At 42.6% G+C, this 44,311-nt stretch carries 43 protein-coding genes (1 of these 43 cut by a window edge); 19 read left to right on the forward strand and 24 right to left on the reverse strand.

The genetic code is table 11. The annotated features are described in order from the left end of the window. A protein-coding gene (locus DB520_RS24445) for an endonuclease MutS2 (RefSeq protein WP_114752408.1) crosses the window boundary here: on the forward strand, positions 1-2,306 show its 3' portion. The gene continues 94 nt to the left of window position 1, outside the view; the window shows 2,306 of its 2,400 coding nt (coding positions 95-2,400); the start codon falls outside the window, past its left edge; it ends in the stop codon at positions 2,304-2,306. A gap of 23 nt (positions 2,307-2,329) precedes the next feature. On the opposite strand, the gene DB520_RS24450 is transcribed toward DB520_RS24445, so the two are convergent. The 7 genes from DB520_RS24450 to DB520_RS24480 form a co-directional block, all read right to left on the reverse strand. Further along, a complete protein-coding gene (locus tag DB520_RS24450) occupies positions 2,330-2,767 on the reverse strand; it encodes a nuclear transport factor 2 family protein (protein WP_114752409.1) in 438 nt (145 codons plus the stop codon). Between the two features lie 11 nt (positions 2,768-2,778). Then, on the reverse strand, positions 2,779-3,255 hold the full coding sequence (locus DB520_RS24455) for a DUF5004 domain-containing protein (protein WP_232835139.1): 477 nt from the start codon (positions 3,253-3,255) through the stop codon (positions 2,779-2,781). A gap of 61 nt (positions 3,256-3,316) precedes the next feature. Beyond that, entirely contained in the window at positions 3,317-3,940 is a 624-nt protein-coding gene (locus tag DB520_RS24460; protein WP_114752410.1) for an ABC transporter ATP-binding protein, read from the reverse strand. A gap of 4 nt (positions 3,941-3,944) precedes the next feature. Then, positions 3,945-4,724 (reverse strand): acyl-ACP--UDP-N-acetylglucosamine O-acyltransferase, encoded by a 780-nt coding sequence (gene lpxA, locus DB520_RS24465; protein ID WP_114752411.1) that lies wholly within the window; start codon positions 4,722-4,724, stop codon positions 3,945-3,947. Continuing rightward, a complete protein-coding gene (locus DB520_RS24470; protein WP_114752412.1) occupies positions 4,721-6,115 on the reverse strand; it encodes a bifunctional UDP-3-O-[3-hydroxymyristoyl] N-acetylglucosamine deacetylase/3-hydroxyacyl-ACP dehydratase in 1,395 nt (464 codons plus the stop codon). Before DB520_RS24470 ends, lpxA begins: the two co-directional genes overlap by 4 nt. Positions 6,116-6,162: 47 nt before the next feature. Then, positions 6,163-7,185: a UDP-3-O-(3-hydroxymyristoyl)glucosamine N-acyltransferase gene (lpxD, locus tag DB520_RS24475; RefSeq protein ID WP_114752413.1), complete on the reverse strand. Its 1,023-nt coding sequence runs from the start codon at positions 7,183-7,185 to the stop codon at positions 6,163-6,165. 15 nt (positions 7,186-7,200) lie between these two features. Next, positions 7,201-8,430 (reverse strand): HD domain-containing protein, encoded by a 1,230-nt coding sequence (locus DB520_RS24480; protein ID WP_114752414.1) that lies wholly within the window; start codon positions 8,428-8,430, stop codon positions 7,201-7,203. Between the two features lie 79 nt (positions 8,431-8,509). Between DB520_RS24480 and porX the strand changes: the two genes are divergently transcribed. Genes porX through DB520_RS24495 form a run of 3 tightly spaced genes read left to right on the forward strand, consistent with a single transcriptional unit; the run spans position 8,510 to position 11,713 of the window. Then, the gene (porX, locus tag DB520_RS24485) at positions 8,510-10,063 is read left to right on the forward strand and encodes a T9SS response regulator signal transducer PorX (RefSeq protein ID WP_114752415.1); all 1,554 of its coding nucleotides are present in this window, start codon (positions 8,510-8,512) and stop codon (positions 10,061-10,063) included. 8 nt (positions 10,064-10,071) lie between these two features. Further along, positions 10,072-10,506 (forward strand): tRNA (adenosine(37)-N6)-threonylcarbamoyltransferase complex ATPase subunit type 1 TsaE, encoded by a 435-nt coding sequence (gene tsaE, locus DB520_RS24490; RefSeq protein ID WP_114752416.1) that lies wholly within the window; start codon positions 10,072-10,074, stop codon positions 10,504-10,506. Further along, complete coding sequence (locus DB520_RS24495; RefSeq protein ID WP_114752417.1) at positions 10,496-11,713, forward strand: alanine dehydrogenase; 1,218 nt, start codon at positions 10,496-10,498, stop codon at positions 11,711-11,713. The genes tsaE and DB520_RS24495 overlap by 11 nt, the downstream gene beginning before the upstream one ends. A gap of 9 nt (positions 11,714-11,722) precedes the next feature. Here DB520_RS24495 and DB520_RS24500 read toward each other — a convergent pair whose 3' ends face one another. Continuing rightward, positions 11,723-12,187 carry a response regulator gene (locus tag DB520_RS24500; RefSeq protein ID WP_114752418.1) on the reverse strand — a complete coding sequence of 155 codons (465 nt, stop codon included), beginning with the start codon at positions 12,185-12,187 and terminating at the stop codon, positions 11,723-11,725. Positions 12,188-12,449: 262 nt separating this feature from the next. Here DB520_RS24500 and DB520_RS24505 point away from each other — a divergent pair, with 262 nt between their 5' ends. From DB520_RS24505 to DB520_RS24530, 6 genes are all read left to right on the forward strand, one after another. Further along, on the forward strand, positions 12,450-13,568 hold the full coding sequence (locus tag DB520_RS24505; protein WP_114752419.1) for a ThiF family adenylyltransferase: 1,119 nt from the start codon (positions 12,450-12,452) through the stop codon (positions 13,566-13,568). Further along, positions 13,552-14,253 (forward strand): hypothetical protein, encoded by a 702-nt coding sequence (locus DB520_RS24510; RefSeq protein ID WP_114752420.1) that lies wholly within the window; start codon positions 13,552-13,554, stop codon positions 14,251-14,253. The genes DB520_RS24505 and DB520_RS24510 overlap by 17 nt, the downstream gene beginning before the upstream one ends. After that, the gene (locus DB520_RS24515) at positions 14,250-16,382 is read left to right on the forward strand and encodes a 7TM diverse intracellular signaling domain-containing protein (RefSeq protein ID WP_114752421.1); all 2,133 of its coding nucleotides are present in this window, start codon (positions 14,250-14,252) and stop codon (positions 16,380-16,382) included. Before DB520_RS24510 ends, DB520_RS24515 begins: the two co-directional genes overlap by 4 nt. 4 nt (positions 16,383-16,386) lie before the next feature. Further along, a complete protein-coding gene (locus tag DB520_RS24520) occupies positions 16,387-17,487 on the forward strand; it encodes an ATP-binding response regulator (protein ID WP_114752422.1) in 1,101 nt (366 codons plus the stop codon). A 100-nt stretch (positions 17,488-17,587) separates the two neighbouring features. After that, positions 17,588-18,124 (forward strand): inorganic diphosphatase, encoded by a 537-nt coding sequence (locus tag DB520_RS24525; protein WP_114752423.1) that lies wholly within the window; start codon positions 17,588-17,590, stop codon positions 18,122-18,124. Positions 18,125-18,157: 33 nt separating this feature from the next. Next, complete coding sequence (locus DB520_RS24530; RefSeq protein WP_114752424.1) at positions 18,158-19,210, forward strand: outer membrane beta-barrel protein; 1,053 nt, start codon at positions 18,158-18,160, stop codon at positions 19,208-19,210. A 1-nt stretch (position 19,211) separates the two neighbouring features. On the opposite strand, the gene DB520_RS24535 is transcribed toward DB520_RS24530, so the two are convergent. The 6 genes from DB520_RS24535 to ytxJ form a co-directional block, all read right to left on the reverse strand. Then, positions 19,212-21,839 (reverse strand): valine--tRNA ligase, encoded by a 2,628-nt coding sequence (locus DB520_RS24535; protein ID WP_114752425.1) that lies wholly within the window; start codon positions 21,837-21,839, stop codon positions 19,212-19,214. Between the two features lie 151 nt (positions 21,840-21,990). Continuing rightward, positions 21,991-22,773 carry an endonuclease/exonuclease/phosphatase family protein gene (locus DB520_RS24540; RefSeq protein WP_232835140.1) on the reverse strand — a complete coding sequence of 261 codons (783 nt, stop codon included), beginning with the start codon at positions 22,771-22,773 and terminating at the stop codon, positions 21,991-21,993. A gap of 201 nt (positions 22,774-22,974) precedes the next feature. Continuing rightward, positions 22,975-23,670 carry a hypothetical protein gene (locus DB520_RS24545; protein ID WP_114752427.1) on the reverse strand — a complete coding sequence of 232 codons (696 nt, stop codon included), beginning with the start codon at positions 23,668-23,670 and terminating at the stop codon, positions 22,975-22,977. 114 nt (positions 23,671-23,784) lie between these two features. After that, entirely contained in the window at positions 23,785-25,086 is a 1,302-nt protein-coding gene (locus DB520_RS24550) for a serine hydrolase domain-containing protein (RefSeq protein ID WP_114752428.1), read from the reverse strand. 260 nt (positions 25,087-25,346) lie between these two features. Then, positions 25,347-28,241 (reverse strand): TonB-dependent receptor, encoded by a 2,895-nt coding sequence (locus tag DB520_RS24555; protein ID WP_114752429.1) that lies wholly within the window; start codon positions 28,239-28,241, stop codon positions 25,347-25,349. 246 nt (positions 28,242-28,487) lie between these two features. Next, on the reverse strand, positions 28,488-28,826 hold the full coding sequence (gene ytxJ, locus DB520_RS24560; protein ID WP_114752430.1) for a bacillithiol system redox-active protein YtxJ: 339 nt from the start codon (positions 28,824-28,826) through the stop codon (positions 28,488-28,490). 519 nt (positions 28,827-29,345) lie between these two features. Between ytxJ and DB520_RS24565 the strand changes: the two genes are divergently transcribed. From DB520_RS24565 to DB520_RS24575, 3 genes are all read left to right on the forward strand, one after another. Then, positions 29,346-31,118, forward strand: a complete 1,773-nt coding sequence (locus DB520_RS24565) for a PQQ-dependent sugar dehydrogenase (RefSeq protein ID WP_114752431.1) — start codon at positions 29,346-29,348, stop codon at positions 31,116-31,118. A 121-nt stretch (positions 31,119-31,239) separates the two neighbouring features. Beyond that, on the forward strand, positions 31,240-31,854 hold the full coding sequence (locus tag DB520_RS24570; protein ID WP_114752432.1) for an outer membrane beta-barrel protein: 615 nt from the start codon (positions 31,240-31,242) through the stop codon (positions 31,852-31,854). Next, positions 31,851-32,492, forward strand: coding sequence for a hypothetical protein (locus DB520_RS24575; RefSeq protein ID WP_114752433.1), 642 nt, complete (start codon positions 31,851-31,853; stop codon positions 32,490-32,492). Before DB520_RS24570 ends, DB520_RS24575 begins: the two co-directional genes overlap by 4 nt. Here the strand turns inward: DB520_RS24575 and DB520_RS24580 are convergent. Next, on the reverse strand, positions 32,489-33,202 hold the full coding sequence (locus DB520_RS24580) for an SAM-dependent methyltransferase (RefSeq protein ID WP_114752434.1): 714 nt from the start codon (positions 33,200-33,202) through the stop codon (positions 32,489-32,491). The genes DB520_RS24575 and DB520_RS24580 overlap by 4 nt on opposite strands. A gap of 24 nt (positions 33,203-33,226) precedes the next feature. Between DB520_RS24580 and DB520_RS24585 the strand changes: the two genes are divergently transcribed. Next, the gene (locus DB520_RS24585) at positions 33,227-33,448 is read left to right on the forward strand and encodes a DUF2905 domain-containing protein (RefSeq protein WP_114752459.1); all 222 of its coding nucleotides are present in this window, start codon (positions 33,227-33,229) and stop codon (positions 33,446-33,448) included. 7 nt (positions 33,449-33,455) lie between these two features. Here the strand turns inward: DB520_RS24585 and DB520_RS24590 are convergent, their stop codons facing one another. Next, on the reverse strand, positions 33,456-33,812 hold the full coding sequence (locus DB520_RS24590) for a nucleotidyltransferase family protein (RefSeq protein ID WP_157972234.1): 357 nt from the start codon (positions 33,810-33,812) through the stop codon (positions 33,456-33,458). Between the two features lie 623 nt (positions 33,813-34,435). Here DB520_RS24590 and DB520_RS24595 point away from each other — a divergent pair. The 4 genes from DB520_RS24595 (at position 34,436) to DB520_RS24610 (ending at position 38,482) form a co-directional block, all read left to right on the forward strand. Then, the gene (locus DB520_RS24595; RefSeq protein ID WP_114752436.1) at positions 34,436-35,527 is read left to right on the forward strand and encodes an acyloxyacyl hydrolase; all 1,092 of its coding nucleotides are present in this window, start codon (positions 34,436-34,438) and stop codon (positions 35,525-35,527) included. A gap of 241 nt (positions 35,528-35,768) precedes the next feature. Then, positions 35,769-36,302, forward strand: a complete 534-nt coding sequence (locus tag DB520_RS24600; RefSeq protein WP_114752437.1) for an RNA polymerase sigma-70 factor — start codon at positions 35,769-35,771, stop codon at positions 36,300-36,302. 13 nt (positions 36,303-36,315) lie between these two features. After that, positions 36,316-37,293: a FecR family protein gene (locus DB520_RS24605; RefSeq protein ID WP_114752438.1), complete on the forward strand. Its 978-nt coding sequence runs from the start codon at positions 36,316-36,318 to the stop codon at positions 37,291-37,293. Between the two features lie 82 nt (positions 37,294-37,375). Beyond that, positions 37,376-38,482, forward strand: a complete 1,107-nt coding sequence (locus DB520_RS24610; protein ID WP_198675445.1) for an STN domain-containing protein — start codon at positions 37,376-37,378, stop codon at positions 38,480-38,482. 524 nt (positions 38,483-39,006) lie between these two features. Here DB520_RS24610 and DB520_RS24615 read toward each other — a convergent pair. Both DB520_RS24615 and DB520_RS24620 read right to left on the reverse strand, forming a co-directional pair. Beyond that, positions 39,007-39,537 (reverse strand): acyl-CoA thioesterase, encoded by a 531-nt coding sequence (locus DB520_RS24615; RefSeq protein WP_114752440.1) that lies wholly within the window; start codon positions 39,535-39,537, stop codon positions 39,007-39,009. Positions 39,538-39,588: 51 nt separating this feature from the next. Continuing rightward, positions 39,589-40,248, reverse strand: a complete 660-nt coding sequence (locus DB520_RS24620; protein ID WP_114752460.1) for a protein-L-isoaspartate(D-aspartate) O-methyltransferase — start codon at positions 40,246-40,248, stop codon at positions 39,589-39,591. A 120-nt stretch (positions 40,249-40,368) separates the two neighbouring features. Between DB520_RS24620 and DB520_RS24625 the strand changes: the two genes are divergently transcribed. Then, complete coding sequence (locus DB520_RS24625; RefSeq protein WP_114752441.1) at positions 40,369-40,962, forward strand: riboflavin synthase; 594 nt, start codon at positions 40,369-40,371, stop codon at positions 40,960-40,962. Positions 40,963-41,055: 93 nt separating this feature from the next. Here DB520_RS24625 and DB520_RS24630 read toward each other — a convergent pair whose 3' ends face one another. The 6 genes from DB520_RS24630 to DB520_RS24650 form a co-directional block, all read right to left on the reverse strand. After that, positions 41,056-41,634, reverse strand: coding sequence for a phosphatase PAP2 family protein (locus tag DB520_RS24630; RefSeq protein ID WP_114752442.1), 579 nt, complete (start codon positions 41,632-41,634; stop codon positions 41,056-41,058). After that, the gene (gene hemF / locus DB520_RS24635) at positions 41,631-42,545 is read right to left on the reverse strand and encodes an oxygen-dependent coproporphyrinogen oxidase (RefSeq protein WP_114752443.1); all 915 of its coding nucleotides are present in this window, start codon (positions 42,543-42,545) and stop codon (positions 41,631-41,633) included. The genes DB520_RS24630 and hemF overlap by 4 nt, the downstream gene beginning before the upstream one ends. A gap of 133 nt (positions 42,546-42,678) precedes the next feature. Next, positions 42,679-43,002 (reverse strand): type II toxin-antitoxin system RelE/ParE family toxin, encoded by a 324-nt coding sequence (locus tag DB520_RS24640; RefSeq protein WP_114752444.1) that lies wholly within the window; start codon positions 43,000-43,002, stop codon positions 42,679-42,681. Further along, positions 42,999-43,244 (reverse strand): hypothetical protein, encoded by a 246-nt coding sequence (locus tag DB520_RS24645; RefSeq protein WP_114752445.1) that lies wholly within the window; start codon positions 43,242-43,244, stop codon positions 42,999-43,001. Before DB520_RS24645 ends, DB520_RS24640 begins: the two co-directional genes overlap by 4 nt. Before the next feature lie 192 nt (positions 43,245-43,436). Then, entirely contained in the window at positions 43,437-43,586 is a 150-nt protein-coding gene (locus DB520_RS27105) for a hypothetical protein (RefSeq protein WP_198675446.1), read from the reverse strand. A 382-nt stretch (positions 43,587-43,968) separates the two neighbouring features. After that, the coding region (locus DB520_RS24650; protein ID WP_157972236.1) for a T9SS type A sorting domain-containing protein at positions 43,969-44,311 on the reverse strand (343 nt) is incomplete at its 5' end.

The following is a 44,311-nucleotide window of genomic DNA, read 5'->3' on the forward strand; positions in this document are numbered from 1 at the left end:
ACTTCGTGGAAAAAATTGCCTTCTGCAATGATGGAAAGCTGGTGCAAAAGCTTATTGACCAGACCGATGAGTTCAAGAAGCTTTTGACATCTGGAGAGCAATTCCCTTCCTCCAATTTTGTGGATATATACCCCTATCTTGAAAAAGCCAAGGTGCCGGGGACCTTTCTCTATGAGGATGAGTTTCACCAAGTCAGGCTAGGTCTGATTACTCTTTGGGCCTGTGTGGAATTTTTTGACAAACATCAAGAAGATTACCCCCAGCTTTGCCAATTGCTGGGTATGGTGGCAGATGACCGCTCACTCTTAGGAGCCATCGACAAGGTAATGGATGATAAGGGGAAAATAAAAAACAATGCCACTCAGGAGCTCAGCTTAATCAGAGGTCAGTTGCTGTACGAAGAGAGCAGGTTAAGGAAAGTACTGGACAGTATATACAGAAGTGCAAAAGCGCAGGGGTTTACACCGGATGATGCCTCCATCACCATTCGGGGAGGAAGGATGGTAATCCCAGTACTAGCTGAATACAAGCGCAGGATAAAAGGTTTTATCCATGACGAGTCGGCTACAGGACAAACGGTGTTTTTAGAACCTGCGGAGGTTTTGGATATCAATAATGAGATCCGTGACCTTGAGTATATGGAACGGCGCGAAATTCAAAAAATACTCACCAAACTTACCGACTCTCTTAGGGAATGTATACCCGAACTTAGAAAATCCTTCCAGTTTTTGGGATTGGTGGACTTTATACGTGCCAAAGCAAAATTTGCACTTCAGACGGACAGCGAAAAACCCCTCCTTGTAAAGCAAAAAAACGTCCATTTTAAAGGGGCCAGACACCCCCTATTGGAACTTACATTTAAACAGCAGCAAAAAAAGGTGGTGCCCTTGTCCCTGAACCTAGACCATAACAGGAGGATACTGGTGATTTCCGGCCCAAATGCCGGAGGAAAGTCAGTGGCGCTAAAGACCACTGCCCTACTCCAATATATGCTGCAATGTGGGCTTTTGATCCCCGTTGATCCCGAATCCACCTGCTGTATTTTTGATCAGTTTTTCATTGACATTGGAGATGAACAAAACTTGGAAAACGACCTGAGCACCTACAGTTCCCACCTTTTGAACATGAAGTATTTCACCACATTTTCTAACAAGAAGACCATTTTTTTCATCGATGAATTTGGGACAGGCACAGAACCGCAATTTGGAGGAGCCATTGCAGAAGGTATTTTGATAGCCCTCAACAAGGCTGGGGCATTTGGGGTGGTGACGACCCACTATGGGAATCTCAAGCAGTTGGCCTCCAAGAGTCCGGGTTTGGTAAACGGGGCCATGAGGTACGATGTAGATAAGTTGGAGCCACTGTATCAGTTGGAGACTGGGAAGCCGGGGAGTTCCTTCGCATTTGAAATAGCTGGGAAGATAGGCATAGCAAATGAGATAATCCTTCATGCCCGTGCCCAGGTGGGGGAGACAAGAGTGAAGTATGACAGACTTTTGCTTAAACTGGAGAGTGAAAAAAACAATTATGAGGCCCTACTTTCCGACAATCAAAAAAAGGAGAAGTTGCTTGCCCAGCGCATGGAAGAATATAATACGCTAAAATCTTCTTTGGAGGAAAATAAAAAGGAAATCCTCCATGAGGCCAAAGTCCAAGCAAAGGCAATTATAGATGATGCCAATAGGAAAATAGAGCATACTATCAAGCAAATTAAGGAGCAAAAGGCAGAGAAAGAAGCTACCCTGCAGTTGAGGAAGTCTCTGGAAGCCCATAAATCCACCTTGCAAACCGACCCAAGGAGCAAGAAGGGGAAGGCTTCGCCTGCGCCTAAACCTGAAGTAATAGGAGGGGAGATCAAGATAGGAGACCAAGTCAGGTTAAAAGACAATGGTGCCTTGGCGGAGGTATTGAGCATTCAAGGTAAAAATGCCGAGATTAGTATAGGGGAATTAAAATCCAAAATCAAATTGGACAGGATGGAAAAGGTCTCCAACACGGTAGTCAAAAAAGCAAAGAAAGCCAGATCCATAGGGTTTGATGCCAACCAAAAGATGGTGGATTTTTCTCCAAATTTAGACATTAGGGGAAAAAGAGCTGAAGAGGTACTTAGTTTGCTTCAGCCCTTTATTGATGATGCCAATATGTTGGGCTTGTCGGACCTCAGGGTTATACATGGCAAGGGAAATGGGGTTTTAAGGGACCTCACCAGGAATTTACTGAAAAAAATGCCTGCAGTCATGAAAGCAGAAGACGAACACGCGGATCGTGGGGGTGCAGGGGTAACGTTAGTTACCCTGAACCCATGACCCAATGATGTGAAATTAAATTTTTATCTTTTGAAGGCCTGCCTGGCCAATAATTTCCAGCTTTTACCCTCTTTTTGCCAGACCAATAGTATGCCTAAGTTCACGTCTGCTGGATCCGCTCCTTTGTTATGCGTGGTTCCACTAAGATTGTGTCTCACTAAGGCTACATTGCCAGAAATATCGACACTTTGTTCGGAAAGGTTTATGCTGGTGAAATTGGAATCCCCACTTGCCAAGGCCTGCACAAAGTCTTCTTGGTTTTCTATTACCCCATTGGAGTGGCCATAGGTCAGTTTTTTGGAGGAAAGCGAAGTTAGTTTTGCTCTATCCCCATTTAACATTGCCTCGCGCAATTCTTCTACCGCCTTTTCCACTGCCGGGACTGCTTTGTCCTGCGCAATAAGGGAAAGGTTTACAAATAAAAATAAGGCTAATGCAAAATAAAGGTTTTTGGGTTTCATTGTTGTTTGTTTTAGTTTTTAATTCTTAGTTCAATTACGTAAAATCCTGCCAACGCGCTTACCCTTGCATTTGAGGGAGGGGCCACTGTGAATTCCAACCGTAGGCTTTCCTGGTTTCTGGTAAACGCAATTTCCCTGCCCGATGCAGGTTGGTTGCCAGTAAGCAATAGCCTATCGAGGTTTTCACCTGTCACCGACCAGGATCCATTTGCGTTGAACAGGTTGCCTCCATTTGCTGTGGTATAATTTTGTCCACCGGTATTGTTGAGGAAGGTTATTTCAAAATTTGCAAAGTCACCAGTTTGAGAAACTCCATCCTTGGAGACCGAACCTCCGCCGGCGATAGCCCAAGTAAGGCTGCCTTGCTCACCTGCAAGTTGCTGCCTTGCTTCTTGCTCTGGGCTTAATTGAGGGCCATCATCATCACTGCCACAGGAAATAATCAGCGGAAGGATGGACAGCACCAATAAAAGGACTTTTTTGTTCATGATAATAGTTATATAGCAACCTGTAAATTTACTCAATATGGTAGACATTCAAAGTCTTTTCTCAGGCTTTATATTTTTGCATTTGCAGGTCGGCATCACAGAACCCGTACTCCCTAGCCTCATTAGAGGCCACAATGAGGGTACATCCCTCCGTTCGGGTTTTTATGGTTTCCTGGTACCAGTCTATCCCCTGTTTATCCAGGTTGGTAGTGGGTTCGTCCAAAAGCAATAATTTTGCGTTGGAAAACAGGCAAATCCCTAATTTTAGCCGTTGTTTCATTCCAGAAGAAAAATTCAGGATTTGTTTGTTTAAGGCGTTATTCAAGTACATGGCTTCTACCACTTTATGGAGGTTGTATCCTTTTTTGTATCCTTTAAAACTGAAGTGGAAACGTAGAAACTCAAGCAGGGTGAATTCCTCAGGGAGCTCCAAATAAGGGGCGCTAATACTTATATATTGGTAGTGGTTAGCCGAGGAAATGGACGCAGTGCCCAATTTATAGTCGATGTCTCCTGAGGTCAAAGGGGTCTGACCCGCGATGCACCTTAGCAAAGTGGATTTTCCTGAGCCGTTGTTTCCTGTTAGTGCCGTCCGGCTTCCAGGGGGAAAAACATGGTCTATATTTCTAAACACCCATTCGTACTGAAAGCGTTTGGCGGCTTTATGGAGGTTGATTTCCACCATCCTGTTATTGGATGTATCCTTTCATTACTCCTCTCTCGGAGGATCGGATGAAATTAACGATTTCATCCCTTTCTTTGGTGGCAGGAAGGTTAACTTCTATTTCTTCCAATGCACGGCTATTGTTCATGCTGTTCAAAAAAAGCAGCCTGTACACTTCTTGTATTTGATTGATAGCTTCACTACTAAACCCTCTTCTCCTAAGGCCCAGGGAATTTACCCCTGCATAACTAAGTGGTTCTCTGGCGGCTTTGGTAAATGGCGGTACGTCTTTCCTTACCAAGGATCCTCCGGATACCATACTGTGCATCCCAATTTTCACAAATTGGTGGATGGCACTGCTTCCACCGATGAATGCCCAGTCGTCTACATTTACATGCCCTGCAATTTGTACAGTGTTTGCTATGATGACGTTGTTTCCTATGATGCAGTCATGGGCCACATGTACATAGGCCATAAGTAGGCAGTTGCTTCCAATTTTGGTGGTTTTTTTATCAATAGTCCCCCTATTGATAGTGACGCACTCTCTAATTGTAGTATTGTCTCCAATTTCCACCAGAGAATCTTCGCCTTTGAATTTGAGGTCTTGGGGAATGGCAGAAATTACTGCCCCAGGGAAAATCCTGCAGTTTTTGCCAACTCTGGCACCTGGGTAGATGGTTACGTTAGATCCTATCCAGGTTCCCTCACCCACTTCCACGTTTTCATGGATAGTGGTGAAAGCTTCCACGGTGACGTTATCTGCTATTTTTGAATTGGGGTGTATTTGAACGAAATTACTGATCATGCGTCTTTTCTTACTATACTGGCAGTCATTACCGCCTCACATACTAGTGTATTACCCACAAAAGCTTCTCCTTTCATCTTTGCTATTCCTCTGCGGATGGGGTTAAGTAATTCACACTTAAAGATTAAAGTGTCACCTGGCAGCACCATTTTCCTGAACTTGCAATTTTCTATGCTTAGAAAATAGGTCCAGTAGTTTTCGGGATCATTTACTGTACTCAACACCAAAATACCTCCGGTTTGTGCCATGGCCTCTACCTGTAGCACTCCCGGCATGACAGGGTTATTGGGGAAATGTCCCATAAAAAACGGTTCATTGATAGTGACGTTTTTCACTCCCGCCACGACCGATTCATCCAAATAAATTATCTTATCCAACAACTGGAAGGGATATCTATGTGGTAGTATGTTACTGATCTGGTTGATGTCTAATACAGGGGGTAATTTGGGGTCATAATAAGGTATATGCATGGGGCCTGCTTTCTCCATGGCTCTTTTTATTTTTTTAGCAAACGCCACATTAGCAGCATGCCCGGGCCTTGCAGCCAAAATCTGGGCCTTTAGAGGCCTGCCCACCAATGCCAAGTCTCCAATTACATCCAGTAACTTGTGCCTGGCGGGCTCATTTTTATACCTTAACTCCACATTGTTCAAAATTCCCTCTTTCCGGACTTCCACTTTTGGCTTATTGAACATTTTCGCCAAATTAACCAATTCCTCTTCTTTTACTGCCCTATCCACCACTACGATCGCGTTGTTAAGGTCACCACCTTTTATGAGGTTTTGGTTATAAAGCATTTCAAGCTCATGCAGGAAACAAAAGGTCCTACAGGAGGCAATTTCGGTTTTAAATTGGCTGATATCCGTAATTGATGCGTGCTGACTTCCCAATACGGGGGAATTATAATCGACCATTACAGTAACCCTAAAGTCGTCTAAAGGAAGAGCTGCCATTTCTACTTCCCTAGCACTATCTTTATAATGGATGCTTTCGGGGATTTCGAAAAAACGCCTCAGGGCATTTTGCTCCTCTAAACCGGCCTCTTCTAGAATATCAATAAAAGGAATACTGCTTCCATCCAAAATGGGTGGTTCTGGGCCATTCAGTTGGATCAATACATTATCTATTTCCAATCCCACAAGGGCTGCAAGCACATGTTCTACGGTAAACACCCTTGCCCCACTCTGTTCCAAAGTGGTTCCCCTAGATACGTCCACTACGTTGTCCACATCGGCATCTATGGTGGGTTGACCTTCCATATCCATTCGTTGGAATTTGTATCCGTGGTTAGCCTTTGCAGGAAGAAAAGTCATGGTAGCTTCTACTCCAGTGTGTAATCCTACTCCAGAGAGGGTTACCTGTTTACTTATTGTGTGTTGTTTTACTTTCATTAAAACTTTTTCACTGAGACAATACAAAAATTAGTTTTGCCACAAATTTATCGTTTTTTTTCCAGATCTTTAATTTTATCCTCTAACTGGGGGAGCTTTTTAAAAACGGCAAAGGATTTAAGGTAGTCTTTGAGGTCAATTCCTATGAAACCAAGTAGGGTTTGTCCCGGCTTTTTTACGTTTTTCATGACTCCCGTATTGCCGCCTATGGTGGTTCGATCTGCGATTTTGAGATGACCAATAATTCCTGATTTTCCGGCCAAAACACAGTTTTTACCAATTTCGGTTGACCCTGAAATACCGGATTGGGAGGCAATAACAGTATTTTCACCGATTACCACATTGTGAGCAATTTGGACCTGATTGTCAATTTTCACGCCTTTTTTGATGATAGTGGACCCCATAGTGGCACAATCAATGGTGGTGTTTGCACCTATACTGACATCATCCTCTATGACAACATTACCTAATTGGGGGATATTTTTGTAAGTGCCATCTGGCTGTGGAGCAAAACCAAACCCATCACTGCCTATCACGGCTCCTGGCTGAAATTCGCAGTTTTCTCCTATTTGTGTGCCGGAAATGATTTTCACACCGGTATAAAACACACAATTGTCTCCAATTTTCACATCCTCTCCAATATACACCTGTGGGTGGATTTTCACATTTCTTCCAATACTACAATTTTTTCCAATGTAGGAGAATGCTCCCCGGAATCCTTCCTCCCCCATATGGCTACTTTCATGCATGAAGCAAGGTTCTTCCACACCCAGTAAGTCCGGCTTTTGGAGCTTCTCCACCATTTGTAGCAACTCGGTAAATCCTGAATAGGCATCTTTAACCCTCACAAGTGTGGTTGCCACCGGTTTGCTGGGGGTGAAATTTTCCGAAACAATTACGGCACTACTCTCTGTGGAATATAGATGGGGTTCATACTTTAAGTTTGACAAAAAGCTGATGTCACCTGGTTTGCCCTCTTGGATTTTATTGATGTTGATTATTTTCTGCGAACCATCTCCTTCTATTTTGCCATTCAAAAGTTTGGCTATCTCATTGATGGTAAATTCCATGTAATTAAAGTTATTTTAAGGTAAAGTTAATTCTTTAGCCCGACATGCGTAATGTTTTTTTACAATTTTGCTCATTGCCTTGATGTTTGGTAGATCTGCAGCCTGGGCTACGTCCATTACTTTACCTGATTTTGCAAGTATATAAATGTTTTCTTTTGCCGTGTAAGCATGGTTGCTAATGGTACCATGCGTGAAGAAATACCTTAAATCCTCTGCAGGAATACCAAGTTTCATTAGGGTTTTTGATCTCCACTCCTCTATTTCAGTGGACGAAAAAGGATGCCCGGACAGGGTGACCTTAAAAAGGTTGCGGGACAAAAACATTTGGGAAATTTTTCGTATGACATAATCGCCAGAATGTTGCCAGAATTTCAAACCTCCCCAAATATCGTAATCATCCAATTGGGAATACATGGTGAGCGTATCTGGGTTGGTTTTAAAGTCGGACATGCCCCTTTCCTTTTCCAGGAAATAGTTTAAAGCATGGGATGAGGTCAGTTTTTTCCCATCTGTTTTCAGGTCTTTTGCCCTTTGGATCAGGTTTATCATCATCTTTTCCGCACTTACCGTGGTCTTATGAAGATACACCTGCCAATACATTAATCTCCTGGCGCTCAAGAAGTTTTCAATACTGTATATGCCCTTTTCTTCTACCACCAGTTGGTCATTTTTAATGTGCATCATTTTGATAATACGGTCTGCCCCTATGGTGCCCTCCGAAACCCCGGTAAAAAAGCAGTCTCTCTGTAGATAGTCCAGGCGGTCTATGTCCAACTGGCTGCTGACCAATTGATGGAAAAATTTTCTTTCATAAATATTCTTAAAAATCCGTATTGCCAAATCAAGTTGGCTGTTAAATTGCTTATTTAAAGTCTCAAGAAAGAGCAAGGAAAGGTCTTCGTGTGAAACATTTTGCAACATGCTGTGCTCTAATGCATGCGAAAAAGGGCCATGACCTATGTCATGTAGCAAAATGGTAATTAAAGCAGCTTCATATTCCTGGTCGCTGATTTCAATTCCCTTGTTTCTCAGATGGTCTAAAGTCACACTCATTAGGTGCATGGCGCCTATGGCATGATGAAATCGGGTATGGTGGGCACCCGGATAAACGTAGTCTGTCAAACCAAGTTGTTTGATTCTGCGTAACCTCTGGAAGTAGGGATGGTCGATAATCGCGAAAATCAATTCGCTTGGAATGGTTATAAATCCATATACCGGGTCGTTGATAATTTTGTGGCTTTTCAATGGCCCATTAGTTTTAGCGAGGTGTTAAATTATTACCAAAAGTAAATAAAATATTCAAATAGGTATTAAATTCAAAGAGATGCAAAAATTCAAGATACTTTGGGCGGATGATGAAATCGATTTACTGAAGCCCCATATATTGTTTTTAGAACAAAAGGGGTACGACATCGACACGGTAAATAGTGGTTTGGATGCTGTGGAAAAAGTCGAAGGTACCAATTATGATGTGATTTTCTTGGATGAAATGATGCCCGGGATGACAGGGCTGGAGGCATTGCAACAAATAAAGGTGCTAAAGCCCCAAATTCCAGTAGTAATGATCACTAAAAGCGAAGAGGAGCACATCATGGATGATGCAATAGGGGCCAAAATCGCCGACTATTTGATCAAACCCATCAATCCAAACCAGATCCTTTTATCTATGAAAAGGATTCTTCAGAATAAGCAGCTTGTCAGTGAAAAGACCAACTTGTCTTATCAGCAGGATTTCAGGAACATAAGCATGGCTTATAATGATGCCATAGACCATAACGAATGGACCGATATTTATAAAAAACTGACCTACTGGGAACTTGAAATTGATGAGACGGAAAATAAAAGCATGCAGGAAGTCTTGGAAACCCAAAAGGTGGAGGCAAATGCAAATTTCACCAAGTTTATAAAAGAGAACTACCTGGACTGGCTCAATGACCCCCATATGGAAAAGCCCGTTCTTTCCCACCAAGTGATGAAAGAAATGGTTTTTCCTCATGTCAAGCAAGGTAAGCCTTTGTTTTTCGTGGTGATAGATAACCTGCGTCTGGACCAATGGGAAATTTTGGAGCCAATATTGAGCGAGTATTTCGTGGTGCAGAGTGACGACACCTATTTCAGCATTTTACCCACCACAACTGCATATTCCCGTAATGCCCTTTTTAGTGGGATGATGCCGTTGGATATGGCCAAATTTCATCCGGACCTGTGGGAAGGAGAGGATACGGATGAGGGCAAAAACAATAATGAGGACGCATTCCTTAAAATTAACCTTAAGAAAAACAGGTTGAACATTAAGTCCAGTTATCACAAGATTTTGCAGGTAAACCAAGGAAAAGCAGTTTTGGAAAACTTCCCGAACCTTTTGAAAAACGACTTGAATGTGCTAGTATATAATTTTGTGGATATGATGTCCCATGCCAGAACAGACATGAAAATGATCCGGGAGCTCGCCCCCAATGAATCCGCATACAGGTCCTTGACTTACAGCTGGTTTTTGCACAGTTCATTGTTTGAGCTTTTTAAGAAGATCCAGGAAGCAGGTGCCGAAGTGATTGTCACCACAGACCATGGTACCAAGCGGGTAAATAAGCCTTATAAAATTATAGGAGACAGAAATGTTACGACGAATCTCCGTTACAAACAAGGTAAAAACCTTAACTTTGAATCTGGGAAAGTTTTTGAAATCAATAAACCGGATGAAGGAAAGCTGCCTAAGTTCAATATTTCTACTGGGTATGTGTTTGCCGTAGAGGATTATTTCTTTGCTTACCCCAATAATTACAACTATTACGTGAACTACTATAGGGACACCTTTCAGCATGGAGGGGTCTCCTTGGAAGAGATGATAGTACCCATTATCCATATGTTGCCAAAGTAAGAAAAGCCTTGAATACTTTTAACTGTAATGGACTTGCACAAATTTCGGAATGCGCCAAATTTGTAATAGATTTATGCAAAGATCAAAGGGTATGGGTATTCAAAGGAGAGCTAGGGGCAGGGAAGACCACCCTTATTCAGGAGGTTGCCAGGCAGATGAATATAATTGATCGTGTCAGCAGCCCTACCTTCTCCCTAGTAAACGAATATCAGAATCCGCGGGGAGATGTTTTTTATCATTTCGATTTTTATCGGATAGATAAAATAGAGGAGGCGATAGAGATTGGGGTGGACGAATATTTCAATAGTGGAGCATATTGCTGGGTGGAATGGGGGGAGCGGATAGCTGAATTGATTCCTGAAAACTTTGCCTTGATAGAATTGCTTCGAAAAGGAGAAGAAAATAGAGACATAACCGTAACCATGGTGCAAGATGGCGACTAAATCTGCATTTACAGAAATAACCGGTGCTACTCCAGTGACAAAGGAGGCACCAGCAAAAACCGGAAATGCAAGGAAAGCCTTGAAAATAGGTATTCCGAAAGAGGCCTGTTCCCAAGAAAAAAGAGTGGTACTTACGCCTGAAGCTGTGGGTTTATTGGTAAACAATGGGCAGGAGGTTCTAGTCGAAAGTGGTGCGGGCTTATTATCCAAGTTTTCGGATCAGGAATTTTCCGATGCAGGTGCAAAGGTGGTGTATTCCTCCGAAGAGGTTTTTGACGTGGAGATTGTATTGAAGGTGGAGCCCCCTTCCCTTAAAGAAATTGGCTACATGCCCCAGGGAAGTTGCCTTCTTTCTGCATTGCAGATTGGTAAACAAGATGCTGCATTTATCCATGCACTCAACAAGCGGAAAATCACTGCCGTTGCTTTTGAACATTTGGAGGATAAGGTAGGGGGTATGCCAGTGGTCAGGGCCATGAGCGAGATTGCTGGCAGTACAGTCATGCTGGTGGCTGCGGAGTACCTAAGCAGCGTCAGTAATGGGAAAGGACTGATTTTGGGAGGAATTACTGGGGTGCCTCCAACGCAGGTGGTAATCATCGGGGCTGGTACCGTAGCTGAATACGCCGCAAGGGCGGCCTTGGGTTTGGGTGCAAACATTAAGATTTTTGACAATCAACTCTATAAGCTCAGAAGAATAAAGCAATTGCTTGGACAACAGGTATATACCTCTACCATAGACAATTACACCTTAGGGCATGCCTTGCAAGAAGCCGATGTGGTAATAGGTGCTCTCCGAGCTGAAAAAGGAAAGGCTAAAATGGTGGTATCAGAAGAGATGGTCACGAAGATGATGGAGGGAAGCATCATCATAGATGTAAGCATTGATCAGGGTGGCTGTATAGAGACAGCCGAGATGACATCCCATGATGAACCTATTTTTGAAAAGCATGGGGTAATTCACTACTGTGTGCCCAATATTGCTTCCCGGGTAGCTCGAACGGCTTCCTATTCTATGAGTAATATTTTTACCCCAATTTTACTTCAAATGGCCGACCTTTGCGGAGCCGAGGAGATGATTTTTAACTACAAATGGTTTATGAAAGGGGTTTATACCTACAGGGGAAGCCTTACCAACGCCTATTTGGCTAGGAAGTTTATGATGACCCACAAGGAACTCCAATTGTTGCTTGCTGCTAGGTATTAATAATAGCAGTTAAGACAAAAGGTTCTGTCTTAGCAGGAATTCGAGTTGGTCATTTGCCTTGATGAGACTATCGGTGAGTTGTTTGTTTTCCTTTCTTAAAGAGTACACCTCATGGGCGTTTTTCACCACTGTTCTCAAATAATCCTCTTCCCAGGGTTTGGTGAGATAATGATACACTTTTCCTTTATTGATGGCGTCGATTACCGCTTGGATATCCGTGTACCCGGTAAGTAAAATCCTCATTGGATCCGGGTGCATTGGGATGATGGACTCTAAAAAATCCACCCCGTTTTCTTCCGGCATCCTCTGGTCGGTAATGACAACATTGATGTCTTCTTTCAACAAGATTTCCCTTCCTTCCTTTGCGGATTCGGCTAAAAAAATCTTGTAGTCTCTTCTAAAAGTAGCTTTAAAAGCCTGTAGATTGTTCACCTCATCATCTACATAAAGGACTTTGATCTTATCTCTTTCCATGGGCTAAATATATTGTTATGAAACAATTAATCAAAAAAGAACCATCTTTCTAATCCTAAAGATCATAAAAACAATTGATTTTTCATTAGGATCAGACGAACATCCTTCAAAAATATTGGAAATCAAAACATGATTTTTAAATTTGCAATAAATAAATTGACTTTTATAGAAAAAGTATCAATTTTTTCCTGCATTTTTAATTGATTATGCAATCAAAAATATAACTTTATATCCATTATCACCTACATGATGAATTTCTACTATGTTTGAAACCAAGGGGAGGGAGGATGAGTTCAAAGATCAATATAGACCCCTCATTTTATCCAAACGTTTTTCAAAGGATAGAAAACAGCTTGAAAGTTTAATCAATGACAAAAGGGTAATTGTCCAAGATCAGTTGGAAAGCCAACTAAGTGAATGGATAAGGCAGACCAATCCCAATGAGCAAATGACAAGTGCGGTTCTTGAAAAAAAGGCCGAGGAGTTTTTTAAGGAAAAAGGATTGAAAAGCGATGATTACGGGAATTGGGTCTTTTATCCATGGAGAAATACCCTGGTAAGTGTGCTGGAAGAGGAGGAGTTTGTTGCTGTCAGGACAGTCCGGAACAAATACAAAATCACAAAGGAAGAACAAGAAAGCCTAAGCCAAAAGAAAATAGGTATCATTGGGTTGTCTGTAGGTCAGAGTGTGGCACTGAGTCTCGCTATGGAAAGATGTTTTGGGGAATTGGTAATTGCCGACTTTGATTCTTTAGATCTTGGGAATATGAATAGAATAAGGACAGGGATTTTTAATTTAGCCCTTAAAAAGACGTATATTGTGGCGAGAGAAATAGCAGAAATTGATCCTTATCTAAAATTGACATTATATAATGAGGGCATCAATGATGAAAATATCGATGATTTTTTTACTTTAAACGGTAATTTGGATTTACTTGTAGAAGAATGCGACAGCTTACCAATTAAAATTGGTAGTAGGATTAAGGCCAAATCCTTGGGTATACCGGTTTTAATGGATACAAGTGATAGGGGTATGATAGATATTGAAAGATTTGACCAAGATCCGGAAAGACCCATTTTTCACGGACTTTTAGGGGAATTTGGCTCAGAGGGAGAGCTTGTCCCTTCCTTAGCCAACAGGGGCAAGGAGATGATGATGAGTCTTCTACAATACGAGAACCTGTCGGAAAGGGTGAAGTTTAGTTTTTCGGAATTGGGTAAAAGCATTACCTCCTGGCCTCAGCTTGCATCTTCGGTAATAATGGGTGGGGCTATTTGTTGCCACTACGCCCGAATGATTTTACTTGGACAAAAGGTTCCTTCGGGAAGATACTACATAGATTTAGAGCAAATTATCGGGTCGTATGAAGGTAAGAGTTAGAATCATACGTGCCATAGACGATGTGGACGCTACTGAAAAGTATATTTACGGGCACCATAAGGTTTTGGAATCATACGGGATTACAAAGGTTACCTCGGCAGATAGATCCTGGGCCCTAAACCCTCATGTGTATTTGATACTTTTTGAGTCCATGGAAGACTTCAGGGTACTTGGGGGTGGCAGAATCCAGCTGAGGACTATTAATTTCCCCCTTCCTTTTGAAACCGCCATAATGGATATTGACCCAAGGATAGTGCCATTTATGGATGAGTTTGGGGATCTGGAAGTGGCTGAATATTGCGGGCTTTGGAACAGCAGGGAAGTAGCTGGTTATGGGATTGGCAGCATTTATTTGGTAAGAGTGGGAATTGCAATATTACCCCAATTAAGGCTCAAAAAACTCTTTGGTTTAAGTTCTCCCGTCACACTGAGTATTTCAAAGAGCGTGGGTTATGAGGTAATTTCCAGCTTGGGGGATAATGGGTCTTTTTATTATCCGAAGGAAGGCCTTATCGCAACGGCACTGCAAATCAATGATATTGATAAACTACCATTGGCTAACCCCGCGGAGAGAGACTACATATTCGAATTGAGAGAAAAAATCAACTTTAAGACGACTGAGAGTGGTCCAAGAGGAAAAATGGAGTTGCAATTTGAATTAAAAATCCCTAAACCATTGAAATGAGAAATTATAGAGACCTCAAAAACGTTTTACTGACGTTGTTTTTGATTTTAATGGTTACGGTGCCAATCATTTATTATGTAGTGGTTTTTGGGAGTTATGATGGGTACACATTTCAGCAATACCGATATTATGTTGGCGAAATCGAAAGTACCGAAGACTTTCAGCATGGTGAGTATTTTAACTCGCTTGTTGAAAAAAAAGTAGATTTGGGGGTTATAGAAGAGCCATTATGGATAAAATTGGATTTAAAAGACCATGATGGTTTCGACCCAAGCAACAGTTACTATTTAGAAATCAACAGTCCTACCATCAGATCTGCGGATCTATTTCGTTTGGATGGAGAAGGAAACGTTTTTTTATTGGATCGAGCAGGAAACCTGATTAAAGATAGGGATGTACTGAAAAACCCGAATCCCTATTTTATCCTAGAAAACAATGAAAAATTCAGTGGGGAGTTAATTCTAAAGGTCAGTTCAATGGTCCCTTTTGAGTTTGATGTCACACTTTCAACTGAAAAAGCCTTTTTTGAAAATAGCAGTAAACGTACGGTAATAGTAAGTGCCTATTTTGGGGTAATGATCGCGCTTTTTCTGTATAATCTCATTCTGTTTTTCTCTGTAAAAGATAGGGTTTACCTGTTTTACTGTTTTTATATTTTGTTTATTGCCCTAGCACAATTATCCATTTCAGGCCATTCCTATTTCATTTTATGGGAGAATGCCTGGCTCTATGAAGTAAGTATCATTGGCTTTACTACCCTTTCCAGCCTTTTTGTGATTCCATTCGTTCAGTTGTTCCTGAAAACCAATGTTTACCTGCCCAAATATGATAAGTATCTCTACCTCATTGTAGTGTCCTACGTTTTAGCATTGGTATTAAGGTTGCTAGGATTTATACAAATTAGTTATCAGTTAATAGACCTAAATGGTCTTGTCTTGACCATTGCGTTCATTACTATTGGGGTGTATGTTGCAAAGAGGGGGGATAGGTCAGCCTACTTTTTCTTGCTTGCATGGAGTTTTTTATTATTTGGTCTGGTAACCTTTATTTTAAACAACCTGGGCTTGGTGGACCTGGGTGCATACGCAAACCTACCTCTACTGGCAGGGACAGCTATAGAGGCACTCTTGCTTTCCTTTGCGCTGGCAGATAAGATCAATATCCTAAAAAAAGAAAAAGAAAAAGAACAGCATGACAAACTGGAAGCCCTAAAGGAAAATGAGAGGTTGATCAAGGAGCAAAACATTTACTTAGAGGAAATGGTGAAATCCAGAACTATGGAGCTTGAGCATACTTTGCAGAACTTAAAGGATACCCAAACTCAATTGGTGAACCAAGAAAAAATGGCTTCCCTTGGTCAGCTGACAGCAGGTATTGCTCATGAGATAAACAATCCCATAAACTTTGTGAGCTCCAATATCTCCCCCCTCAAGCGAGATATCAAGGATATATTGGAATTGATGGACCTGTATAAGGAAAAAGGGGATGAGGATTTTTCGGAGCAGAGTAAATCTGAGGTCAACGAATTGGAAGAAGAGCTTGAAATCGATTACCTCATCACTGAAATCGATCAACTTCTTGCCGGGATGGAAGATGGAGCCAAAAGGACAGTCGAAATTGTGAGAGGGCTGAAGTTGTTTTCTAGGATCGATGAACAAGATGTGAAGGAGGTAGATATCCATGACGGTTTGGACAGTACACTCATTTTGCTGAACAACTCCATGGCAGGAAGGGTAAAAGTAATAAAAGAATACGGTCAATTGCCAATGGTGGAATGCCTAGCGGGAAAAATAAACCAGGTCTTCATGAATATCATTGGCAATGCTGTACATGCCATGCTTGACCATCCTATAGAAAACAGGGAGCCTGAGCTTACTATTAGTACAAAAGTAAAAGGAGATGATATCTTTATCGAAATTAAAGATAATGGCCCGGGAATGCCTGAACACATTAGGGAAAAGATTTTTGAGCCGTTCTTTACCACAAAACCAGTGGGTAAGGGTACTGGGTTGGGTCTTTCCATTGTCTATACCATTATAGAAAACCATCAGGGAACCATAACTGTGGAGTCAGAAACCAATGTAGGAACCAGTTTTATCATAAAACTACCGACGAATCAAAAAAAGTAGCACCATGACTAAAAGAAAAGTCAAAGTACTATATATAGACGACGAGGATAACAACCTTAGCTCGTTTAAAGCAAGCTTGAGAAAGGACTTTAAAGTTTCTACAGCTTTAGATGCAGAGGAAGGTCTTCGATTGGTTCAGCAGGAAGAGTTTGAGGTGGTGATTGCTGATCAGCGTATGCCGGGATTGACAGGGGTGGAATTTTTTGAGAAATTGGTTGAAGTAAACCCCAAACCAATAAGGATTTTACTTACTGGGTATTCTGATATTGCCAGTGTGATAGATGCCATCAATAAAGGAGAGGTGTATCGGTTTATTGACAAGCCATGGAACCTGGAGCAAATCAAAAATGCCATATTCAATGCTGCGGACATCTATGACGCCAGAAAGGAGCTTAAGATCAAAAATGACCGCTTAGAAAAGCTGCATTCGGAAATGAACAGGTTTGTCTATAGCCTTAGTCATGAGCTTAGAGGGCCCCTGATGAGTATTTCTGGGATATCAAAATTGGCCAAAATGGAAACGGACGACAATGGTATTTTGGAGTACTTTGAAATGATTGATGAGGCCACTTTGAAACTGGACGACTTTATCTATAAAATGTTGGATTTTTATAGATCCACCAAGATGGACAACCGCATAGAACCAGTTTATTTCAAAGAGGTTCTGGAGCAACAAATGATTGATTATCGAAAAAAATGGGAGTTGGACAAAATGGAAATTGCAATTGACATCCAACAAGAAGCCCCTTTTCACTCTGACGAGGCCAAAATAAGAGTTATTTTGAATAATTTATTCAGTAATGCCTATAAGTTCCGTAAGGATGAGGGACCTAATAAGATAGGCATTACGATTAAAGTAGATGAAATCCACGCCTCTATTGTGGTGAGCGACAATGGGATTGGAATTGAGGAAAAACACCACCAAGAAGTTTTCAACCTTTTTCACAGAGCCACTCAAAGGAATGTAGGTTCGGGGCTGGGGCTTTATATGGTGAAGGAATCTATTGAGCAGCTTCAAGGAAGTATCCAGCTGGAGTCCAAACCCAACGAGGGGAGTACCATGAGGGTTGTCTTGCCGAACCTATCCGAAAAAAGAAAAGAATAAATTAACTTAAGGGCTGTTTTTTGTATTGCATATTTTGATACTTGTCTAAAATGGGGGTAATTTTGCTTCTGTTATTTTGTAGAACCTAATTCTTTTTTTTATGAATAATCCATGGCATGATGTCAGTATTGGTGACGAGGCTCCTGAATTGGTCACAGGAATTATTGAAATACCAAAAGGTAGTAAAGGCAAATACGAGCTTGATAAAAAAACTGGGATGCTTTTGCTGGACAGGGTGCTATTTTCAGCCGTCCATTACCCTGCGAATTATGGGTTTATCCCACAGACATTTTGTGAGGATAACGACCCATTGGATATTCTGATAATTTCCCAGATTGATATACCCTCCTTAACCTTGGTGAAGGCCAAAGTGATAGGAGTGATGCGGATGATTGACGGTGGAGAAGCCGATGATAAGATCATTGCAGTAGCTGCCGATGACCAATCCGTAAATTACATAAAGGAGATCTCTGAATTGCCTCCTCACTTGATGAAAGAAACCCGTCGTTTCTTTGAAGATTACAAAAAGCTGGAAAATAAGGACGTTAAGGTGGAGGACTTTTTGGGAAAGGAAGAAGCAAAAAAAATAATAATAGATTCTATTGAACTCTATGATAAAACCTTTCGTGGCAAATAATAATGGTGCCCCAGAGAAGGGTGCCTATCTACTATGAAAACGATTTTCATGGGGCTGATGGGTCTTTTTCTATCCAGTTTGCTCCTTGCCCAAACCACCCCTTCACAACCATTTTCCATCGAAGGGTATGTAGAAGCCTATTTTGCCTATGACTTCAACATGCCCGAACATCATGAAAGGCCCCATTTTTTGTATAATTTCAAAAGGCACAACGAATTTTCCCTCAACCTAGGTTTAGTGAAGTTGCAATACCAGCAGGAGCAGGTAAGGGCCAACTTATCGGTGATGACAGGTAACTATGCCCAATATAACCTGGCGGATGAGCCTGCTTGGGCACAGATGGTGTATGAGGCTTCCGTAGGTATTAGGTTGTTAGAGAATCTATGGCTGGATATGGGGGTGATGCCTTCCCATATAGGTTTTGAAAGTGCGATTGGAATGGAATGCTGGCATTTGGGAAGGAGCCTGATGGCTGAAAATTCCCCCTACTTCCTCACAGGGGCAAGGTTCACCTATTCTTATAATGAGAATTTGGACATTATTTTATGGCTTACCAATGGTTGGCAAAATGTGCAAAGGACCAAAAGAAACCAATCCTTGGGAATGGGTGCCGGGGTAAACTACAGACCCATAGAGGGGATGGTGATAAACTATGCCAATTACTTCGGTAACGAGTACCCACAAACTATAAGACTTAACCGATTTTTCAATAATTTCTATTGGCAATATCAGTGGGCAACCTATGGCATCACAGTGGGCGCCGACTTAGGGATAGAGGAAAGGTTGTTTACACGTAATTTAAACAAGTGGTATGGAACTACCATTTCTCTTCAAAAGCGACTGTGGGAATCCTTCCGCGTTGCCCTAAGAGGCGAATACTATTCCGATCAGGCTGCTGTTATCCTTGAGGAGGGGATGAGGCTCTCCGGCGTCTCCCTTAATGTGGACTTTGAACCGGCAAAAAACGCCCTTTTACGAATTGAAGGACGGAGGTTTCTTAGCCCAGAACCTGTGTTTGAAAGGCCTGCTGGGCTTATGAGCAGGGGAAATTCCTCGATAGTAACTTCCCTTGCCATTAAGTTCTAGGCTAGTTTAGTTTCGTCAAACTATCCTCTAAGGCCTTCAACTTGGCCTCTGCGTCCGAAAGCTTCTTCTTTTCTTTTTCCACCACATTGGCTGGGGCATTGTTCACGAAACGCTCATTACCTAACTTTTTCTCCACCGTCTGGAGAAATCCCTTCACGTATTTGATTTCCTCTTGAATTGCTGCTTTTTCTTCCTCTGCGTTTACTTGAGTGCTCAAGGGGACAAAGCACTCATCTGCCTTTACTACAAAACTCGCGGCATCCTCAAGCTCATTCTTGAATTCCAAGGATTCAAGGTTACCTAATCTTTTCATCAATGGCTCAAACCCTATAAACCTGGTTTTATTATCTGTTTTTATCGCAAGGGTTAAGGGCTCTTTGGGAGATAGGCCTTTAGAAGCCCTGAGGTTTCTTACCTGGGACACTACCTCAAAGACATGCTGGGCATTTACTACCAGCTTTTCATCATATGGGGAGACCTTTGGCCAATTTGAAACTATCAATGCTTCTTCATTACTTCGCTCCCGAATTTGTTGCCACAATTCCTCGGAAAGGAAAGGCATAAAGGGGTGAAGTACTTTCAGGATATCCTCAAAGAAGGTAATGGTGGAAGTATAAGTGGCCTGGTCAATGGCCTGTTGGTAGGGAGGTTTTATCATTTCCAGGTACCAGGAGCAGAAATCATCCCAGACCAATTTATAGGTACTCATCAATGCATCGGAGATCCTGAATTTTTCAAAGTGATCTTCGATTTCTGCCAACGCCTGATGGAAACGGTTTTCAAACCATTGTATGGCAGTGTGGTTTTCGGAATTGTCCCCTTCTTGAATTTCCCATCCTTGCGTAAGCCTAAAGGCATTCCAGATTTTGTTGCTGAAGTTACGGCCTTGTTCTACCAGTTTTTCATCAAATGGCAAGTCATTTCCCGCTGGCGAGCTGAGCAGCATACCTACGCGAACCCCATCCGCACCAAAGTTTTTGATCAACTCCAGAGGATCTGGGGAATTTCCAAGAGACTTGGACATTTTTCTTCCCAGCTTGTCTCGTACTATTCCGGTAAGGTAAACATTCCTGAAAGGGGGTTTTCCTGTATATTCATAGCCGGCTATTATCATCCTTGCCACCCAGAAAAACAAAATTTCAGGTGCTGTGACCAGGTCATTGGTGGGGTAATAATAACTTAGGTCTTTGTTGGCTTTTCCGGTTTCAAAATAATTGGGGTCAAATACCGAAATGGGCCACAGCCAAGACGAAAACCAAGTGTCAAGTACATCTTCATCTTGCTTTATGTCCTCTGGAGTATATATCTCACCAAATTTTTCCTCAGCTAATTGAATCGCATGATCCATGCTTTTTGCTACTACATACTTTCCGTTAGGAAGATAGTAGGCAGGAATTCGATGTCCCCACCATAGCTGCCTTGAAATACACCAATCCCTCACATTCTCCATCCAGCTTCGGTACATGTTTTTGAATTTTGGTGGAAATAAGCGAATGCTGTCTTGCATAACAGCCTTTAGGGCCGGCTGGGTGATTTCCTCCATCTTCAGAAACCATTGAAGGGAAAGTCTGGGTTCTATGATGGCATCCGTTCGTTCGGAATGGCCAACATTTGAGGTGTAGGCTTCTACTTTGGCGAGTTGGCCTGCCTCATTGAGTAATTTTCCTATTTTCTTCCTTGCCAAAAACCTGTCCTCACCGACAAGAATTTGAGCTTTTTCATTTAAAGTACCGTCATCGTTTAAGATGTCAATTACCTCTAATTGGTGCCTTATACCTATTTCGTAATCATTGATATCATGTGCAGGAGTAATTTTAAGGCAACCAGTACCAAACTCCCTGTCCACATATTCATCTGCTATGATGGGGATGGGGCGGTTGATCAAGGGGATAAGGGCTTTTTTCCCAATCAGGTTTTTAAACCTTTCATCTTCGGGATGTACACATATGGCTACATCTGCCATTATGGTTTCAGGTCTTGTGGTCGCGATGGTAAGCTGTTCGGTACTGCCCTCAATCTTGTAGTGGATATAAAAAAGGTTGGAGTTTACTTCTTTAAAAATCACCTCATCATCCGAAAGGGCCGTTTTTCCCTTTGGGTCCCAGTTTACCATGCGGATTCCACGGTAGATTTTTCCCTTGCTATGCAAATCAATGAACACGTTTTCCACTGCTTGACTTAGATCGGTATCCATGGTAAACCTTGTTCGGTCCCAATCACAGGAAGCACCAAGCTTTTTCAGTTGCTCCAGGATTATCCCACCATACTTTTCTTTCCAATCCCATGCATGAGCGAGGAATTCTTCCCTGGTCAAGTCCTTTTTTTGGATTCCTTTTTCACTTAGCATGGCAACCACTTTAGCTTCGGTGGCAATGGAAGCATGGTCTGTTCCGGGTACCCAGCAGGCATTCTTTCCCTCCATTCTGGCCTTTCGGATGAGAATGTCCTGGATAGTGTTGTTGAGCATATGTCCCATGTGCAATACCCCGGTCACATTTGGCGGAGGAATTACGATGGAATAGGGTTCCTTTTCAGGGTCAACCTTACTGCTGAAATGTCCATTCTTTATCCAGTAATCATACCATTTGGATTCTGTTTCTGCTGGATTATATTTGGTGGAAAGCGTCATAGCAAACTGTATTTAGCGGCGCAAAATTAACACAAATATCTTTTTTTGGCACTATCCCTAGGTTCTTTCCAGGAGGGGCAACAAAAAACCCTGGATCTCATTCCATCATGAATGTTATTCCAGGGCAATAAATTTCTGTGTGATTGGTAGGTTAAAACTTTATTTCGGCCATTACTGGGAAATGATCCGAAGGATATTTCTTTCCATAGTTGTCGGAAAGGGTGCCATGCCGCACTACCTCGAAGTGCTTTGAAACAAAAACATAATCAATCCTTCTTTCTGGGAGATAGTCCCAATTAAAAGCGTTGAATGTGCCTTCTGGGCCATGGCTGAAAGGAGCCAGGTTAATGGTGTCCTTTAGTTTTCCATCCTCAATGATTTCCTTATAAGCTGGATTATCATCAGTGACGTTAAAATCCCCGGTTAAAATACAGGGTAGATGCTCGGTATTGATTTCTTCGATTTTCTCCATGAGAAGTTTACTACTATTCTCCCTGGCTTCTTGGCCTCTGTGATCATAATGGACGTTAAAGACGTAAAAAGTCTTTTCCCCTTCTTTCGTTTTAAATTTGCCATAAGAACAAATCCTTTCCATGCTTGCATCCCATCCCACTGAGGGCTCCTCGGGGGTCTCGGACAACCAAAAGGTGTCATGCTCCAAAAGTTCAAATTTCTCCGGGTTGTAAAACACTGCACTGTATTCTCCTTTTTTATCTCCATCGTCTCTTGCTACCCCTAAATAGGGGAAATCCAGCTCCCTACTCATGTCCTCAAGTTGATTGTAAAGCCCCTCCTGGGTGCCAATGATATCCATCTCGTGAAATTGGATCAAGTTGATAAGGTGGGGAGAACGATCCTTCCAGAGGTTCCCTTCATCCCCAGGATTATCGTACCTAATGTTGTAGGTGGCCACATTATAACTATTTTGGCCCATCAGTTTAAAATGGACAAAAAATGAAGCAAAAAAGAGGATTGGAAGGAGTAAAGTGTTGAATAAGAGTTTCATTTTAATAAATCAAATGTTTGTATTCGACCTCAAAATTACTCTTTTTTTAGGATATAAGTTTATAAATGCCTCATTATTTGAGGATATGCAAGGTAAAACCCATAAATCTGCGATATGCCAGCTGAAAATTTAAGGGAAGAAATACCTAAAAGAAACCGATGGTTGTACCATTTGAAAGGGAGAAGTAAGGGTGTTAAGAATTAAATCCCCGCCGGCATCATAAGTAGCGCCTCTTCGGGTCAGGTATTCCATTTCCCCCGTGTTGACATAATAAAGTTTAAATTCCACAAAAAAATCTTTAGAGGAATTCAGTGCCCTCATCAATCCGGCCCCTAATTGATAGGTTAGGGCCCAATCATAGACCTCTGTGCCCGATGCAATAGACTCTGAGACCCTGTCCTCTCTGATACTGGACCTGGTAAAGGTATGAATTCCTCCTACTTTAGCTTCTAGAAAGGGAGAGAAGGCGAGATCCTGCCTTGGCATGAATCTTACCACTCCCAAAAAGGTCATGAAGTTATTGTTTCTTCTGATCCTGAAATTTTGATTCACCCCCGGGAAGATAGCATTGCTGCGGTGAAGGTCTGTTCCATATCGTCCGTACGCAACATCAAGCCCAAGATGTATGGCTGTGCCCTCCAAATGATACAAACCTTCAGCCCCAATCTGCGGAAGTAATACTCCGCCAGCCTCAGATCTGAACCCTCCTATGGGAACGCCAACTTTTAAATTAACCGCACCACTGATTTCTTGGGCGATACTGATAGGGATTAGGGAAATAACCAACAGGAATACTACCACACATTTATTGAAAGCCGTGAGCATAAGTCTGAGAAAGAAATAAAAACTGTATTAGATTTTTTACACCGAATACAATTATCACACCATTTTGATGGTGCAAGCAACAAGGCCAACTAAAAAAAGTGAAAATGCTATTATTTAGTCATCCACAGCACTCATGACCATTTGCTTGAATTTCCAGGAAGTATTGTCATTGGACGGGCCTCGGGTTTGTTTAAAAATCAACCCGATAATTTTTTCTTTGGGGTCGGCAAAGTATTGGGTATTGAAGTACCCTCCCCAATAAAAAGTGCCCTCACTACCACTTCCACCCTTGGCTTCCTCCCCAATAGCGTTGACTCCGAATGCAAGTCCATGGTATTGGTCTTCCCCACCATACAAATCCCCGGTTTGGTCGGCCATGATAGTGGCTATTGTGGTTTTGCTCAGTAGTCGTTTGCCATTATACTCACCCCCATTGAGGTACAATTGCAGGAATGCAGCATAGTCCTTAACGGTACTGGAGAGCCCTGCACCCCCACTGAAAAACCGCTTTGCACCTTTAACGGGGTAATTCACATCATAAAAAGTATTTGGGTAATTCTTCCATTCCCCATCCACTTGCTGCTGAATGGCAACCAACCTGTCTGATTTCTCCTCGGGTAAATAAAAACCTGTATCCTTCATGCCTAGGGGTTCGAAGATCCGCTCTTTTAAGAACTGATCAAAAGGCTTTCCTGAAACCACCTCTATGAAATAACCCAGAACATCTAGCCCCAAACTGTACTTGTATTGGGTGCCAGGGTCAAATGCCAAAGGCATTTTGGCAATTTTTTTTACAGAGGAGGCTATACTTATATCTTCGGATGTAAAAAGGTCTGTGGTACCCTCTTTACGATAGAGGAGTTGCATTCTTTCGTCTCCATCAATGACCCCATAGCCAATTCCCGAGGTATGGGTTAACAGATGGCGAATGGTGATTTCCTTTTCTGCTGGACGGCTATTGAAGGTGGTATCGGAAAAGTTAAAACCGGTAATTACTTTTGGGGTTTTAAATTCGGGAATAAATTTCGATATGGGGTCGTCCAGCCTGAATTTGCCTTCTTCCCAAAGCATCATCACCGCAGTGGAAGTAATTGCCTTGGTTTGGGAGGCTATACGGAAAATATGGTTTTTGTCCATCAGGGTTTCTTTTTCCGAGTCTGCCAATCCATATGCCTCGTGAAAGATGATTTTACCATTTCGGACGATTAAAGCCACCGCACCCGGAACCTCCTGCTGATCCACGGCCTCCCTTAACATTGCGTCTATTTTTTGCACACGTTCCTCTGACATTCTTGTACTTCCGGGTGAAGCACTGGTTAAGGGGAGCGATCTTTTTGCAGAAGCTGTTTGGGTGTAAGCCTGAAAATTGATGAAGATGCTTATAGCAATTATGATTAATGAGCTTCGGGCATTCATTTAGGAGGAAGAGGTTTATCTGTGTAAAGAAGATGAGATAAAAACCAAAAAGGAAGGTTTTTATGCAATATAAAGGTTATTGGAACAATATTACAAAAATTTGGAACTTCCTTGCCATTTTTTAAGGAAGTCCATTTATTACTTTACACCCATAGATTAATGGATTTTTGTTAGAATAAATCCCGGCAATTTTTTGTCGGGTTTTATTTTAAAAAATAAGTAAAGACCTGGCCCCTTTGAAGCAATTATTACTGGTTAGACTACCAACTTCTGGCTCCTCCTCCAGGACGCATAGAGGGCCTAAAACCGCCATCTCGACCAGGCTCTTCGGCGGGCTTTTTAAAGTTGCCTATGATATAGGTAAAGGAAAGCATGGTATAGCGTGTAAGCACATTGGCAAATACATCCGTGACGGCCACATCCGAAATTGTTCGGCTTATGCTGTTGTTTTGTTTAAGCAAGTCAAAGACATATAACTTCAGTTCCCCTTTGTTGTTTTTTAGAAACCTGTATCCCGCTTCCACATTCCATAGCCATACAGACTGGTCTAAGCCTTCAGACAATCCCCTGTAAAGCATATTGTTCGCCGTGTTTGCAATAAAGGTTTTGCCGTCGTTGGGAGAATAATAAAACCTCAGGTTGCTGTTTTGAATGTAATAGTTGTTGTCCAGGTTGGTTTGAAGGCTACTTTTCACAATGGTATAGGTTCCCATTGTTGAAAGTGTAAAATCCACATCCTTACTGATGTTACTGGCAAAAGTAACCCCTTGTCGAAAATCGAAATTCTCGTTGATATTGTTTTGCCCATTGATAATACCTGGAGTCCTGCCATAGCTAATGCCTGGGTTGAAGTTTACTTTTGTCTTTAACTTGGGAATACTAGTGCCATAGTTAACAAAAAACCGGGAGTTCATCTGTCCGTTCAGATTGACAGGGCTGGATATATGCCCACCACTTCTCAGCAATACCTCGTTATTGATCATGGTGTCTTGTGCGGCTACAAAGGTATTGGTGCCGATAAAGTTGCGGTTAACCTGGGCAAACAGGAACATGAATAAGGTCTTGTTTTTTTCCATATCCACCTTGGACATGTTCAGAAAGAAGGTGTTGTTGAAGCTTTGTCCCAGATCCGGGTTACCCAAAGTCAAGTTGAGGGGGTTGCTATTGTCGATTACATTTTGAACCTGGTTTACGGATGGTTCATTGGTGCTGGTACGGTACCTTAGACGATAATTGATCCCATTTTCGGTTCTATAATTGACGATCACCGTAGGTAGCACATTCCTGAAGTCCCTTACGAAATTTCCCTCCACGGGAAACACGATATCGTTGACCTGTTTGGCATATTGATAGTCAAGGTTAATATTGGCATTGAACCCTTTGTGATTGTACCTGTAACCAATCCCCGCTCTTTGGGTGAGGAACCTATTGTCGAATTCATTGCTGAGTGCTGTATCCAGCACCATAATGCCCTGTTCATTGGCCAGTTGAAAGGTTTTTTGATCAGCTGAGCTTTTGTTGTTTCCGATTTGATAGGTGGCTGTAGCTACGGATCGCTCTCCTATCGGTTCGGTATAGGTAAGGTTGGTTCTGTAATTGAAACCATCAGAAAGTGCGGTGGTTTCTTGTACCAATGTATCCATACTGCTGCGTACGTAGTCCCTATTTCTGGCTATCAGGTCTGTCAATTGATCCCTCTGATTCCAGGCTGTAAATACATCCGCAGAAATGGTTCTTCCAGGTTTGTCAAACTTATACCTGTAGGTCAAGGTGTTGGCGATATTGTATCCGTTAGTTTCGTTGTCTGATATTGTTCTTGTGTCACTAAGTGGGTCCAGATTGTTGTTGAGGTTAATACCGTCCAAGTCCGAGAATAGTTCGTTGTTTTGGAAGCTGATGGAAGGCATTACAATCAATGCGTTTTTATCATTGATGTCGTATTCCATCCTTCCATTCATCCGGTGATTGAAATTGTTGATGGTAGACAAGCGGTCCTCAATATAAAACTGACTCTGTTGTTCGGTAAGTATGGTTTCCCTGTTGGTGTTTTCGAAAACGGTGTTTTCCGTGTTGTTAAAGAAGTAGCTTCCAGTGAAATTAACCTTCTCTCCCCATTTGTCGCTATAGTTCAGCCCTATGGAGCTGGTGGATACGATGCCGTTGTTTTGAGGCACACCAAAGTTGTTGCCACCACCTCCTCGGCCCCCACCTGGTCTTCCCCCACCAGGGCCCCCACCCCCGCGGCGCCTACCACCTCCTTCGGCTCCACTTGTCACGCCTAATAAATCATCGGAGGAGAAATTTTGTTGGTTCACGTTATTAAACATCCCTATCAAGGAAATTCTTTTGTCCCCTTTGAAGAAATTGATGTTTCCTCCCAGGGAATATCTGTTGTCAGTGCCATATCCGCCATATACCCGTCCAAAATGAGCGTTCCTCATATTTCCCTTGGTAATAATATTGATGGTTTTGGCATAATTACCATCATCAATACCCGTCAACCGAGCCTGATCGGATCGCTGGTCAAGCACTTCTACACTTTCTATCATGTCTGCCGGAAGGTTTCGCATAGCGATGGAAGGGTCACTGCCAAAAAACTCCCTTCCATCCACCAGGATTCTTTGCACCTGCTCACCTTGAGCTTGAAGTTGCCCGTTCTCCATGGTCACACCAGGAAGTTTGATGATTAAGTCTTCAGCCATTGCATTTTCCCTGGTTTTAAAAGCAGCGGCATTAAATACGGCAGTATCTCCTCTCATCTCTCCGATTGCGGCTTGTCCTTCAACTACCACTTCCCTAAGCAGCTCACTGTCCTCTTTAAGCCCTATTGCCCCAAGTTCAAGAGGGGTGCCCCCGCTAAATTCCCTTACAAACTTTTGATAGCCCATGTAGGAGATTTCCAGCTTAAAGGTTGGTAGCCCTGGATATGGGATCTCGAAAGTACCATCCAAGCCGGAAACGGTGTTGGAATAGAGGGAATCTCCCTGCGTTTTGATCATGATGTTTGCCCCTATCATGGGGTTGACTGTACCATCTTCCACCACTTTACCCTTTATCACGGGTATGGATGCTTGGCCATCCCTCCTTCTTTGTTGACCCTGCGCAGCAAGGGTAGCAAGAAGGGTGAAAATTAAAAAAGCAGTAAAGATTTTCATCTGTTTATATTTGTTTTTCAATGGTCAGATGGAATGCCCTGGATAAATCATCCCCCTGTGTGAGAATTCTTTCTAATGGGCATTTCATGTGCATGAAGTTAATGTTATCCTTAGACCTCCAGGGTTGGCAAAAAGTTTAACCCCTTATTACAGATTGTTTTGAAAGGGGAAATTTGGTTTCTAATGGCAAAAAATAAGGCCGGTATTTTCCGGCCTTATATGTCAGTAAAATGTAATCAGGACACTTTAATTAATATTGGAAAGTATGTCTTGGTAATTAATACCCATATGGCTATTGGCGTAAACGGCTTTTCCGTCTTTTATTAAAATTACCTGAGGACTGGCATGGGGAATTTTAAAGGCCTCCGAAACGGCATTTGAAACGTCCCTAAATGCAATCAAATCTAGAAAATAAGGCGAAATTTTTTCACTGTCCTCTTTTTTCCAATTTCTTTCTACTCTGTTCCATGCCATACTACTTATGGAACATCTACTGGAATGCTTGAATACTAGAACAGGTTTTTCTTTGCTTTCGTTAACAATTTCTTCAATCTGCGAAATATTGTTTAATTTTTTCCAGCTCATAATTTATTATGTTCTATTTCATTCTAGGTTTGAAAACCTCCTCAAAATTGAATTAGTTCCTTTTACAAAATAAAACAATACAAGGTTTTTATGTTTATTTTCTTGAACCAACACGCAGTACTATTTGGAAAAATTTAGGTGTAAAGATAGGTTGTTGAGTCCTAATACATTTTTTCACCAAGAGTATACCTAAGAGATATCCATTTATGTGGTTCAAATGGGCCTAATGAAACCTGGCTAATTTCATTTTATCCCAAGAGTGACTTATTTTTGAGAAATTTTACCCACAAAGTTAGATGAAATCGAGCATGACGCAAGCGACGCACGGAGGGATGATTATCATGGCGAGATTCCATGTGACCTTAAAAAGACAAATATAAACACATGAAATCGAGCCTGTCCTGACGGCAGTCAGGGCATGACGAGCACGTCACACACTGGGATGATTATATATTGCGAGATTCCCCCGAAACAAGTTCGGGGCAGGCTATGTGACCGTTGAAAAGAAAATATAAACACATGAAACATCATTTTACCGGCAGCTATTTACTTGTTTACTTTTGTCTATTGACCATTTGGGCATTTTTTTCCTGTGGAAACGGGGAGGAAGTGCAAATGGAGGACCTCATTGATATGGACGAGGAAACGCTCTCTAAGGGTGAAACCCTATTTGTCAACCACTGCAGTACCTGCCATAATTTCAACCAAGATGGTATCGGCCCCCAATTAGGAGGAGTAACCAGAGAGGTTTCCCTGGACTGGCTCAGGAGTTTTATTTCCAACCCTTCCGAAATGATTGATAGTGGAGATGAAAGGGCTCAGGCTGTATTCGCTAGGTATAACACGTATATGCCAGGGTTTGAGCATCTGGGAGAGGGGGGCATTGATGCCATTATCGCCTACATGCACCAGTATGAGGCACCTAAAGTGGATCACCAAACCCGCTCGGATTCCATAGATAATCCGATACCTGAAAAAATTCCCTTAAGTGATTTAGTAGCTGAACTGAGTTTATTTGCGCAGGTTCCAGCATCCAGCGATGAAAGGCCAAGGGCAAGGATTGCCAAAATGGATCATTATCCGGATGAGAATAAACTTTTTATCATGGACCTACGGGGGAAGATGTTTCACATCTCGGAAGGCAAAACGACGGAATTTATGGATATGGAAAAGCTAATGCCGAATTTCATCAATAAACCTGGGTTGGCAACGGGATTCGGGAGTTTTGCTTTCCATCCTGAGTATAGGGAAAATGGGTTGCTATACACTTCTCATACCGAGAGCCCTGGTTCAGGAAAGGCGGATTTTGGCTATGCAGATTCTATCAAAGTCACCTTGCAATGGGTGGTTACTGAATGGCATACGGATGATCCATTGGTGATTCCATTTCAGGGAAAGCCCAGGGAGTTGTTTAGAATAGATATGGTTACGGGTATACATGGCATGCAAGAACTAACCTTTAATCCCTTATCCCAACCCGGGGACCAGGACTATGGATTGCTATATATTGGAATAGGTGATGGAGGATGTGTAGGTTCAGGTTTCCCCTTTATCACCTATGGGCCTACCCAGGCTTGGGGAAGTATTCTGCGAATAGACCCGACTGGGAAAAATAGTAAAAATGGAGCATATGGAATTCCAGCGGATAATCCTTTTGTAGGAAAGGACCAGTTGCCTGAATCGCCTTCAGATGTTCTTTCTTGGCAAGAAGGGCCACCGTTGGAAGAAATATATGCTCATGGTTTTCGCAATGCTCATCGTATTACCTGGTTAAGAGATGGCCGTATGCTGGCTTCCAACATTGGGCAAGGTAAGATTGAATCACTATACATCGTAAAACCCGGAGATGATTACGGTTGGCCGATAAGGGAAGGGAAATGGGCGATAGAGCCTTATATGGACATCAATCAGGTGTTTCCTTTGCCTGCTGATGAGGAGGAGTACGGTTTCACCTACCCTGTAGCCATGTATGACCACGACGAAGGCAATGCAATCGTAGGGGGATATGAATATTGGGGGACGGAAGTCCCAGGCCTTAAAGGCAAGTACTTATTTGGTGATATTGTACACGGCCGCCTATTCTTTGTAAATTCCCATGAACTGGAAAGGGGTAAGGAAGCGGCGATCTTTGAATGGCAGGTTTCCCATGAAGGAGAGATAAAAACACTCCGGGAACTCGGTGGAATCAACCGGGTGGACCTAAGGCTGGCCAGGGATTTTAATGGAGAAATTTATTTGTTCACTAAAGCAGACGGGAAGGTGTATAAAGTAGTAGGTACTAGTAAGTTGTAATTATTTTAAGGTGTTTTAATTTATTTTAAAACTTTCGTTTCATCTTGCCGTTGAAACTCCTATTCCTTCTTTAATTTATTTAACCTTTGAGCAGGAGTTGAAAGCTTTAACTAAAAAATAGATGAAACCGAAATTTGTTTTATTGTTCCTGTTCCTGGTTGTTTTTTCCAGTTCAGTGATGGCTCAATTCCAACCTGGAAACCTTATGCTAGGAGGGAGTGTCAGTATTTCAAATGGTGCCACTTTCCAAGAAGGAAATATGACTAGCACTGGTTTTTCATCTTCTTTTAACCCCTCTGTAGCTTACTTTATTTCCGAATCCTCCGCCTTTGGGATTTCGCCAGGGATCGGATTTTCTACCCAACAAGCCTACCGGGACGGGGAATCATTTGGAGACAGGCAATACAATTCAAATGGGGCCATTTCTCTGTTCTATAGAAAGTATTACAGGTTGGCAGAACAGATCTACTTCTTTTTTGAACCTTCTACTTCCTATTCAGGTAGTAATTGGGGAGATATTGGCAGCAGAGGATTCACTGTAGAGATTAGCCCCGGGGTGGCATTTAGGATAAGTGAAAAATGGTTGGTTGAGACTTCCTTTGGAGGAGCACGTTTTTCCCGCCACTTCCATGATTCTGGGCAACCCAATGAGGTAAATACCCGAAACTGGAACCTAAATTTCACTAATTTCGGTAGTGTTCGTTTGCAATTTCTCCTCCAAAGTCAAAAGCAATGAAAAAAAAGTTGGGGATACTGATGGTAATAGGAATGATTTCCTTTGCTGCTAGTTCGCAAACGACTAAGGGAAGCCAGTCAGTGGGGCTAATGTTCAGCTTTCAAAATTTTGAACGGAACGGCCAATACCTTGAATCCACTAATAAACGAATGAACTTTTACCCAAATTATGAGTATTTTGTTAGGGATAATTTGGCGCTAGTGGGTGGTTTTACGTATGACCGGAATAGTTTTGACAGGTTGAATGAAGCTGGACATAATTACAGGAGTGTTAGTACTACTTGGAAAGGGTATATGGGACTTCGAAAATATTGGGAATTGAAGCCCAGCCTATTTTTTAGCCTTACCAATGGGCTAGCCTACCAATGGGAAGATCAAAATTATAATTATCGACCGAGTTTGCAGGCGGATTCTTACAGAAATAGAATAAATCAACTGAAACTTTTTAGTCAGTTGGGATTGGTGTATTTTCCTATTGAGAGATTTGCTTTTGAATTGATCCTTTTGGATGCTGGTTTGGAATATAACCGACGACGGACTTACCAGGAAGAGGTGAATACTTCCAAATCCCATTGGCTTACTGGGAAAACTGACCTTATTCTGAATAAGCCCACCCTTTCTTTTCGCTATTACTTTTAATACCTTCCCAACAGAAACACTGTTGGAATTTTATGAAGGTCGGGGGGGAGTTTTTTCCAGTCGGCTATGGACTTCGTTTGGACCATTTCATCTGCCGCAGTTAGGTTTTTGGCGATGCACAACAAAGTGGAGGGATGCAGGTGTAAAAGGATATCTTCCAGTAACCTCTGGTTGCGGAAGGGGGTCTCCATAAACATCTGGGTGCTTCCTTCTTTTGTGAGATTTTGTTCGAGTTGTTTCATGGCGTTTACCCTTTCCTTGCGCTCTATGGGCAAATACCCATGAAATACAAAGGATTGTCCATTAAAACCGGAAGCCATCAATGCCAAGAAAAGGGAAGAGGGACCACTCAGTGGTACCACTTGGATATTTTTTTTATGTGCAAATGCAACGGCCTTTGCCCCCGGATCCGCAATTCCCGGACATCCAGCCTCGGAGAGGACCCCCATATCATGCCCTGATAATAGGGGGGAGGCCAAGGTAGCTATTTCAGCGTCTGAGGTCCGCTTGTCAAGAATTTCGAAATGAAGGTTGCTTATATCTAAGCCTAGTTTTAGGCTGCTGATGTACCGTCTTGCTGTGCGTAGGTTTTCTACCAGATAATAGGAAGTGGCGGAGATAATTTCCTTTACTTGTGGGGCAATTACAAATCCGGCAGTTTCAGCGGCCAATATATTGGGGATGAGGTAGAGTTTTCCTGTAGATTGCATTACTTTTGTGAAATGGAAAATGGTATGCCTGCAATTGCAAAAATACTGATTTTTACCGGACTGCTCTTATTGCTGGGGGGAATACTACTCTGGGGGCTTTATAAGTTTCCTGGGATTAAATCCTTGCCAGGGGATATGGTGTTTAAGCGGGACAACTTCACCTTTTATTTCCCATTAGGCACCAGTATTTTACTGAGTCTATTCCTCACCTTGCTGGTGTATTTCTGGAGGAAGTTTGGTGGCTAGTCCCGGATTATAGGATATTGGGGTTATTTTTTTGGTAAATCGGAACGCCCACTCTTTGAATATATCTTTTTAATTCTTCATTGGTGATGTCTGACCATACCAGAAGGCCGATTTGGTATGGCAAGGGTCCCTCTTCGTCAAGTAAAAAACGTATTTCTTTCATTTCCTTAGAAAGTGCCAGGGTACCTTGCAAAGCGATATCCACATCTCTGCCAGCTTTATAATTCCCTAGGGTACTGCTTCCAAACAAAATAGCTTGGGAGATGGAGGGGTGCCTCTTGAATACCGACATCAAATGGTCTAGATCGGATGGATGTAGTCCATATTTTGAATTGGTAGCTATTGATGTTTGAGAAACTGACATGTAGAGATAGAAGAGTAAGAAATAAAAGATTATTGTTAGGTTTTATCTGGGCTTTAAAAGCAGAAGCTTTTTTTCTGCTTTTGTTTTATCCTCAAAATTAAGCCTTCTTTTTCATTTTATTTCATTAGGAGTAATTTTTGTTGCTTTATGATGGTTTGAAAAGTGGGGGTCCTGTAGGACAAAATGCCAAAGCCCTGTCTTAATTTGAACTCGAACATGACGAGAACCTCACCCGTTGGGATTGCTATCGGGGTGAGGGATTCTTGCGAATCGAGTTCCTATAATGATCCGGATAGGAGCTGGCAGAGCCAAGGTATGGCCACTATATTCCAATGATAAACCCATGAAATGCCCATGAGAAAGAATCCTCCCATAGGGGGATGATTATCCAGGGCATTCCCCCGAATCGAGTCCCCCAAATCGAGTTCGGGGCAGGCTACCTGCCTGACGGTTTACCGGCCGAAGGCATGGCAGTCAGGTCTTACCATGGAAAGACAACTATAAACATATAAAAAGTTAGCGATTCAATTTTCTTTATTGGGGAAAACTTACTTTGAAAATTTCCGTAACTTCCAAAAGAATAAACACCTTGTTTGGGGTAGCCATATTTCAGTTTTTAAATTATGAATAAGGATTACTGCTTGTTAGCGTTGTTTTTTGTTATATCATCAGTGGAATGTTCTTTTGGACAATCCTACCTTAACCTTCAAGTTTCCAGAGGATATACCTTAGCCCATCACCAAGAACTACGAGACATCCAGGGCATTCCAAATATTTTCAAGGTGGATTATGGTTTTATCCTTAAGGATAAAGCATACCAAAAAGCCTTGGGAAACCCCGAGGCGGGATTGAGCCTGACCTTCATGGATCATGACAACAGCTATACGGGGCGGTCATTGTCTTTAAGTAGTTATTTGCAGCCCCAAATTCTGGGCAATGAAAGGCACGGTTTATATGGCAGATTAGGATTAGGCATAAGTTATGTGGAAAATCCATACGACTATCACGATAATCCCCTTCAACTGGCCATTGGTTCCAAGATTAATTTTTTTGGCGAGGGTCAACTTATTTATAGCTACTGGGTGAGTGAGACATTCCGGCTGCAGGTTCAAGGGGGGATCACTCATATCAGCAATGCAGCCCGTAAGCTACCCAATTCAGGCCTTAACATTATACATGCAGGTGTAGGGGGGGCTATGAAGCTATCCAAAGAGAGCAAACCTGCTTGGAAATCCTTTAATCATCCCGAAAAGGAACATGAGCTTGGCAAATGGACTCCTCTTGTTTTTGGAAAGTTGGGACTTAAGAGTATCAGGGTGCTTAACTATAAGTCTTTTCCAGTCGCTGCGGCCACCCTTCAGGCTGGCTACCGATATAGCTTGTTGGGCTCCTATTTACTAGGGTTGGATGTGGATTTCAACGATGGGTATATTCAGGAGCGCAGGGAAGTGAATCGACACCTGGAAGAACCAATAAGTTTTCATCGGTTAAGGTGGGCACTGACTGCCGGGCATGAATTTCACATGAACAAATTGAGTCTTGTCACCCAGTTGGGAGTGTATGTGCATAGTCCCCATTCCGGGCATCCTCTAATGTATCAACGTTATGGGTTGCATTATAGGATCAGCAAAAATTGGCTGGTTGGGGCAACCTTAAGGGCCCATGGTGGCCGTGCGGATTATATGGAGTGGACCCTGGGTAGGAAGTTGTGGTAATTCACTTCCTTCCTCAAGGGAAAGGTTTGAATGTCTCTACTCCGGTAAAAAGAGGGGGTTCATCTCCATTGAACAAATACTCGACTCCGGTCAATTTATTAGGTGCCGTTGTTCATCAATTCATAAAGTAAGACGAGAAAATACGAAAAAATTCTCTTTAAAGTAGTGGTATTGCCGCTTTGGACTGTCTATATTGTAAGGAGACCGAAATATTTCTGGAACCTTTATTCTGTACAATTAAGTGAACGGTACTGAAGATGAATTAATAGAGCGATTGAGCAATGGGGATTCCAGTGCCTTGAGGTATTTGTTTGACTTACACTACCTAGGGCTCTGTCGGTATGCATTTACCTATCTGAAAGATATGGACGAGGCGGAGGATGTGGTACAAGGCCTATTTGTGGATATTTGGGAAAAACGTAGTTCCTTGAATATTAATCAATCTGTAAAGCAATACTTTTATAAAGCTGTTTACTTCAGGTGTATTAATGCCCAGGAGCACAAACAAGTGAGGAAAAAGTATGCCGAACAGGAGGCTTTCTTTCCTGCAGGGAATTCACCAACAGAGCAGGATGGTGAGGAGAAGCGATTGGCAATACAAAAGGCTTTGGAAAAACTTCCCGAAAAATGCAAGCAGGTTTTTGTGTTAAGTAGGTTTGAGGAAATGAAATACGTGGAAATTGCAGATAAAATGGGCATTTCCAAAAACACCGTTGAAAATCACATGGGTAAGGCCTTGAGGCTTTTAAGAGCAGAACTTAAGCATTTGATTTAAAAGAAGAAGAAAGGTGAAAAGGAAAAAGGCAACTATCAACGATGATGTGATCATCAAATACCTTGCTGGAGAAGCCAGTCCGGAGGAGGCCCTCTCTTTGGAGGAATGGCTGGATTTGGAGGAAAATAGGCAGGTTTTTGAAGAATTTCGACAGGTTTACCTCTTCACCTATCCAGATGAGGACTCCCCAGGAATTGATAAAGACAGCGCATGGGATACTATTAAAAAGAGAACCACCTTGGATGCCCCTAAACGGGTATGGTTTTTTCAGCGTACTGTTCCCAAAATCGCAGCATTTATGATGCTGTTTTTGTTGAGTGCCGTTTCCTTGTTTTACTTTTTCCTAGGAACTGGGCAAGAGGTAATGGTTATGGAAACGCAAGATAACCTCCAAACTTTTGAGTTGCCTGATGGTTCTATGCTAAGTCTGCATAAGTTTTCCATTGTGTCCTATGAGGAGAACTTTGGCGATGGACATAGAAAAGTGACCTTAGAAAAAGGAGAGGGTTTCTTTGAGGTAATGCCCCATGACAGTGAGGCATTTGTGGTTCAAACTGAGCAGGGTGAAATTGAGGTGCTTGGTACAGTCTTTAATGCAAAGCTGGACCCGGATGTCTTGGAAGTGGTAGTAGCTAAAGGGAAAGTCAAGTTATCCTCAGAGGAGGATGCAACAACCCTTGAAGGGGGCCAATCAGGTTGGAGCCGGGCCGGAAAAATAACCGTAGAGAACCAGTTAAATGTGAATTATTTTGCATATGCTACTGGAATTTTGGTGTTTGAGGAGACCCCATTAAGGGAAATAGTGGAGATTATAGAGAAAACCTATGGCAAATCAGTGAAGGTGAGCGAGGCAAGTATTTTAAATTGTCATTTGACGGGTACATTTGATGGGATTTCTATGGAAAATTTGGTTAATTTGATAGCGGAAACATTGAATCTTTCTGTAGCAGAAAATGAAGAGGGGTATATTTTGGAGGGTAATGGTTGCTAGCATTTTTTATGCTATACACATACTATTGCCCAATTTGTCCTTCGCCCAGCACACAAATAGCCCCGACTCTTATCACATTAGTGTGAAGAATTCCACCTTTTCAGAACTGGTAGATCGTTTAACCCAAAGCACAGGGTTAAATTTTATTTATAGTTCCAATAATGTGGATACGCAGACACCTGTATCCATATCCGCAAGGGGGAATACCGTGGAAGAGTTGTTTTCTGAAATTAGTGCTCTTTTAGGTATTACTTTCCAATTAAACGAAAGGCACGTCGTCATAAAAGGACAGCTCGTAACCCGGGAAAGTGCCTTTTTGGCCACCAAGGAGAAGACCGATAATTCTCTTGAGGAGGAGGAATATAAAAATTCCATCCAAAGAACGAAGGCAGAGGTACTCGCCAAAGAGTCCCCTAGGCTTCCACTGGAATATTACCTTAGATACCCTAAATTCGACGAGCCCCTGCAATCTGGCTTTTTCGGCCATTCCCGGATATACAAGGGAAGGCCCATGTGGATGCGAAAATTGAACCTTGGTTTGGGAATGTTGACCAGTGATATTGGGACAGGCCTGGAACTTACTCCAGGTTATGGCTCTGCTTATTTTGTCCTACAACCCATCTGGCAACATAATAATGGGTTTACCATGGGGTATGGTGCTGGAGTGGCTTTGCCAGAATTTTTAGGTTTCCGAATTAACATAAATTACATATATGCAGGAATAAATTTCCAGGAACCCATTTCTGCAGAGGAATACACTCCGGACCCCTCCTCTGTATTGCCTAAGCCTTCTCGGATGGAATTCGTGAACCAAAGGCTGAATCAAATGGGGAGCTTTGACGTGGGAAGATACAGTCCCAGGTCATCCGTCAATATTCATCAGCATCAGGTAAATATCTTGTTTAACTATCATCTAACGGAAAAAGTGAGGTTACAGCTTGGGCCAACTTTTAATTTTGCTTCTACTACCACTTGGGTGGATAATTGGCATAAAGTTTTTTCCCATGCTGGGGAGTACATTCAAAGTGATAGAAGAGGAGGTTACCCCGCACCAGCACCCGCATTGCCAAATTTTGAACAGCAAGGGATTAGGGACTTTGCTAGCAGCTTTGAGCCAGAAAAGATCAGTAATTTTTGGGTAGGTTGGAGAGCAGGGATTATCTATAAATTTCAACTCTTTGACAATTAAATTCTAGTACGATTGTACCCGAATTGTTTCCAGCACCCCCTTTTTTTCCCTCCTAAAACAGGAGGGGGAGAGGTGGAGACTCGTTGACTTTGCCCAGGAAGGCGGGTTGATTTTTAGAAGCCGCTTTGCCGCTGTTCGGGATTGGTAATCCCCCAGAACAAGATCTGAAGCAATGTTCTAGAAAAGTAAAGGCTCCGAAATCCAAAATATTTTCACGAAGATGTGCAGCCTGCGGATTACAAATCCGCTTTATCTGTTCTCGAAATTGCAAATTTCGAGAAACGGAGTGTTTTTGGTGAATTTGATGGATTTATCGAATGGGGTACCAGTCCGAATAATTGGTCACGGGGTTCAACCCTTTCCCGGGCATCCCAGTGTGTGACTAGCTCGTCATGCCCTGACTGCCGTCAGGACAGGCTCGATTTCCTTTTTGATTATGTAAATGTAAACACAAACAGAGCAGCAGGTACGATTAAGTCAAATTAGGGGGTGATTTCCCTTTATTTATAGATTGACCATTTAGGCTATTTGTTTGAATCCCCAAAGTCAAAAAGGGATTTCAGTTCGGTGGCGTCTTGGGGATCCATTCTTTTGCCCAAAATAAGCCTAAGCTGCCTCCTTCTCAGTGCGCCTTCAAAGAGTTCGGTTTCATTTTCCGTCTCCGGTACCAGCTCCGGCACTTTCACGGGTTTGCCACCTTCATCCACTGCCACAAAGGTAAAAAAGGCCCTGTGGGTGGTGATTTTGCTGTTTGCTGGAATGTCCTCCGCAAAGACCTCAATATACACTTCCATGGAGGTGTTGAAGGCACGGGTTACCTGTGCCTTCAGCGTGACCACATTGCCCAAAGCTATGGGGTTTTTGAAAGAAATGCTGTCTGCGGAGGCGGTTACCACGATGCTGTTGGAATGCCGCTGTGCTGAAATGGCGGCCACCACATCCATCCAATGCATCAGCTTACCCCCCATGAGGTTGTTGAGGGTATTGGTGTCGTTGGGGAGCACCATCTCTGTCATGGTGACCTCGGAATCTTTGACGTATTTTTTTTTGGACATTTATCTGTTGATTCGTTGACGTATTAGGATGTATTCTAGACTTAGATAGGTTTACTTTGTCCAACCTTTTTCTCCCAGAAGAGGAACGAAGGAGAAATGATCAAAACTTTCCTGTACAATATGCTTTTCCGTTTTTTTTGTAAGCTTAAGCATTTTTTGGGTGTTGCGGTCCCCCACTGGGATTACCAGCACACCACCCACACTTAGTTGTTTCAAAAGTGAATTGGGGACCACCGGAGCACCGGCCGTAACCAATATCCTTTCAAATGGTGCCTCACCGGGTAATCCCTGGCTACCATCACCGTGATAATGATGGATAGTGATGCCTATTCTTGGCAGAAACTTTTTGGTGTTTTTGTAAAGCCTTTCGTTGAACTCAATAGAGTGAACATCAGCCCCCATAAGAAACAAAACCCCTGCTTGATATCCTGAACCTGTGCCAATTTCCAGTACTTTGTGTCCATGCTGCACGTCCAATAAGGAGGATTGGAATGCCACCGTGTAAGGCTGGGAAATGGTTTGTCCTTCGCCAATTGGGAATGCCTTGTCCTGATAGGCATGGCTTAAAAGTGCAGAGTCGAAAAAAAAGTGCCTGGGGAGTGTGTTCATAGCTTCCAATACCCCCGGATGGGAAATCCCTTTTTGCTTCAATGTGGCAATCAAGGTTTTTCTTTGTCCCTTGTGCAGATAAGAATCTTCCAATTTCAACATCATACCCACAAAATAAGTGACTTTATGCCGAGGTTTTATAAATGATAGGGGTAAATTTGAAAATGTGCAGATAATTGTACTTTTTTGAAACCTTTTGCCCGCTTTCATAGATTATAAACTATGTTTACTGGAATCGTAGAAACTTTGGGAAAAGTGGTTGCACTTTCTCGGGAGGGTACCAATACCCACTTTGATATTCATACCCCCATCAATTCGTCTTTGAAGATAGACCAATCTGTAAGCCATAACGGAGTATGCCTTACCGTGGTGGATGTAAGCCCCGAAAAATACAGGGTAACTGCCATCGATGAAACCCTTCAAAAAACCTCCCTCGGACAATGGAAAGAAGGGGATTTGGTGAATTTGGAGCGCTGCATGCCTGCCGACGGCCGCTTTGATGGTCATATTGTACAGGGCCATGTGGACCAGGTGGGAACCGTGGAAAGCATAAAAGAAAAAGACGGAAGCTGGTTGTTTGACGTTTCCTTTGACCCCGGTACCGGAAATATCACGGTGGAAAAGGGGTCAATTACCATCAATGGCACCAGTCTTACCTGCTTCAATTCTCGGCCTGGCAAATTTACAGTGGCCATCATCCCTTACACCTATGAGAACACGAACTTTCATCAACTTCAGGTAGGGGATAAGGTCAACCTGGAATTTGATATCGTTGGGAAATATATTCAGCGGATCATTAAGGGTTATCAGGGATAATTACCATTTTATTTTTTGTTTAATCTATCGTTGTCCCAATTTTTCGGATTGTTGATGATGTATTCAGCTATGCGATGATAGGATTGTTCATCCTTAACTTTCCACTTTTTCCCTTCTAGCCTTAATCATCATAAAGCTGATTGCATAATAGGTGATAAGGCCGGCCAGCATTCCCACCATGGCTCCTACCAGTATATCTGCGGGATAGTGGACGCCAAGGTAAACCCTGGTGTAGGAGATAATGGCCGCCCACAAAAACATCCATGAAAAAAGGGGCAATTTCTCCCTACCTATCAGCCAAAGGTACATGGCCAGGGCGAAGGTGTTGGAGGCATGGGAGGAGGCAAAGCCGTACATTCCCCCGCAGCCGGAGTAATTATTGATCATCCCCTCCCACCTGGGGTCGTGGCAGGGCCTTAACCTTTCGAAATAGGGTTTCATCACAGAGGAGGTGGACTGGTCGGCCAAAAATATTAGCAACAGCAGCCCTCCTGTGTACCAAACACCTGTTTGACCATACGTCCTGATAAGCATAAAGATGATCAAGAGGTATAGGGGTATCCAAATGTACCTTCCCGTAAGGGTATTCATCACGGGATCCAGCACGTCCAGTCTTTGGGCATTTAGCCACAAAAAAAGCGATTCATCCCATTCTCTGAGCTTCTCTATCATTTGGTTTCAGCGATCCAGTCTATTCCTTTTTTCAGGTGCTCCAGGGTATAGGCCTCCTGAGATCCCGGTGGTGGCTGATGATCATATTCCCAGGTGGCCATAGGGGGCATGCTCATGAGTATGCTTTCCGTCCGGCCATTGGAATCCAACCCGAACTTGGTGCCGGCATCCCACACCAGGTTAAACTCCACATACCTGCCCCTGCGCATCTTTTGCCATTGCTCTTCTTTTTCCGAGTAGGGAAGGGCATGGTTTTTCTGCATCAGGTATCGGTATATTTTTGGAAATAAATACCCTACCTTCTTCACAAATTCAAAGAGCTGGGTGACGGAAAGGGAGGGGCTTGCCTGTAGCCGGTCAAAGAAAATTCCCCCAACCCCCCGGGTCTCGTCCCGGTGCTTCAAGTAGAAATAATCATCTGCCCAGGCCTTGAATCTGGGATAAAACTCAGGATGGAACTGGTCGCAGGTGGATTTCAATTGATTATGGAAGTAGGCCGCGTCCTCAGGCACTACATAATGGGGGGTAAGGTCTATTCCCCCGCCAAACCAGTAGGTGCCGTCACTCATTTCGAAATAGCGGATGTTCATATGGATGATGGGCACCATGGGGCTGTGGGGGTGTATGACGATGGAAACGCCCGTGGCAAAAAAGTCCGATCCCTGTAATTTCAGTTTTTTCAACATCTTTTCAGGGGCAGGGCCGTGTACGGCCGAGAACGCCACCCCGCCTTTCTCTATGATGTTGCCGTTTTTCATCACCTTTGTCAAGCCACCACCGCCTTCTTTTCTCTGCCAGTGATCCTTGATGAATACGCCCTTTCCGTCAGCCTTTTCCAGCTCCTCACAGATATGGGATTGGATTTGCCTAAACTCCTCTGCGATGATTTCTTTTGTTAATTCTGAGTTCATTTAGTAATCATTGTTTTTAGTGGTAATGTTTGGCACCACAGGGTCCACCCGGTTTTAAGCTTGGCCTTTGGGGAGTAAAAATATTTGCTCATTATAGTAGTAACACCAACAAATAATTAGGTTAACACAGAACTCAAAGGTTGGCACTCCCCGATCTTTCAATTTTAGAAGGATTTTGTCTCGTATCGAACACATCCGAAATTCTAATGGCATTCTTCTCTTCATCGACAGAATAGATGATTTTATAATTATTGCATATCAAATACCTGTACTTGATTAACCTTCCAGTTAACAGTTCCTCAACCTGACCCATGTGAGGTGTTTGCATTAATTTTTCCGGTGCCTTGATTAATTCGGTAATAATTTTCAAGGCAAACTCAGAATTTACTTTTTGGGAATAATAAAAAAAAATATCATCCAATTGACTTTCAGCAAATTTAGACCATATGACAGTCATTTGTCTAAACTCTGAAATTTTGCAATCAGTTGTTGCGAAGTCTTAAATTCACCTATTTGAAAATCTTTCTCAGATTTATCAATTCTATTGTTTAATCCATCTTTACTATATGGACTTAGGTTGATTTTGTCAGCTTCATTTTTCTCTCTATGTAACAAACTTTCAAGTTTTGAAATAGAACGCTCGTCCTGGAGTTTTAAGAACTCTTGAACAAATTTGATTTTCCTGGTTTCAATATTCATGGCTTCACTTTTATACAAAGTTACAAAAAATCTGTCTCTGTTTCATTGGCTACTATTTGGGACTGATTGTAAAAGATATTTACCTGGGAATCCCCTCCCCAACCCTGCCCATCGAACCTTGGGCGAGCTGCTGGTTTTATTTGGAGAAATCCAAATCCGAGATCCAGGTGTCATTTTCAAAAATTATTTTATTCAGGCTTTCTCTTTCCTTGTTCCTGATTTGCTTTGGGTTTTCAACCTTTGGGCTTGAAGACAGGCTTTCTCGAAGGTGACAGGCATTTGTTTGGATAGTTCCTCCTTTCCTTTCCTGGCCCTATCCTGAAATGATTTGTCGGAGTTCATGCTTTATCCGATTCTGCACGGATACAAAGTTAGAAATAAAAACCAGTATTAAGAAACCCTGATAGGCTCCGCTCTTCAACCTTGTGTTATGTTAACTAAACTATAGAAAAATACCTCCCACAGATTTCGCAGATATGCGCAGAGAACCTCCGCAGTACACAAGTTAATCTGCCGGAATCCGAACGTCAAATCATTCTTTACGCGATACTAATTTATACGATTGGTTTATGTTTGATTATGGTAACTTCTCGGGCTTCTGATTTTCTATTAAGCCCTTTGTGCCATAATCCCTTGATCCGGTTTAGTGAGATAGCCCGGAGGCCAGTAGGGTGAGTGGGAGAGCCCTTCCAAAGTTTTGGGAGTTTGGAAGGGCTTTTTTCCATCAATGCCGGATCATCAAATGCTTTCTATACACGCCGTTTTTGTCGGAGATCTGGAGGATGTACTGCCCGTTGGGCAGGTGTCCAGTGGGTACGCTTATCTTTGGGCCCCGGGCTTTTAGGGAAAGTACCGATTCGAAGGCCTGGCTGATGATCTGGATCTCCACCTCTGCGCCAGGCTCTCCGTCCTTGGCGGCCAGGTTGGTGACGGTGACCTCCTCGTCCGCGGGGTTAGGGCTGAGGGCATAGCTGCTCAGGGGGCAATTGGGCCCGCTGATAAAGCAGAAGGTGAAGGGCGTGCTGCCGCAGGGGTTGGTGGCCGTGGCGTTAAAGGAAAAGGGGAAT

Origin of the sequence: Pleomorphovibrio marinus (assembly GCF_003347495.1) — a bacterium.
Taxonomy (GTDB): domain Bacteria; phylum Bacteroidota; class Bacteroidia; order Cytophagales; family Cyclobacteriaceae; genus Pleomorphovibrio; species Pleomorphovibrio marinus.

Bases quoted from the DNA above. Each gene is read 5' to 3' on its own strand.
- DB520_RS24565 (WP_114752431.1), top strand. From the start codon at position 29,346: ATGAAACATCATTTTACCGGCAGCTATTTACTTGTTTACTTTTGTCTA.
- DB520_RS24515 (WP_114752421.1), top strand. From the start codon at position 14,250: ATGAGAAATTATAGAGACCTCAAAAACGTTTTACTGACGTTGTTTTTG.
- DB520_RS24525 (WP_114752423.1), top strand. From the start codon at position 17,588: ATGAATAATCCATGGCATGATGTCAGTATTGGTGACGAGGCTCCTGAA.
- DB520_RS24510 (WP_114752420.1), top strand. From the start codon at position 13,552: ATGAAGGTAAGAGTTAGAATCATACGTGCCATAGACGATGTGGACGCT.
- DB520_RS24615 (WP_114752440.1), bottom strand. From the start codon at position 39,537: ATGTCCAAAAAAAAATACGTCAAAGATTCCGAGGTCACCATGACAGAG.
- DB520_RS24500 (WP_114752418.1), bottom strand. From the start codon at position 12,187: ATGGAAAGAGATAAGATCAAAGTCCTTTATGTAGATGATGAGGTGAAC.
- lpxA (WP_114752411.1), bottom strand. From the start codon at position 4,724: ATGATCAGTAATTTCGTTCAAATACACCCCAATTCAAAAATAGCAGAT.
- DB520_RS24505 (WP_114752419.1), top strand. From the start codon at position 12,450: ATGTTTGAAACCAAGGGGAGGGAGGATGAGTTCAAAGATCAATATAGA.
- DB520_RS24580 (WP_114752434.1), bottom strand. From the start codon at position 33,202: ATGCAATCTACAGGAAAACTCTACCTCATCCCCAATATATTGGCCGCT.
- DB520_RS24545 (WP_114752427.1), bottom strand. From the start codon at position 23,670: ATGCTCACGGCTTTCAATAAATGTGTGGTAGTATTCCTGTTGGTTATT.
- DB520_RS24595 (WP_114752436.1), top strand. From the start codon at position 34,436: ATGAATAAGGATTACTGCTTGTTAGCGTTGTTTTTTGTTATATCATCA.
- DB520_RS24495 (WP_114752417.1), top strand. From the start codon at position 10,496: ATGGCGACTAAATCTGCATTTACAGAAATAACCGGTGCTACTCCAGTG.
- DB520_RS24620 (WP_114752460.1), bottom strand. From the start codon at position 40,248: ATGTTGAAATTGGAAGATTCTTATCTGCACAAGGGACAAAGAAAAACC.
- DB520_RS24520 (WP_114752422.1), top strand. From the start codon at position 16,387: ATGACTAAAAGAAAAGTCAAAGTACTATATATAGACGACGAGGATAAC.
- DB520_RS24460 (WP_114752410.1), bottom strand. From the start codon at position 3,940: ATGGTGGAAATCAACCTCCATAAAGCCGCCAAACGCTTTCAGTACGAA.
- DB520_RS24640 (WP_114752444.1), bottom strand. From the start codon at position 43,002: ATGACTGTCATATGGTCTAAATTTGCTGAAAGTCAATTGGATGATATT.
- DB520_RS24455 (WP_232835139.1), bottom strand. From the start codon at position 3,255: ATGAACAAAAAAGTCCTTTTATTGGTGCTGTCCATCCTTCCGCTGATT.
- DB520_RS24630 (WP_114752442.1), bottom strand. From the start codon at position 41,634: ATGATAGAGAAGCTCAGAGAATGGGATGAATCGCTTTTTTTGTGGCTA.
- lpxD (WP_114752413.1), bottom strand. From the start codon at position 7,185: ATGGAATTTACCATCAATGAGATAGCCAAACTTTTGAATGGCAAAATA.
- DB520_RS24590 (WP_157972234.1), bottom strand. From the start codon at position 33,812: ATGTCAGTTTCTCAAACATCAATAGCTACCAATTCAAAATATGGACTA.
- DB520_RS24540 (WP_232835140.1), bottom strand. From the start codon at position 22,773: ATGGGCCAAAATAGTTATAATGTGGCCACCTACAACATTAGGTACGAT.
- DB520_RS24470 (WP_114752412.1), bottom strand. From the start codon at position 6,115: ATGAAAGTAAAACAACACACAATAAGTAAACAGGTAACCCTCTCTGGA.
- DB520_RS24555 (WP_114752429.1), bottom strand. From the start codon at position 28,241: ATGAAAATCTTTACTGCTTTTTTAATTTTCACCCTTCTTGCTACCCTT.
- hemF (WP_114752443.1), bottom strand. From the start codon at position 42,545: ATGAACTCAGAATTAACAAAAGAAATCATCGCAGAGGAGTTTAGGCAA.
- DB520_RS24625 (WP_114752441.1), top strand. From the start codon at position 40,369: ATGTTTACTGGAATCGTAGAAACTTTGGGAAAAGTGGTTGCACTTTCT.
- DB520_RS24535 (WP_114752425.1), bottom strand. From the start codon at position 21,839: ATGACGCTTTCCACCAAATATAATCCAGCAGAAACAGAATCCAAATGG.
- DB520_RS24570 (WP_114752432.1), top strand. From the start codon at position 31,240: ATGAAACCGAAATTTGTTTTATTGTTCCTGTTCCTGGTTGTTTTTTCC.
- DB520_RS24585 (WP_114752459.1), top strand. From the start codon at position 33,227: ATGCCTGCAATTGCAAAAATACTGATTTTTACCGGACTGCTCTTATTG.
- DB520_RS24550 (WP_114752428.1), bottom strand. From the start codon at position 25,086: ATGAATGCCCGAAGCTCATTAATCATAATTGCTATAAGCATCTTCATC.
- DB520_RS24575 (WP_114752433.1), top strand. From the start codon at position 31,851: ATGAAAAAAAAGTTGGGGATACTGATGGTAATAGGAATGATTTCCTTT.
- DB520_RS24530 (WP_114752424.1), top strand. From the start codon at position 18,158: ATGAAAACGATTTTCATGGGGCTGATGGGTCTTTTTCTATCCAGTTTG.
- DB520_RS27105 (WP_198675446.1), bottom strand. From the start codon at position 43,586: ATGAACTCCGACAAATCATTTCAGGATAGGGCCAGGAAAGGAAAGGAG.
- porX (WP_114752415.1), top strand. From the start codon at position 8,510: ATGCAAAAATTCAAGATACTTTGGGCGGATGATGAAATCGATTTACTG.
- DB520_RS24450 (WP_114752409.1), bottom strand. From the start codon at position 2,767: ATGAAACCCAAAAACCTTTATTTTGCATTAGCCTTATTTTTATTTGTA.
- DB520_RS24645 (WP_114752445.1), bottom strand. From the start codon at position 43,244: ATGAATATTGAAACCAGGAAAATCAAATTTGTTCAAGAGTTCTTAAAA.
- ytxJ (WP_114752430.1), bottom strand. From the start codon at position 28,826: ATGAGCTGGAAAAAATTAAACAATATTTCGCAGATTGAAGAAATTGTT.